The sequence below is a fragment of the Candidatus Eremiobacteraceae bacterium genome (genome assembly GCA_035710745.1).
GTDB lineage: Bacteria > Vulcanimicrobiota > Vulcanimicrobiia > Eremiobacterales > Eremiobacteraceae > JANWLL01.
Genome location: DASTCX010000025.1, coordinates 1 through 57,671 on the forward strand (window position 1 = coordinate 1; position 57,671 = coordinate 57,671).

The following is a 57,671-nucleotide window of genomic DNA, read 5'->3' on the forward strand; positions in this document are numbered from 1 at the left end:
AGCGGTCGCACCGGCGTCAAGCTCGTGCAAAATCCCGATGATCTGCTGCTCGCTGAATCGCTTCTTCATGGGCGTCTCCTCCAGGTGAGTACGCCCAGAAAATCACAGTCTCATTCGGCCCGAGTCTCGGGGGTCAGCGCAATTGTCGTCTGGCCGAATTGATTGTAGCCTAATGGAGGCGGTTAGCGCACAAACCCTTCTAGGCACTCCGCTGATCCACCATCATACTCGACCAGCAGAAAAAGGTGACGACCGCCACCTGCTAAGCCAAACACTACCGGCTGCGCTTACGAGGATCGCGTGGCGATTCGGCAGGTCGATCTTAACACGGTACCTAGGTGCCGAATAGTCTTGGCAGATCTTGCCTCCGTCAAACGGGATGCAGGGAGGCCACGAAAGGACTTGCAGCGTCCGAGCGACGCGTTGAAGAGTTCGAACTCCGTGAATCGTTATCTCCACATATCGGTAGCTACCATCTGGCTCGTTTATGCGGACGACGGGTATGCCCTGTTGCAAACCTACGAGTTCGATCCGCCCAGGATTGAGAGGCACGCCCGAGGTCTCTTCTTTAGACAGCACAATCGGTTTTATTCGCCCCTTATCGAGGACGCCTAGCCGCGATGCCTCACCACCTTCGGTATTCCAATAGTATGGTGGACGGTTCGGATAGTAAGCGACGTAAAGTTTTCCATCGGACCCCTCGATCGCTGAGCGAGGATAAATGTCAAAATCGGGGATGAAGCGTGTGAGGCGGACAGTCGGACCAAGGTCAATATCGTCCAGCGCGAAGTTGGTCTTGACCCCGTTCTTGGTCAAGCGGGTTGGGTGATAAGCTGGCTTTCGAGCTCCGCCATCCGGGCCAGGGCAAAGGATTGCGGCGATCGTTGACCCAGCGATGAGTGCGGGTGTTCGGCGTTGTAGTCTTGCCGCCATTTCGCAGCAGCACGTCGTGCGTCGTCGAGTGATTCGAAGTAGCTCGCGTTGAGTAGCTCGCGCCGTAGCATCGCATTGAGCGATTCGATAAACGCGTTGTCGGTCGGCTTCCCTGGGCGCGAATAATCCAATTGCACCGCGTTGTAGTATGCCCAGCGGTCCATCGCGAGTGCGGAGAACTCGCTGCCGTTGTCGCAGGTGATCCGTTGCGGCTTGCGTTCGAGCACGATACCGCGGAGGACCTCAACGACGTCGCTGCTCGTCCAGCGCGGTCGCACCTCCAGCGCCACGCACTCGCGCGTATGCGTATCGACGATCGCCAACAGCCGAATCGCGCGACCGTCAGCCAGCCGATCGTGGATGAAATCCATGCTCCAGACCTCGTTCGGCCGGGTTGCCACGACACGTGCGCCCCGAAGGACCGCACACCGGCGCCGTCGTGGCCGCTTGCGTCGCAAACCCAGATCCGCCAAGCGATAGAGCCGGAAGACCCGCTTATGATTTGCGCAGATTCCGTCCATGCGCAGCCGCGCCGCGATGCGGCGGTACCCATAGTGCACTCGTCGCGACGCGATGTCCTTGATCTTGAGCGTCAGCGCTTCATCGAGCTGGAGACGCCGATGCCGGTAATACACCATGGCACGATTCGCCCGCATGAGCCAACACGCACGACGGCAACTGATCGAATAGCGCTCTTGAATCGAGCCGACGAGCTCGCGCTTGCGCGCCGGCTTCAGAGCTTTTTTGCGATCACGTCCTGCAGGATCTGGCGATCCAGACTCAGATCGGCGACCAGTTGCTTGAGCTTGCGGTTCTCTTCCCGCAAGACCCGCAGCTCGCGCACCTCGGGCACGCCGAGGCTGCCGTACTTCTTGCGCCAGCGCAACATCGTGTTGACGTGAACGCCCAGACGACGCGCGACGTCGACCAGCGGCGTGCCGGCTTCGACTTCGCGCAGCGCGGCGGCGATCTGCGTATCGGTGGCCTGGTGACGAGGCATGCTCGAGACCTCCTCCCGCGGCCGCCTTCACGGCCGCGAAATGGTGGTCCCGCTTGTCCACTTTGCGGGGGCTAGACCAAAGTGAAACGTCGGTCGAGTTGTGGGCGAGGGCGCCGCGATCGGTGTAGGCGGAGACAGATGCACGTGGTCGAACGCGAGCAATAGGACGGCTATGCCGAGCGCAACCAATAGGAACGGCCTTGGATGCCAGGCCGGCTGGGTCAGCAATACAACTGCTCCGTCACTGGACAGTCGTGCACGGTCAGCGAGCACTTGGGGCAAGCGCTCGGGTATTCAAATTCGTGCCGCTCTCCACCTGAGGATTGCGACGAGCATGCCGGCTACTGCGAGACCAATCAAAGCTTCAAGGTTGTAGGGAGTCGAATCAGCGGTATCTGCGGTCCCGATGCTAGGTACAAATAAGTTCGAAAAGACGATAGCGTAATGACGAAATGGGTTTAGGCCATCGAGCGCGGGTTTGATCCAATCAAGAGGGCGTGGCAAGCCATATCCTATCGAGGAACCAATCATGAGTTCGACGACAACGATAACGCCAAGCACAACGACAGCGGTCACGCGTCTCGCCGCGGTCGTCAACGCGAGCGTTACACCATAACATGCGAGCGTAATTGACCAAAGCAGACAAACCGAAACTATCTTTAGTCCACTCACTTGCCCAGGCTCTATGCCCTTGAAAGGATAAGCAAAAACCGGGACCGACACAAGCAACAACCCAATCGAAGCGACGCCGAGCGTCAAGAGCATGACGTCGATTCCGATCGCTGTCGCAACAAAAGCCGTCTTCCCGACCGGTCGTGTCCGCACGATCGATAAATGATTCGCGACATCGTCGCCCAAGCCTAACCCGATTACGACGCCGAAGAGCGCACACAGCAGCGACACAATTGCTAGAACTCCCGACAACGTCACGGTCCCGCCGAAAGCTTCCACCGCGTCAATTCGGAATTCATCATGCCATTGAACGGGTCGCCCGTCCGGCGCCCTAATACTAATGAATTCTATTATGTTGCGATGACCGTTAGGGTAGACGACCACATGCTGGCGTGGAATGCGGAGACGTTCAACAAACGTGCCGACCGATGTGCGTTCCTTATACAGGTTGTTCTGTTCAAGGAGAGTATAGCTCGTATGATGCTCCGGTTGCGACACCGGATAACTAGTAGGTTGAGCGACATGCCCCCACGGGAAAGCGGGCCAGCTCACCTCGGAATAATATACACCTGGCCAATAGCCCAGATCTAGAGTGACCGACTCGCGGGAAGACGGCGGTCTGTAGTCAAGCGTGCGATGGAAAGAACCGTAAATAGTCACATTACCGAAAAATGACATCATCGCGAGAATGACGACGATGCTACACGCAAGCCAGTAGAGAGCACGCACCGTGCGACGGACTTGCACGAAGTAAATCTTCATGTAGCCTATCCGCTCAAGTCACTCGCAACGGCGTGCAGGTAAATGTCCTCAAGCGTGACGTCCAAGATACGAATGCTAGCGCCGTCTGCTTCGAGCTGGCTGCGGAGGGCATGTACGTCCTCGCCGTTAGTGTAGACGCGCCGGATCGCTTCTTCCGCTTCCCCGCCTCGGATTGCTTCGACGATCTTATGGCTCGCGAGGAGATCTTCAACCCGGCCGGACTCCACGATAAGCCCAGAATGTAGGATGGCTACGTTTTCCGCGACCCTCTCCATTTGGCCAACGTGATGAGAGCTCACCAGGACCGCGGCTCCGTCCGCCGCCGCGGCCACCATTAGGTCTAGAGCGTGACGCTGCGAGCCTGGGTCGAGTCCGCTCATCGGTTCGTCGAGTACGATGATCGACGGGCGTACGCAGAAGGCGAGAACGAGACTAAGAGCCGTCTGCTGCCCTTTTGACAGCGCTCGAACTTTCTTCGTAGGTGACAGTTGAAAGCGATCGAGAAGAGCGGCGGCGCGCCCGTGATCGTATGCCTTGAACTGTCCACGCGTCATATCAAGGTGGTCTCTGACGGTAAGCCATCCGTAGCATGCGGGCACATCCGGCACATATGCAAGCCGCTCAAACGTTTTGGGCGTTAGTGTTTCATTATTGATGAGAATGCGACCTGAGGTTGGCGTCGAAAGTCCAACAATACACCGAAGCGTCGTCGACTTGCCGGCGCCGTTGCTTCCGATGAGCGCGAAAATCGTTTCGAATGGAACGTCCAGGCTCAGTTGCCGGACTGCGACGGCGCGGCCATATGTTTTTGTGAGTCGATTTATCGCGATCGCCGCTGTCATGCTGAAGTTCTATTCGAAGATGGCGTTGATCTTTCGACGTATGCCTCATCGACGGCGCGCTCAAATGTGGCGCGCAGCGCCCGTCGTGAGATCCCGATGGACCTCGCCTCTCGGACAATCGTACCAAGTGTTTCGGCAGTTGACGTCATCAGCGACTCGCGAGCGCCACTTCTCGCCGCATCGTCCCTTACGAACGTTCCCTTGCCCGGCACGGCTTTGATCAATCCCTCACGCTCGAGTTCACGATAAGCCCGAGCAACTGTGTTTGGATTGATGGTGAGTTCGATTGCGAGTTGCTTTGCGGTCGGCAGTTGATCGCCAGGGCCTAGTGCGCCGAGGGCGACTAGCCTCCGAACCTGCTGAACGATCTGCTGATAGATTGCGCCGGATTTGGGCGCAAGCGACAAGAGCCCCAGGAAAACAACTCCATTCGCGGCGACAAATAGCTAAATAGCTAGGGGAATAGCTATTTTGATGGAGCATATCAGCCGGAGTCCAGGCCGTCAATCCCCCGCGCGTCGTGATCAGGGCCGAGGGTGGTGTCACGAACTGTCCGTTTTCGCCGCCTGCGCTATACCCCGGGACAGAAAGCGTCTTGACGAGATATTTCAAGTGGTTTATAATTAGGCGGTAAACCATTAGGAGATAAACCAAATATGACCCCCCGCGAACGCGAGACCCAGACGACGAACCGGCCCTGCGAAGACCTCAAGGGACTACGGGACGGCATCGCCACTCACTGCAAGAACTTCGAGGCGGATTACGAGTCGGTTAACGCGATCGTCACGCTCAAGCGGACGTCGGCCGAGTTCGAGAACTTCGTCACGACGTATTTCAAACAATACGACCTCTCGCCGGGGCGCTTCAACGTCCTCATGTCGCTCTTCAGCTCACCGAACCACACGCGTTCGCTTTCCGATCTCGGCGACTATCTCGTCGTCACCCGTGCGAACATCACGGGCCTCGTCGACGGTCTCGTCGACGACGGCATGCTTCTGCGCATCGACCACCCGGACGACCGTCGAGTCGTGCTCGCCGAGCTCACAGAGAAGGCGGTCAAGTTCCTCGACTGGTTCGTACCGATCCACCTACGCAACATCAAACGTCTGACCGAGTGCTTCACGTCGGAAGAGAAGCGAGATTTCGTCGCCCTCCTCGACAAGCTTCGCGGTCACATGCAGCAACTCGCGCCGGAAAAGATGGAGTCGAAAGCCCAAGCGTCATGAAGACCCAGATCCTCGCAGCCGCCGCGGCGCTCGCGCTGACGGCAGCGGCAGCACCCGCGAACGCCGCGACGACGGCGCTCAGCGGCCAAAGCGTCAACGCAATCGTCACCCAGCTCGAGCAGCGCATGGACGCGGTGAGCGCGTATTCCGCGCACATCCGTCTCGCCGTTCAGTTGCACAGCTTCCCGTTCATCGCCGCGAACCTCGACGGCACGACGACCTACGAGAAGCCCGGCCACTACACGGTGACCTTCGACTCGCTTCCGAGCCTGGCGAGCGCGTTCCAGAAAGTCTCGGGAGACGTCGGCGACCCGGCCGCGTGGCAGCAAAAATATGCGATCGCGATCGATACGACCGTCCCGACGGCCCCGAATACGCTAGCGCTTCGTTTGACGGAAAAGAACAAGGGACAAGTGGACCACGCACTCGCGTTCGTCGATCTGGCGTCTCACACCGTGACCCGCATGGAATGGTACTACGTCAACGGCGGCCGTATCGCGATGGACCAGCACTTCGCCCCGATCGACGGTGTCCTGCTGGTCGATTCGCAGGCCGCGGACATCGACATGCCTGGGTATAAGGCGACTGCGAACGCGACGTTCGACGGCTATGCGGTTCACGTCGCGTCCGCCCTGCACACCGCTTCACTCACACGCTAAGCCTACAACCGACTAGATCAGGAGCTATCATCGATCATGTCCACGACGCAAGAACGCCTGCAAACCCCGCCGCACGAGGCGCCCGACGGATCGGTCGACGTCGCGACGACGGGGCGCAAACGCCGCTTCCTGATCCCGATCGGGATCATCGTCGCGATCGTCGGCATCATCTTCGGCGTTCGCTATCTCATCTACGCGGCACATCACGTCTCGACCGATGACGCGCAGATCGGGGGCGACATCACGACGATCTCTGCTCGCGTGAAGGGCCAAGTCGTCGGCGTCTACGTGCACGAGAATCAAGTCGTGCACAAGGGCGACAAACTGCTCAAGATCGACGATAGCGACTATCTCATCGCGATCGCGCAAGCAAAGGCCGCGCTCGCACAAGCGCTCGCAGCCCAAAAGGCCGCGGTGCAGGGCGTGCCTCTGCAGTCTGCGGTAACGGCGGCCCAAACCGCGCAAGCCGAAGCGGGCATCGCTCAGGCGAGCGGTCAGACGCAAGCCGCGAACGCCGGCGTCGTCGCCGCCGAAGGCAAGCTCGCCGCGGCGCAGGCGCAAGCGAATGCGGCGACGGCCGACGCGGTGAAGGCGCAGCACGACCTCGATCGCGCGAAGCAGCTCGTCGCCGAGGGAGCAATCCCGCGCTCGCAATGGGATGCCGCCCAGGCCGCGTACGACAACGCGATCGCGAACCAGCAGTCGGCGCAACACGACGTTTCCATCGCCCAAGCGGGTATCACGCAGGCGTCGGCCGCGGCGCAACAGGCGCAGGCCGGCATCGCCGCGGGCAATGCGCAGTTGCTTCAAGCGCAGACGGGCAACCAGACGACGGACATCAAGGTCTCACAAGCCCAGACCGCCAGCGCCCAGGTGACTGCCGCTCGCGCGGCGCTCGCATCGGCAGAGCTCCAGCTCTCGTACACGAACGTGACGGCACCTATCGACGGCGTCATCAGCAAGAAGTCGGTCGACGTCGGCGACATGCTGGCGGTCAGCCAGCCCGTCATGGCCATCGCGTCGACGAATGATCTCTACGTCGTGGCGAACCTCAAGGAGACGCAGATAACGAACGTCCGCGTCGGGCAACCGGTCGAGATCAAGGTCGACGCCTACCCAGGCCGCACGTTCACCGGTAAGGTGTTGAGCCTCTCGGCGGCGACCGGGGCGACGTTCGCACTCATCCCGCCGGACAACGCAAGCGGCAACTTCACAAAAGTCGTCCAGCGGCTCCCGGTGAGGACGAGCATCGACGCCTCATCCGACCCCGAGCACATGCTCAAACAGGGCTTGTCGGCCGAGATCTCCATCGACACGACGAACCACTAGACGCTCGCGACCATCGAGGATCCAAGAAGACATGGCTGTCCGTAGCGCCACGCTTGGCGCCCCGCGCCCCTCGACGAACGGACACCGCAGCGCCGCGGCGCCCGCCAGGCCGGCACGCCGCATCGCGGGCAACAAATGGCTCGTCGCGCTGCCGGTCATGCTCGCTGCGCTCACCGCGGTGCTCGACGCGAGCATCGTCAACGTCGCGCTGCCGAACATGCAGTCGTCGTTCGGCTCGAGCGTCGACGAGATCGACTGGATCATCACCGGTTACCTCATCAGCAACGTCATCGTCATCCCGGCGACGGGTTGGCTGTCAGGCAGGTTCGGCCTCACTCGCTACTTCATAGCGAGCCAAGCCGTGTTCCTCATCGGCTCCGTCCTTTGCGGTTTTTCGTGGAATTTGGGCTCGCTCGTGTTCTTCCGCGTCCTCCAAGGCATCGGCGGCGGCGCGATCTTGCCGGTGACGCTGACGATCATGCTCGAAGCGTTCCCGCCCGAGGAACTGGGGATGGCCTCCGCGCTGTACGGCGTCGGCGCCGTGCTCGGTCCTGCCATCGGTCCGACGCTCGGCGGGTATCTCACCGACACGTTCTCGTGGCCCGCGATCTTCTTCATCAACGTGCCGCTCGTGACGCTCTCGATCGTCTTGACGCAGATGTTCGTCCACGAGACGGCGCCGCCGCAGGGCGCGGGCAAGGTCGATTTCGTCGGCCTCGCGAGCGTCGCGGTGTGGCTCGGCACGCTTCAAGTCGTGCTGCAGGAGGGCGAGAAGAACGGCTGGTTCGAGTCGTCGTTCATCATCGGATTATCGCTGACGTCGCTCGTCGCGTTCGCGGTCTTCATCTATACGGAGCTGACCATCGAGCGGCCGCTCATCAATATCCGGATCTTCAAGAATCGCGATTTCGCGGCTGGGTCGCTCGGCGGCGCGCTCATCGGTGCGACGCTGTTCGGATCGGTGTTCGTCATCCCGCTCTTCGCGGGCACGCTGCTCAACTACACCGCGTTCCAGATCGGCTTGCTCCTGCTGCCGACGGCGCTCGTCAGCCTTGTGCTCTTCCCCGTCGCGGGCAGACTCTCGCAGCGGCTCGACCCGCGCATCATGATGGCGATCGGTGTGCTGCTCATGTTCTCCAGTATGGTCGGCAACGGCTTCCTGACGCTGCAGTACTCGTTCCAGCAGATCATGACGATCCAACTCATGCGCGGCGCTGCGCTGCCGTTCTTGTTCACGTCGCTCGGCCAGCTCGCGCTGACGAAACTACCGCCGCAACAAAGAGCCGACGCATCGTCGCTCTACAACCTGACGCGGACGCTCGGCGGATCGATCGGCATCGCCATCATCGGCACGCTCATCGTCAACCGCGAGCGTTTCCACTTCGAGCGCTTCGGCGAGTCGGTGACGCAGTTCGCGGTGGCGACCCAACAGCGATTGCTCGGCCTCGGCAATGCCTTCGCGTCGCGTGGCGTGCCCGGCGTCCATGAGGCGGGGCAGCAGGCGAACGCCGCGCTCGCGGGCGCGCTGACGCAGCAGGCATACGTCTCGGCGTTCGACGATGCGTCGCTCGTGCTCGCCGGCGCCGCGATCGTCATGCTCGCACTCATCCCATTTTTCGACGTCAAGAAGCAGCCCCGTCAAACGCCCGCCCACGTCGCGGCGGACTAGCGCGACGGGAAACACTCGCGGGCGTAGATAAGCGACGCTCCAGAGCCGGCATGACCCCGGTTCCATGGCAGGTTTTCGATGGCGAATCTTCGACCATTCGTCGCCGCGGTTTTGACCGCGGCGTTAACCGGTTTGTCCGCAACAGCGGCGAACGCCGCGTCGCTCAACCAAACGGGCGCGATCCCATCAACGCTCTCTAACGGGCTGCGCATCATCGTCGTGCCGATGAAGCACACGCCGCTCGCCTCCGTCGGCGTGTACTACGACGTCGGCAGTGCCGACGCGCCCGCGTCCGACCCAGGCCTCGCGACTGCCGTCGCGGCGATGCTGACGACTCACGTGGCCGGCCTGAGCGGAACGCAGGTGACTGAATTGACGAGCGCGCTCGGCGGGGCATCGGGCGAGGTGTGGGGCACTAGAACGACTCTATACTATAACGAGGTCGCGCTATCGGACCTATCCGCCGCTCTTCGCATCGAAGCGGACCGTATGCTCGGGTTTGGAGCGTCGAACGACGATTGGAGCGTCGAGCGCTCGGTCTACGCTCAAGCTGCGTCGATGAACGAAGGGAATTTCAACGTACTGTGGCACAGCGGCATGCTCCACGCCTTGCAGCCGCGGTCTCCCATCGCGCGGGATAAGTGGACCTCAGAGTCGTTGTTGAACCGCGACTCTCTATCGGTCCTCGACCGCTTCCGTGCGACGTGGTTCACGCCGAGCAACGCGGTGATCATCGTCGCCGGCGGGGTCGATCCTCAGGCGATTCTCGCAGACATCCGTTCCGACTTCGGTTCGCTGCCCGGCGGCGCCGCTCCGAAGCATGCCGGCGATGACTTGACGCCGCCGCACGCAGCGAACATCCTTTTCAAACGGAATCTGGTCACGCGGCCCGCGTACGCGTGCGTCGACGAGCCGGGCTCTTCGAGTCGCGACTTCGCAGCAGCGCAGATCCTCAACGACGTCGTCCAGTCGACCGATAGCGCGCTCTCCGAAATGCAGGAGTCGAGAAAAGCCCTCACCACGTCGTTCACACAGATTTTCGGCGACCGCGAGCTCACGATCATGTGCGCGCAGGCTGCCGTCGGGTTCGTCGAAAACAACAATTCGCTGGCCGACGCCTTGCGCGCCGTCCTCGCCTCGTACGCCGAGCACGGCGTTTCGGCCGCCGACGTCGCGGCTGCGGTCAAGTACGAACACGTGCAGCGCGTGATCCAAGACGCCGATCCGTACGCGACTATGGACGAGTGGGGCACGTACGTCGCCGCGCTCGGCTATTCGACGCCTGACGTGTACTTCGCGGCGATCGACCGCGTGACGCCGGCCGACGTTGACCGCCTCGCGCGCGAAGTCTTCAGCCCGCGAACTATCGCTGTTGGAAGAGTCGTGCCGGCGCCGTCGGCGGCTCCGACGACCGCGATCGCGCCGCCGTCGGCAACGGCTGCGCCAGGCACGGCGACGTTGCCGCAATGGGCCTCGGCGGTCGTTCGAGATGTCGACGGCTCGCTCGCAAACGCTCCAACGCCGAGCGAAACGACCCTAGCGAACGGCATCCGAGTCATCACGGTGAACCGGCCCGGCTCAGGCATTGTACAGGTTTTCGGTCGCGTGAAAGTGAGCCCGCAAGTCGAGGCGCCGCCCGGCGACGACGGCGTAGACCTCGTGCTCACTCACCTGTTCGCGGCCGGCCCCGCGGACATGAGCCATGAGGATTTCGCACGCCGAATCGGGGCGCTCGGCGGACAAGAATCGGCGGGCGCAGATTTCAACCTTTCAATCCTCCCGGCAGATTTCGGTCGAGGGCTCGCGTTACTCGCCGATGCGGAGCTGCACCCGTCGTTCGCCGGCCAGGAGTTCGGGCGCGCCAAGCTCGACGCGGTCGACGACGCCGCGGACCAGACGATGAGCCTCGGACGGTCCGTCCAGCAGTCGCTGTATGCCAACTTGTTGCCGCCCGGCGATCCGGCCGCACGCGTTGCGAGTCCGGTGTCGGTTTTCGTCCTGACAGCCCCCGAAGTTCGTTCCTATTACGAAGCCGCGTTTCGCCCCGAGCGGACGACGATCGTCGTCGTCGGGGACATCGCGCCTGCCGCTGCAGTCTCCGGCATCGAGAGGGCGTTCGGCATGTGGAGCGACGCCTCGACACCGGCTCCGCCCGACGACCTTCCTACGCTTCCCGAAAATACGGCCGCGCGCGTCGTGATGCCGGCGCACGTTGTCGGCATTCGGATCGTCGAACTTGGTGAGACAGTCGAAATGCGTCCGTCATCGGACGACTACGAAGCGTTCTCCGCGGGCATGGAGGTTCTCGGCGGAGACCTTTGGTCGAGCCGGTTGAGGCGCGATATCGTCGACAACCGGGGTTTGGCAGTGTCCGTCAAGCAGCAGGTCGACATCGAGACAAACCGCGCGACGCTCACGATTACGTACGTCTGTGCTCCGGTCAACTCGGTCAAGGTGCGTAACCTCATCACAAGCGACATTCGCGAGATCCAGACGACGCCGCTGACAGCCGACGAACTCGGCCGCGCGAAGGCGCTGCTCGTCCGTCAAGAGCTGCTGCAGATGGGCAGTCCGAAGGAACTCGCGCAGCAATATCTCGGCTTCGCCGGTCTCGGTTTGCCGCTCGACGAGCCGGCGCTACGTGCGGCTCGCTATCTAGGCCTCACTCCGCGAGAGGTGATGCTTTCGCTTGCGGCCAGGCTGCGCGCCGACGGGTTTGTCGACGTCGAGTTCGGCACACAGTAGTAGGCCGAGCGAAGCTCGGCTGCACTCAAATGTGGTATGCCGAGCGAAGCTCGGCTAAGATGGATGGACCGCGGCGGTCGAGATGAATCTCGACCGCTCCCTTTTTGTCCGTAAAGTCGACCGCTTCATTCTATTGCGTTTGTTCGCGCGCGCGAATCGTCTGCAGGAAGTACGCGGTCCGCGCCGGGGCGCCGCTAGCGGCCGCCGCAGCCGAAAGATCGCGCTCGGCAGACGGCACGTTGGCGACCAAGATGTCGATCATCCCTGCCGTGAACAACGCGGACCCGGAAGACGGCGCCATCTCAACGGCGTGCTGCGCATCCGCGTACGCCGTCGAGTCATCACCGACGGCCACATCGGCGACGGCCTGTGCGACATAGACCGCCGCCGGCCCGCCTCTGCCCGCCGCCTGCGCGAAGAACGGTCGCGAGCCCGCCTGGTCACCTCGTTGCTGCGCGTTGATACCTGCGAGGTAGGGACCGCGCCAGTCGGTGCTCGCACGAGTGGTGGCTGCCGAGAACGCCGCGGCCGCGATCGTGAAGTGATGCGAGAGCATCGCGGCCGTTCCGGCCGAAAGTATCTGATCGATGGTGCCCTTGCTGATCGTCGCTTGCATACGGGCGACGGATTCCGTCGGATCGGCGAATGGGAGCTCGCCGCCGAAACCTGGATCGCTCGCCACGTCGAATAGGTAGCCTTTTGCGTCCGGCGCGAGGTCGGCGATCGACTGCGGAAGTCGTGCGATGGGTGTAGGCGTCGGAGTCGGTGACGGCGACGGGGGTGGCGTCACGACGGGCTTCACGTGCACGAGAGCCGGCTTTTTCGTCGGCTTCGCGGTCGGAGATGCGAGTGGCGTCGGAGTCGGCGACGGTGGCGCGATCTGCGCGATAGGCAGCGGCGTGGGCGAAGGTGTTAGCGACGGCGCTGCCGTGGGAGTGGGAGATGCAAGCGGAGACGCCGAGGCCGACGGCGATGGCGATGCTGATGGATGGGCCGTCGCCTGTGTGCCCGGGTTCGACGATCCGAGCCGCTTGTTGAGGGCGACCATCGTCGCTTGCGCCTCGGCGGTCCGGCCGAGCGATTCTAGCGCTTGGATCTTGCCGTCGATCGCGGGCTGATACGTCGGCGACCGCTTGAGCTCGGTGTTGAAATCGGAAAGCGCGGCCTCCGGCAGATGTTCGTTCAGCTCGACGACGGCGAGATCGTAGTGAAGGAACTGCGTGTCGGGAACGAGCGCGAGCGCCGCCCGCAACTGCGCATCAGCCTCAGAATATTTCTTCTGCCGCGCGTACAGCTGCCCGAGCGCGACGTAGTTCCAACCGTTGCGCGCGTCGGCAGCCTCGCCGAGCTCGTAATCGTGCTTGGCGGTCGCATCGTCGCCGGCCGCCACCGCGATATTGCCCGCGTGATTGTCGATCGTCGCGTCGGACGAACTCGTCGCGACGACGCCCTGCGCGAGCTTGTTCGCGCCGGCCGTGTCGCCCGAATCGAGCGCCGCTTGCGCGTCGTCGATATTGGGCGTTTCCGTCGCGTGCGGAAATGCCGCGATGATGCGATCGTGGATCGCCTGGCCGCCCGGGATGTACGCCATCGCCAGCGCGGCGATGCAGATGATGAGTGCGGCCAAGGCCACCCATCCGAGGATACGTTCGATCGTTTGGGCCACGGGATGTTCTTCCCGTTTTCGGGAAGTTTGTCATGCGTTTACGAGAACGGAGCAATTCTACATGCGCATCGTCATCGGGCTCGAAGATACGTTCGGCGACATCGTCGGCAAGGCGTCGGCGGGTCACAAGACGTCGGCGGAAGCGCTCGCGTCGCGAACCGGCATCGCGTCGGCACGGTTGAAAGCGCTGATCGGCGATCAACAAAAGCCGACCGAGGACGAGTCGCGCAAGATCGCCGCGGCGCTCGAGCTCAACGCCGACAAGCTCGTCGATAGCGGGCTCGAACGCTGGAAGCCCGAGACGCGCGACCTCGACGCGAGATTCGGCCACCAGATCAACGAGCCGTATCCGAGCAACGGTTACTTCATCATCGATGCCGACGAACGCGTCGCGGCGTTCGTCGATCCCGGGGGAAGCCCGGAGAATATCATCTCGACGCTGCGCAAGAGTCCCGTGTCCGTGCGCTACATCTTGTTGACGCACAAGCACAAGGATCACGTCGACGCCCTCTCCGACGTTCGCCGTGCGTTTCCCGAGGCGCGCGTCGTGATCCATCGCAACGACGCGCCGGCTGTCGGATCGCCTGCTGAAGGGGCGATCGGAATCGACGACGGCGGTACGCTGCCGTTCGGCAAGAGCGAGATCAGGCTGCTCTACACCCCAGGACATACGGACGGCTCGTCGTGCTTCATATACGGCGGCGGCGTGTTCACCGGCGATACGCTTTTCGCCGGTTCGGTCGGTAGGCTGTTCGGCGACCGATTCGGTTACTCGGACCTCATGCATTCGGTGTCGAAGAAGATCTTCGCGCTGCCCGACGAGACGGTCGTCTTCCCGGGGCACGGCCCGCCGAGCACGATCGGTGAGGAGAAGGCGCACAACCCGTTCTTCTAACCGAGCTCTCATTGCGCAGCGATATCGGCGTGCGTCCCTCGCATCGAACCCGGAGAGGCGGCGTTTGCGGACGCACCGAATCTACGGCGTCTATGCTTCGATCATCGTCCGTCCGTTCTATCGTTGCGATGGCGCTTGTCGCTGCCGCGTCGTCTGCTCTCGTGGCGTCTTGCAGCTCGAACGCCGGGTTCGGCGGTGCGCCGCCGTATCCGGGCGCGCCGAATCCCACGCCGTACCAGGGCAACGGTGCGACGCCGTTCGGGGGCGGGTCCCCCGGCGCGACGGAGCCGCCCGACACGCCGCTCACGGTCGACAGCGCGAGCGCGCGTTTCGCGTACGACGCCTATGCGGCCGATCCGGTGAAGGCACCGCGCCTCGTCGAAGTGACGTTCGCGTTGGGCAACCAGGATGAGACGCCGATGCCCGTCGCCGATCTCGCGGTCGCAGCTGACAAGGGCACGCCGACTCACGTGAAGCTATCGCTTCAAGCGCTGCCGAATCAAGATACGGTCGAGACGCTCGTCGCGATCGCCGGCCCGAAGGATCCGTCGAAAACGAAACAGCTCTCGCTCACGTTCGGCGACGGCAAGGGCACGATGCTCGCCGCCGACACGATCGATTTTCCGACCGATGCCGATCCGGTCATCACCCCGCTCGACAGCAAGCGGCCCGCCGGCGGCCTCACGATCGACGACGTTGCGGTCACGTCGATCGCGGCACCCGGCAGCGGCCTTCACTACGATGTGACGTTTTCCGCGACGAACGCGAGCAAGAACGATATGTCGATCGCCGCTTTCGTCATCACGCCGCCGACGAACGATACCGACAAGGTCGCATCGCCTGTCAAGGTCGCGGTCCCCATCAAGATCCCAGCGCGCACCGAGATGGCGGCGATCAGCATCGTCATGACCTACTCGGGCAAATCGAAGGCGTTGCCGAGCGGCAAGTACGAAGTGGACGCATCGGACGGCAAGTCGACCATTGCGCAAGCCAACGGCCCGCTGCTTTAGGCATCGATCAGGGTGGCGCGCGAACGAGACACGCTTGAAGTAGACGTCCTTTTCGTCGGCGCCGGACCAGCCAGCCTCGGCGGCGCCATCCGCCTCGCGCAGCTCTACGCAGCCCACAACGAGGCGGTAAAAGCCGGAACCAAGCCCGGGCCGGAGCTGTCGGCCGAGAACATCCTCGTCATCGACAAAGCGGCGGCGATCGGCGATCACGGGATCTCCGGCGCGGTGCTCGATCCGCGCAGCTTAAAGGAGCTCCTCGGCGACTTCCTCGCAGCGGGCTGCCCTGTGGAAGCGCCCGTTTCGAGCGACGCGCTGTGGTTCATGAGCAAGGGGGGCCACATCGCGGCGCCGATCATCCCGCCGCCGATGAACAATCGCGGCAAATACGTCGCGAGCCTCAACAAAATCGTCAAATGGATGGCGTCCGTCGCGGAAGGCCTCGGCGTGCAAGTCTACCCCGAGTTCCCAGGACAAGAACTGCTATGGGATGGCGAGCGCGTCACCGGCGTGCGCATCGGCGACAAAGGGCTCGACAAAGAAGGCAATCCGAAACCCAACTACGAGCCGGGCGCAGATCTCGTCGCGAAAGTCACGGTCCTCGGCGAAGGCCCGCGCGGCACGCTCGCAAAGCAGCTGGAAAAACGGCTCCCAATCACGTCGGGCAAGAATCCGCAGGTCTACGCGATCGGCATCAAAGAGCTGTGGCAGATGCCGGCAGGATCGACGCCAGCGGGGCAGGTCATCCACACCCTCGGCGCTCCGCTCGACGACGCGACGTTCGGCGGCGGCTTCATCTATTCGATGGCGAACGACATCTGGGACGTCGGCTACGTCGTCGGCCTCGACTACAAGAACCCTCAGCTCGAACCGCATGCCGAATTCCAGAAGTTCAAGCAACACCCGAGCGTCTCGAGGCTCATCGGCGGAGGCACGATGATCCGCTACGGCGCGAAAGCGATCCCGGAAGGCGGCTGGTGGGCGATGCCGCGCCCGTACGCCGACGGCGTCGTCCTCGTCGGCGACTCGGCCGGAACGCTCAACCCGCTCAAGTTGAAGGGGATACACCTGGCGATCAAGTCGGGAATGCTCGCGGCGGAAACGCTCTACGAAGCGGTCGTCGCCGGCGATTCATCGAGCGCGCGCCTTGCTACCTACGAAAAGCGGATGGCGGACTCGTGGATGCGCGACGAGCTATACGCGGCCCGCAATTTCCACCAAGGCTTCGACCGGGGCCGGCTCTTCGGCATGCTCAACGTTGGTCTCGGACTCGTGACCGGCGGACGCGGCTTCGGTTACGCGGATCGGTTGAACGGCGTCGCCGGCTACGCGCGCATGGAGAAGCTCGTCGACTACTTCGGCCGCGACGTACCCGGCTTCGAGCGGCCGACGTACGACGGCAAGCTGACGTTCAACAAGCTCGACGACGTATTCAAAAGCGGCACGCATCACGAAGAGAACGCGCCCTGCCATCTCAAGGTGCACGATACGACGGTGTGCGCGACTCGATGCGCGGAAGAGTTCGGCAACCCGTGCGAGCACTTCTGCCCGGCGAACGTCTACGAGATGGTGCCCCGCTCGGCCGGCTCACCGGAACTCACCCTCGCGGGCTTCAAGGACTCGGGCAAACGCCTGCAGATCAATTTCGCGAATTGCGTGCACTGCAAGACGTGCGACATCATGGACCCGTATCAGATCATCGATTGGGTGCCGCCCGAAGGCGGCGGCGGCCCGGTCTATACGGGCTTGTAAGCGAAAGATAACGAGCTTGCCCTGTAGCGGTCGAGCTTTAGCTCGACCGCCGCGGCCTTTCCGCTTAACCTGTGTTCTGTAGCGGTCGAGCTTTAGCTCGACCGCCGCGGCCTTTCCAGTTACGCGCGGGGACGTGAAGCGGTGCACGATGAGACACGCGCGGACACCGACTCGCCTCGAAACCGTTGACTATCGCCAGGACCGGACGTATGCGGTGACCTTCTGCGTCGCGCGCCGAAGGCCGGTGTTTGCAAACCCGCTTTTCGCGTCGGTTGCCGTCGAATGTTTACGGCACTTCAGGCAGTCGGAATTATACTATCTGTACGCCTATGCGGTCATGTTCGATCACGTCCATATGGTGTTGCGCGTCATCAAACCGCGCGTTCACCTTTCGAAGGTGATCGCCGTCGTCCGATCATGCATCACCTCGAAGGTTCGGCGGTCGATCGCTCATTTCGCCTGGCAGCGCGGATATTACGAGCGCATCGTGCGGAACGCCGACGAGTGCCGAGAGACGGTCGAGTACGTTCTTGCGAATCCGAGGCGGGCAAATCTCGTCAAGGATCGAGAGCAGTACGCGTTCTCTGGAATCCTTGATCGGTGGCGTTAGCTCACGAAAGGCCGCGGCGGTCGAGCTAAAGCTCGACCGCTACACGATCTTAGACGATCGGATGTGGGAAGGCCGCGGCGGTCGAGCTAAAGCTCGACCGCTACATGTTTCTGCGCACAAAGACCGCGGCGGTCGAGATAAATCTCGACCGCTCCCCTCTTAGGTGGAGCGGTCGATCGTCGGGATGGTTCGCGTGCGATGGAACGGTCTATGTGCAGCCGTTTGCCGTCGTCAGGAGCACTTCGGCGTCATCCGGCGTCAGATGGAGCGGGCTCGTCACCACGTTCCCCCAAATGTCCGTATAAGACGTCTGAGGCAGCGTGACGGTGTAGCTCTGCGTCGAACTAGCGTTGACCACGATGAACGACGTCGTGAACTTGCGGTACGTCACGCCGGTATCGGTCGGATCCGGATAAGCATCACCGCATGGACCGCCGACCTTCGATCGGTATTGCTTGACCCAGTACTCTTGGCCGTAGCCGGGCAAATGATCGACCCATAGGGCCGCCTGGTGGTATTTGCCGAGCATGTAGGTGCCAAGAGCCCAATCGAACTGCTGCTCCGTGAGCTTGCTCGTGTTCCACTTGTCGTCGACGATGTACGCCACGCCTTGGCTCTGTGCGTACTTCATCCACTGGAGGATCAGAGCGACCTTCTGCCACGTCGCATAGCTGTTGCCGTAGTCCGTGAAGCTGCTCTCGTCGTCGACGATGTCGACGCTCTTCATCAGCGCCACTTCATCCGGGTCGTTGAAAGGCCGGCTTTCGGGCACCGTGTTCACGGCGACCAAGATCGGCTTGGACAACCCATGCAAGTACTTATACGCGTAGGCGTGCCAGGCGATGACGGCGCTCGTCCACGCCGGATCGACCTTCTGCCCGCTGAAACGCGGCGTCCAAACGCCGTTGACGAACACGCCGCAGCCGTACGTCGAGTTGTCGAGGCCGACGAGATCCTCGGCGAGCGCGTCGTAGTTCGCCTCTAAGGTGGGCGAGTACGTCGCCATCTGCCAGTGCACGACCGCCGGATTGGAGATGTCGAGCGGCACGTTCTTCAGCCCGTCAAGGTTGGCGAGCCTCTTCTTATCGCACTGGTACAAGACCCAGCTCGGGTGATTCGCGAGCCACCATGACAGATTGTGCTTGAGAGTAAAGTCGCCATCGAAGGGCGCGTACCACGACGTGATGATCGATGAATTGCCGGACTTCCAGGCTCCGGGTTTCCCCGTCCCCCAGACGAAATCGTAGCGATACGCGTCTTGCTGTGCTTTTTGATAGCTGATGTTGTAGTCGAAGACTTGGAACGGGTGGATGCCCGACCACGTATCGGTCATCAGTCGACCGCTCGGAGGTGTCGACCCCTGCGCCATCATGCTGTTGTTGTCGAATTGGGCAGGCGGCGCCGTTTGCGGTGTCACCATCGAAATGTGACCGCACGCCGATGCTGCGCACGCAACAAGAACTGTTGTGAGTACTCGAAGACTCAAACGGAACAAGACACACTGACCTTTCACGCGAGAACGATCTACGTGTGACGCCGGCCCTCCGTGACCGACCCCGCACTTTGGGTCATATCGGTCGCGTCCTCTCGGGTCTTAAGACCTAGCAAGCAGTCGCTGGATAGCGGACCGGGGGCTGAAGTCCTCACTGGCGGCGCCGAAATCACAAAATTCGACTGATGTTCATCACGCGGACGCATCTCGTCCCGACTCGCGCGCCAATCGTGAGGCCAAAGTCCCTGACCTAGAGCGATGGTACGAAATTTTGTTTCTCGGTGCTGCGCCGAGATCAGTCGGTCGGCTGTTTAAACGTTTGTTCGAACAATGCGTTCACCCAGCCGAATCGTTCGCGCGTGAACCGCTTCGGGTCGTTGACGTCGAACGATTCGTGGAGCGCGCCGTCGCCGGCATCCGAGCGTGAAAGTTCGTGCATGATGCGCGCACGATCGGAAGCGAACGGACTCGTCTTGTATTCGACGACGAGGCTCATCGGCCAGACGAAGCCGCCCGGCGTATGCGACGAGCCGACGCCGGATGCGAAACGGCCGCGATAGTAGTACGGATCCGCCGGACTGAGAACGTAGCGCCGCGTGTTCGCGTACGCTTGGCGGTCGTACGGGTAGCCGAGCAGCGGCATCGACAGCAAGCTCGGCATGTTCGCGTCGTCCATGAATTTCGCGCGTCCGAGCCCGTCGATCTCGTACGCATAGATAGTGCCGTAGCGCGTCTTGAAGCGCGCGTGTTTGGCAAGCGCCGCCTCGATGCGGTCGGCCATCTGATTCGCTTTTTCGGCGTTGCCTTTGTCGCCGTAACGATGCGAGAGCATCTCCGCCATCGTGTGAAGCGTGACGGCTGCGAACATGTTCTCGGGGACATTGTAGTTGAATCTCTGCGGATCGTCGCTCGGCCGGTACGCGCTCCAGATCAGACCGATGTTCCCGGCGACCGGATGCTCGTTGCGATGATAGGAAGATAGGCGCGCGTGATCTTCTTCTGCCGCGAGGGTTCGCAAGATGACGAGGAGCGCTCCGTGCATCTTCGCATCGTAGACGCTCGTATCGCCCGTCACGTCGACGTAGCGATCGACGAGCCGCACCGGATAGGCGAGCGAATCGAGCTCGAACTTCTCTTCCGCGACGCTGTAGTCGCGATGGAACGCGTTCGCGTGCGGGTCGAGCGCGATCATCCGCTCTTGGCGTGCGATAACGCCTCGGATGAGCTGGCGGTCCTTGAGATACGACATCGCTTGGGCGCTCGAGTCGCGCAGCCACATCGCGTCGATGTCGCCGGTGCTGACGTACGTCGTGTGGTCGGGCGTCTGCGAAAAACACGCCGCGTTGATATCGGCGGCGTGCTCGTAGATCGAGACGATCTCGTGCGTGTTCGCCGCGCTCGTCGCGAGCACGGCGCCGAGCATGACCCCGATGATGTGCGTCAACCTTCCAGCTCCAAGGCGGCGGTGGCCCCTCTATCCGTATCGGCCGATCGGCTCAATCCGGCCACCGTTCGACGAGCGATGCGGGTTCGATGACGCCGACGTGGGCGATCGCCGAACCAGGGTAAGCGAGCACGCCGTCCTCGATGCCGATGATCCACGTGTCCGGTCCGACGCTGATCTCGCCGTCGGCGACTGGTCGACCCCACATGTCGGAGAGCGTGGCGACGACGCCGCCTTCCTTCATATAGGCGCCGGCCTCGACTTTGAAGTCGAGGATGCCGGCCGAAGGCGGGTACGGGCCATCTTCGCGACGACGCACCCGAGCATCGGGTGGACGCGGCAACGCGGGCATCGGTTCAGGATCGCCGCCGAGCATCCCAGCCCAGCGCATCATGTTGCGCAAGCCGACGACGCAAGCGGCGACGACTGGCCGGTCGACTGCCGAATGCATCCCGAGCTCGACCGTAAAGGCGGGGATACGGAGTTCCTGGAGCGCCGCTCCGGTCGTCGACTTGTGGAGCTCGCGCGCGATATACGTCTTGGACGGGAATTCGACGACCGCCGGAAAGCCGAACGCACCGACCATCGTGTCGAGCGTTGTGGAAAGCGCCTCCATTTTGGGGCGCTCCGCTTCATCCTTATACAACACGCGGTCGCGGATCGAGAACCCTACCGATTGGATCGACGCGCAGTGGAGGTCGACGTAGTAGTCCGCCGACTCGCGCAGCGATTCGAGCAGGCGGGCTGCAAGGCGCTCGAAGACGCTCGGCTCGCGCGGTTCCTCATCGCCTCGTTTGCGGCCGGGGAACGTGCGGTTCGGGTCGCGGTCATCCCAATACGGGTGGCGGCGGTTCGTCCGCAAGCCCGCGGGATTGAGACTCGGAATCGCGACGATCGTGCCGGTCATGGCCTTGCACAGATCCGCCGTCAGAAGGCGATGAAGGGCGTTGATGCCGGCGAGTTCGTTGCCATGGATGTTCGCCGTGAGCCAGAGCGTCGGACCGTCGCGCTTGCCCTGCGCGATGACGACCGCGAGCCGGTCGTTGCCGCCGGTCGGCAGCGCGACGCCTTCAAAGGTTCCGAAGGAGAGCTCGCCTGGCGACGCGACGCAGTCGCCGATCTTTATCTCGGTGCGCACAGCGTCACGACGGTTCGGGTCGGCGCGCCGGAGATTCCTTGCTCGGTCTTGTGACGCGTTTAGGCGCCGAGCCAGCGCACCTGCGCGACTTGCTCGTCGTCGATCTCAATCGAGAGCACGCCCGAGGGAAAACGCATCTTCGTCGGACCGTCGGCGTTGAGCCGGACGTAGAGCATCGATCGCTCGACGCGCTCGCCCTGGCGCGAGGTCTCGCGCAAGACGAGCGTGTTGGCGTCCTGTACGCCTATGTAATCGTAGACGACGCTCTCGATGAACGGCACGCCGCTGCGCGCCCCCGAGCTGTCGAACGCGTCCGAACGCGCCGACTCGCGCTCTTGCTGTACCCGGACGTCGATGTGGACCTCGGCGAAGATCCGGTCGCCGATCGTCGCGCGATGCATGCCCGTCTTGGGAAATGCGAGCGTCGGCTCCCATTTGGTCGCCCCACGCCCGAACCCCGACTCTTGGGCGCCTGCTTCGGTTGTCCAGCGTCTCGATCTGGGCACGCGTCCACTCCCCCACAGCGGTCAGGTTACGAAACTAGCCGAGCTTCGCTCGGCCTACTACATTACTTATCGGCTGGTCAGGGCCGGCCTTCCAGGCGCTCGACGACCCGCGCGTAGCAGTATTTCTCGTAAAATTCGATGGGACCGACCGCAGGAATGAGCGCCCGGGCATAGCCCATCGCCTTGAGCGACCCGAGCGCGCGCCGGGCCAAGACGACGCCGAGGTGCTGTCCGCGCATCTTGCGGTCGACGCCCATCGGTCCGAAGATGCCGACGTCCTCGCGATCCCACCATTTGTCGAGCCACCAGAAGCGAAAGCTCCGCTGGGCGTAGGCCGCGAAGCCGACCGGACCAAGCGCGGCTCGCGCGAACCAGTTCCAGCCCGCCGCAGATTCCTCGTGCCACTTGCCGTGGAACGTCCGCCGGATCCAATCGATATCGTCCGGACCGGCGCCCTCGCGGCCGACGAGGCTCACGCCTGCGGCCGCCAGCACCGTCGACTCGTCCGGCGTCTCGAACGATTCCGCCGAAAGGTCGACGATCATGTTGACGATCATCGCCGCGTCGGTTCGGCTCGCGCCGCGCTGGGCCCGCTTTGCCCGATTGTGCCGAGAATTACGGGCGTGGCGACGTCGCGCCCAGGGCCTAGGGCGCTTCGACTTCAATGGACGAGGGATGCTGACGATACTGATCGCCGCTGCGCTCGCGTCCGTCGCGCCGCCGACCGCTGCAGATGTCGCAGCTCTCGCACGCCTCGTGCGCTCGATCGACGCGGAGTATCCGATGAGGACGGCGACGCTCGGGGTTTCGGTCGTCGATGCGGCGAGCGGGAAGACGCTCTTCGCACAGGACGCCGATAAAGAATTCGCGCCGGCGTCGAACTTCAAGCTCGTCGACGCCGCGAGCGCACTCGCATATCTCGGACCCGATTTCCGCTACCAGACCGACCTGCTCGAGCGGGGGAAGGTCGAGAACGGTGTTCTTTCGGGTGACCTCATCTTGCGCGGCGGGGGCGATCCCGTGTTATCGCGCGCGGATCTCGAACGGGCAGCCAAAGCCGTCGTCGCCGCGGGCATCACGCGCATCACCGGAACGGTCTTACCAGATGACCGCGTGTTCGACCGCCAGCGCTACGGCAGCGACTGGGCCTGGGATGACATGCAGTACTATTATCAGCCGCCAATCCAAGCGCTTGCGGTCGATGAAGGGCTGGCGTACGTGACCGTGACGCCGGGCGGTGCGGCCGGCGATGCGGTGATCGCGACGATCGAGCCGAACGGCGGCGTCATGACCGTGAGCTCGTATGCTAAGACGACGCCCAGCGGCGGTACGAACGACGTCGACTGCTTCCGCTCGCCGGGCAGCACGCGGATCGAGATCGTCGGTCACTTTCCGCTCGGCTCTGCGCCGTTCCGATTCGGCTGCGCGGTCGAGGACTCGTCCGCCTACGCGACGGGCACGCTCGTGCAGCTCCTGACAGACGAGGGAGTCGCTGTCGGCCGTTCAGCGGTGGGTCCGGAAGTGGAGGCGGGAATGCTCGATATCGAGGATCCGGCTTTCGTCGCTCCGCTCGACCTGCACGTACTATGGTCGCACGACTCGGCGCCGCTGCACGACATCATAGCGAAGATGATGCCGCCGAGCGACAACTTCATCGCGGAGCACCTTTTCAAGATGTTGCCCGTCGCGGCATTTCATCAGCGAGGCACGTTCGACGGCGGCGCAGCGGTCGAGCGCAAGTTCATCGGAAGCCTCGGTCTCGATCCGCGGACGCTCGATAACGGCGACGGCAGCGGCTTGTCGCAGGGCGATCGCGTGACACCGCACGACTTGACGACGATCCTCGAATGGGAGACGCGCAGCAGCACCGGCCACGACTTCATCGATGCGCTGGCGCTCGCCGGCATCAACGGCACCGTGCGCCACCATCTGCTCGGCTCGGATGCCGTCGGACGCGTGCGCGCGAAAGACGGTTACATCTGGCACGTGTCGACCTTCAGCGGCTATGCGCAGACGAAGCACCACGGGCTCGTCATCTTCAGCATCATGTTCAACGACGCGAACGGCTTGCTCAAGCCGTTCCAGCACGCCCAAGACAGGATGGTCGAGACGATCTTCGACTGGCCCTAGAGGCTCGGTACCGGCTCTCCCACCCGCAGAACCGTCGAGAGGACGTTGCCGTCGCCCAGCCTGACGAGCCGCGCTCCGGCGCGGGCGTCATCGCGTCCGAAGTCATTCGACCGCGGCTTGAACTGGAAGAACGTCGACGGAACGCTCGCGTAAAGCGTGCCCTCGCGATAATCTTCGAAATCTTGATGGACGTGGCCGAAGAGGACCGCCTTCACCTGCGGCGCCGTGTCGAGGATCGCGAGGAGCGCCGCGCCGTCTGAGATCGTCATCGTATCGAGCCACTTCGAGCCGACCGGAACCGGGTTGTGGTGGACCGCGACGATGACGGGCGTCAGAGGGGCTGCGGCGAGCGTGTTGCGCAGCCATTCGCGCTGCGCGTCGCCGATGCAGCCGGCGTCTTCGCCGCGGACCGAACTGTCGAGCATGATGAAGCGCCAGCCGGCCACGTCGTGTGTGAAGCAGAGCTTCTCTTTGTCGAGCGACCTACCCATGAGATGGCGCGCCATGAGCGCGGCATCGTCATGATTGCCGGGCAAAAAGCACGCGGGCGCGTTGAAGCGCGCTATCTTCTTGCCGAGGCGCTCGTACGAAGCAAGACTGCCGTCACCCGAACAGTCGCCGGTGATGAGGACGAGTTCCGGCTCCGGTGCGACGGCGATGACCGCGTCGATGACTTCGTCCGCATGGTGCTCCGGCGCCACGCCCCAAAGGCGCGTCGAAGGGTCTTCGAAGAGATGCGTGTCGGAGATCTGGACGACGTAGGGTTTGCGCAGCGGCATTGATCAACGCTTCCGGCGCGACGCGAAAAGCAAGATCCCCACGAACACGGTTGCTCCGATTGCGAACGCTAGTCCTTTGGCGTCGACGTGAGCGTCGTCATCTTCGTCGAGCCGAGGCGGCGTCGCCGGGTCGTCTAGAAATTCCATGATGTGCTCGACGCTCGGGCCGTTCGCGCGCCGCGACGCCGCCGCGAGCTGGATCTGGCATCCCGGGTTCGCGGTGATCAGACGCTCCGCTCCGACCGCTTTCGCCGCCGCGATCATCCGGTCTGCGAGCGCGTCGGCCATCGCCGGGTGCGTTAGGTTGTAGACTCCCGCACTGCCGCAGCAGCGGTCGGCTCCCTCGAGCTCGACGCGCTCGTATCCGGGCACGGCGTCGATCGCGCGCCTGGGTTGGTCGACGACGCGTTGCGCCTGAGCGAGATGGCAAGGATCCTGGTAAGCGACGCGCGTTGTATGATCTTGTAGCGGTCGAGCTGATATGTGGTCATGTAGCGGTCGAGCTTTAGCTCGACCGGAGACGGCCTCACCTGAACGGCCGCGGCGGTCGACGTGAACGTCGACCGCTACATCGGTCAGCCCGGTCGCGTCGACGAGCTCTGTCGCATCGCGGACGCGCGACGCGAAATTCACGGCGCGATCGTGCCACTGTGGGTCACTCTCGAGGAGGTGACCGTACTCTTTCATCGCGGCGCCGCAGCCGGCGGCGTTGACCGCTATATGATCGGCTCCCGATCGCTCGAAAGCCGCGATCGTCGCGCGCGCCATCTCCCGCGCTCGATCCTTGAGGCCGGCGTGAAGATGGAGCGCGCCGCAGCAGGCCTGACCCTCGGGCACTTCCACATCCCAGCCGCTGTGCGCAAGGACGCGAACCGTCGATCGATCGATGTCGCCGAACATCGCGCCCATGACGCAGCCTGCGAAGAGCGCGACGCTGCCGCGCGACGTCGTGCCGACCGCGTGATACGTCTGTCCGTTCGCGACGAACGGCGCGCCGCGCGGCGACGGGAGCAGCGCATCGAGACGTTCGAGACCGAGTGCGCGAAGCGCGCCGCTCGCTCGAAGGAGCCGGCGGATTCCAAGGCGCTGCGCGAGCCCGGCCGCGTAGGCCGCGAAGCGCAAGATCCGTCCGTCGGCGAAAAGCGCCTCGTAGACCGCCTGCAAAAGCGGCGCCAGGAGTGCGTTGTCGGGGCGCTTGGCGATCTGCGCCCTCGCGTCTTCGAGCAGCGCTCCGTAACGCACGCCGGATGGACACGCCGGCTCGCAGCTGCGGCAGCCGAGACATTCGCTCATCTGGGCGGTGAAGGTCGGATCGTCGAGCGGCAGCTTCCCTTCGAGAACGCCGGCGATGAGCCCGATCCGGCCGCGCGGTGAGGACCGCTCGTCGAGCGTCAGCCTGTACGTCGGACAGACGGGCAGACAGAACCCGCACTTGATGCATGTGTTGACGATCGCGTCCGAAGGGACGTCGGGCGCGACGAACCCGGGATCACCCATCGGTGTTTGGCCCATCGGCGAACGGCGCTCCCGACAATACCCCTGTCGGGTCGAACTGCGACCTGAGCAGCCGCATGAGGCGCGCACCCGCCGGCGGACGTCCGTGCAGGATGAGCCTCGATCGCGTTGCGAGCGGACATCGTGTGACGCGCAGGGTCACCATCTCGGTGAGCTCTCGCTCGAGTTTGACGATCTCGTCGGACCGATCTGCGCACTCGACACTGAGCTCCGCCGTGCCGCAGCCGGCGTCGACGGACCATACAGGTCCGAAGCGCATCGATTGTGCGATCGCAGCCGCGCGCTCGATGTCCGCGGCGACCCGCGACTGCGTCGACACGATGCGAAACGTCGCCGTGCGATCGCCGAACGGGGCAGCCATGAAGTCGCGCCACTCTGCATTGACATCGCTTTCGCCTTCAACCGATTCGCGTTCGGTCGCGCCGTGGCGCATCGCGATGGCGCGCGCCTCCGCTCGCAAGCGCTTCGCGTCGGCTGTGTGACCTTCGCAACCGACGACGACTGTGCTGTCCGAGCGCGCGTGGACGGCGGCAAACGGCAGCCTCGTATCGACGATCGCGGACGCGGCGGCGAGTGCTTCGCCGGAGTGTGCGAGCGCGAACTCGGTAACCGTTTGCGCCGCCGGCACCGGCGCGAGTTTGAAGTTGAGCGAGCCGATGACGCCGAGCGCCCCCACGGAACCGTGGAGCATCCGCGTCAGATCGTAGCCGGAGACGTTCTTGACGACCATGCCCCCGGTTTTCACGACGTGTCCATCGGGCTGCGCGAAGCGCGCGCCGATGAGATAGTCGCGTAGCGTGCCGAGCCCGAGCCGTCGCGGTCCGGCTGCGCCGAAAGCGATCATTCCGCCGATCGTCGCGCGATCGGGCGTCTCGACGTCGATCGGCAAGCGGCTGCGATGCCGCGCGAGAAGGTCGCGAAAGTCGGCTATCCGCATGCCTGCTTCGACAGAGATCGTCATATCGTCGGGTGTGTGTTCGACGACGTTTCTCAGCTCGGTCGTGTGAAGGACGATGTTCGGCCCGCGCGTCGAGCGTCCGAGCGCCAGATGTGTGCCGCCGCCGATCGCGGTGACGGTCAAGCCGCTGGCGACGGCGTCGGCAAGGATCTGCGCCACCTCCGCGATCGTCGCGGGTCGAGCGTCCTTCGAGGGCTGCATCGAAGCGATCAGATCCATGCGCCGGATTCCGTGGCGCGCATCACCGAGTCCGCCGCGAGCTCGAGCAATTCCCCGCAACGGCGATTCGACGGGAATATCTTGTCCGGATTGAACAGCAGGGTCGGATTGAAGCAGCCCTTCACCTTTGCCATCGCAGCGAGGTCGTCCACGCTGAAGATGAGGTCGAGCGCGTCGCGCTTTTCGAGCCCTATGCCATGTTCGCCCGAGACCGTACCGCCGAGATCGACGCAGGCGTGGAGAATCGCGGTGCCGGCTTCGACGACGCGCTTCACTTCTTCCGTGTCGCGGCGGTCGAACATGATGTTCGGGTGGAGGTTGCCGTCGCCGGCATGGAAGACGTTCGCGTTCTTGACCCGGTAGTGGCCTGCGATTTCCGTGACGCTTGCCAACGCCTCCGGCAAACGCGAGCGGGGTACGACGGCATCTTGTATGTAGAAGTTCGGCGCCATGCGTCCGAATGCGGCTGCCGCGCCCTTGCGCCCCGACCACAGCGCATCGCGCTCGACTTGCGTGACCGCTTCGCGCACCGATGAGGCGCCGTGTTCGCGGCATGTCGTCGTCACGGCAGCCAGGCGATCGTCGATGCCGTCCGCGAGCCCGTCGACTTCGATGAGCAAAACGGCGCCGCAATCGAGCGGATAACCGACGCGAAACGCCGATTCGACCGCGACGATCGCGAGGTGATCCATCATCTCGAGCGCTGTCGGAGCAAGACCGCGTGCGACGATCGCGCTGACGCTGCGGCAGGCCGCGTCGATCGTGTCGAACGCCGCGAGCGCCACGCGCACCGCCTCGGGCACCGGCGTGAGGCGCACGACGATCTCGGTGACGATCGCGAGCGTACCCTCCGAGCCCGTGATGAGCGCCGCGAGATCGAATCCCGACTCGTCCGGCGTGCTTGTGACGGTCAAGACGGTCCCGTCCGGCATGACGCAGGTCAGGCCGAGCACGTGATCGGTCGTCGTGCCGTATGCGAGACAGTGCGGGCCGCCGGCGTTGCACGCGACGTTTCCGCCGATCGTCGAGATGCGCTGGCTCGACGGATCGGGCGCGTAGAAGAATCCGTGCGGGCGCGTTATCTCGCTGAGATCGAGATTGATGACGCCGGGCTGCACGACCGCGCGCCGATCGGCGTAGTCGACGTGGAGGATGCGGTTCATCCGGGTCGTCGAGATCGTTATGCCGCCGCGCGTCGTCAGCGAACCGCCGCACAAACCGGTGCCGGAACCGCGCGGCACGATCGGAAATCCGTTGCGCGCCGCCGCTTTGACGACGTCGACGACTTGGCTAGTCGTCGTCGGCAGGACGACGAAGTCGGGCGGCGGCGTGTGGCTCGGAAGCGCGGCCTCGTACGCGAACGTCGAGCGGCCGCCCGGATCATCGATGAGCCCGACTGGCCCCACGGCGGCGAGCAGTTCGTCGCGCAGCGACATTTGGCGCAACTTGCAGGGGGCCGCGAGGCCTTCCTACCGCGGTCCGTCGAACCTCACCTTACTATGGCGATAGCGTTGCCGACCGACGACGGCACGACCGAACGCCGGATCACCCCCGAATTGCGTTCTCTCCAAGCGCGCATCCGCGACCTCGCGAAGCGGAAGAACGCGGTCATCCTCGCGCACATCTATCAACGGCTCGAAGTGCAAGAGATCGCCGACTTCATCGGCGACAGCCTCAACCTGAGCCGCGAGGCGCAGAAGACGAAAGCCGATATGATCGTGTTCTGCGGCGTCCATTTCATGGCGGAGACAGCGAAGCTGCTTAATCCGACGCGCACCGTGCTGCTTCCGGACATGAAAGCGGGCTGCGGTATGGCCGACATGATCACCGGCGACATGGCGCGCGCCTTCCGGGCGAAGCATCCGGGTCTACCGCTCGTCTCGTACGTCAACACGTACGCCGAGGTGAAAGCCGAATCCGATATCTGCTGCACGTCGACGAACGCCGTCAGGATCGTGCAGTCGCTGCCCGATCACGAAGTGCTTTTCGCACCCGATAAGTTCTTGGGAGCGTACGTTCAAAAGCACACGCCGGACAAGAAGCTGATCTGCTGGGACGGCTATTGCCCGACGCACTTCGTCATCCGGCCCGAGATGGTTCTCGCGCGCAAGCAGTTGTCACCGAATGCGCTCGTGCTCGCGCATCCTGAGTGCTCGCCGGAAGTGCTCGAGCTCGCCGACTTCGTCGGAAGCACGCAAGCGATGATGGATTACGCCGGCAAGAGCACGCAACGCGAGTTCATCATCCTCACCGAAGCCGGTCTGCTCCTTCGGCTCAAGGATCTCTATCCGGAGAAGCGCTTCTACTCGATCGCCCCATGCCCGCATTGCCCGTACATGAAGTTCGTCGAGCTCGAGAAAGTGCTCGCATGCCTCGAGGGCGACCTCAACCCGATCGAGATCCCGACGGAGACGATGATCCGCGCGCGCTCGAGCATCGAGCGCATGGTCTCCGTTGTCTGACGCCGGAATCTCTGCAATGAGTGTCGGGGAGCGGTCGAGATTTATCTCGACCGCCGCGGTCTTGCGATAAGATGATCCGCACGGATGTGCTCGTCATCGGGTCGGGAGCGGCAGGGCTGCTGCTCGCGCTCCGCTGCGCGTCGCAAGGTCAGTCTGTCGCGCTCGCGACCAAGGGCACGATCGAAGAATCGAACACCGCTTGGGCGCAAGGCGGCGTCGCGGCCGCGCTCGACCTCGAAGAAGACTCTCCGCTCGCGCATTTCCAAGACACGCTTGTCGCCGGCGCCGGCCTGTGCGATGAACGCGCCGCGGCGATCGTCGCCGCTGAAGCGCCGCAGCGAGTCGACGAATTGCTCAGGTTGGGCGTCGCCTTCGATCTCGGATCGGGCGGCGCGCTCGATCTTACGAAGGAAGCGGCGCATAGCGCAAAGCGCGTCGCTCACGCCGCCGACGCGACGGGCCGTGCCATCTCGAACACGCTCGCCTCGCGCGCCCTTCGCCACCCGAACATCAGCGTTCTCGAACGATCGATCGCGGTCGAGCTCATCGTCGATTCCGACGGATGCCATGGCGCGTGGCTGCTCGTCGACGGGCGTCTCGTTTCAGTGCTCGCATCGGCAGCGACCACGCTCGCAACCGGCGGAAGCGGACGCATCTTCGCCCGGACGACGAACCCGCCCGGCGCGACCGCCGACGGCCTTCACCTCGCGCTCGCCGCCGGCGGCCGGCTCGCCGATCTCGAATTCACGCAATTCCATCCCACCGCACTCGCCGTTGCGGGCGCCCCGGCGCTCCTCGTCTCCGAGGCTGCGCGAGGCGAGGGCGGCATCATCATCGATGCGAAGGGGCGGCGTTTTTGTTTCGATGCCGACCCGCGCGGTGAGCTCGCGCCGCGCGACATCGTCGCTCGCGCGATCTACCGCCAGCTGCAAACCGACCCGGCCGGCGGCGTCTGGCTCGACCTCAAGCCGATCGGTACTCCCGAAGCCATCCGCTCCCGCTTCCCGAATATCGCCGCCGCATGCGCGCGCTTCGGCATCGACATCGGCGCATCGCCTATTCCGGTCTCGCCCGCCGCTCACTATCATATGGGCGGGGTCCTCACCGATCTGTGGGGCCGTACGGCCGTGGATTCGCTCTATGCGATCGGCGAATGCGCGTGCACCGGGTTGCACGGTGCAAATCGTCTCGCGAGTAATTCGCTCGCCGAGTGTCTCGTCTTCGCGTCGCGCGCCGCCGAAGATATCGCGAAGACGATGAGCAGCGACTTCGATGAAGCTCGCGCGACTTCGCCTCCGGCTTTCGTCGAGGCGTGTGACGACGTCGAAAAGGTCCGCACGCTTGCGTGGAATGCCGCTGGTCTCATCCGCGACGGCACAGAACTTCGTCGCGCCGCCGATGCGATGTCCGCGATTCCGCTCGTCCGACGCCCGCTCGACCGCAGTGCGCTCGAGGCGCGAAGCATTTTGACGGCGGCGACGCACGTCGCGAAGGCCGCGCTCATCCGCGAAGAGAGCCGTGGGAGTCAATATCGCTCGGACTATCCGGAGCGCGACGATGCGCACTGGCGCGCGCGAATCGTGTGGAGCTCCGGCGGCCAGACGCTCATGCCGGTCGAGGTCCCCGCTTGATGGCGGACGTCAGTATGCGCAGCGGCAGGCATCCTTTTCTCACGTCCGAGCCGTTCGTTCCCATGGATGCATCTGCGGCCACGATGTTCGACACGATCATCAAGAGCGCTCTCGCCGAGGACGTCGGTTCGGGCGACATCACGTCGCGTGCGGTCGTCGACGCGGAAGCACGTTGGAGCGGCCGCATCGTCGCGCGTGCGGCGGGTGTCGTGGCTGGCCTCGGCATCGCCGCGCGGACCTTCGCGCTCGTCGATCCGTCGACGAAGGTCGAGCTGGCCGTCGCCGACGGATCGAAAGTCGATGCCGGTTCGGTGCTCGCGAATGTCAACGGAGGGGCGCGAAGTCTGCTGACGGCCGAGCGAGTCGCGTTGAATTTCCTTGGCAGACTCTCGGGTATCGCGACCCTCACGCGTCGCTACGTCGATGCGACCGCGGGCACGAGCACCAAGATCACCGACACGCGCAAGACGACACCAGGATTGCGCGCTCTCGAACGCTATGCCGTTCGCGCGGGCGGGGGCGTCAACCATCGATTCGGGCTCGCGGACGCGGTACTCGTCAAGGACAATCACATCGCGGCGGTCGGGTCGGTGAAGGAAGCGGTGCACCATGCACGGGCTGGAGTCGGTCCGGGTGTCGTCGTGGAGATAGAATGCGATCGCCTCGACCAGGTCTCCGAAGCGCTCGAGGCAGGCGCCGATTCGGTCTTGCTCGATAACATGGACGCGGTGACGATGCGAAAGGCCGTCGATCTTGCGCGCGGCAAGGCGATCGTCGAGGCGTCCGGCGGTATGACGCTCGAACGCGTCGCGGAAACGGCGGCTGCGGGGGTCGATGTCATCTCGGTCGGTGCATTGACGCACAGCGCACCGGCGCTCGACGTGGCGCTCGATTTCGACGCGGCTCGCGGCAGAGGTTGACGATGGACGAGAAGAACGCCGAGCGGCAAAAGGATTGGGTCAACGCGCATATGGGGCGGTCGTCGAAGGAGACCGCGCATCGGCTCCTGACGACCGATCAGCCGCGACCGCCCGAGGATGCACCGATCTTGCACCTGCGGGGCGTCCGCGCGCGGTGCGTCGCGGGCGGGGCGTCGAACTTCTGGATCGTCAAATCCGAGGCGGCGGAGCCCGTCCTGGACGGCGACTTTCCGTTGACCGGAATGTCGCCGACGGCGCTCTTCGTCCAAGTGCCGCGCTTCAATTACCTGCCGTACGCCGTGCGCCGGGCTGACCTCACTCCGGATAACCATACGATTTCGGGCGACACGGCGCCGCTCGAGGCGGCGATGCGGGAGGTCTACGGATAACCCCCGAAACGCCACGCCAGGACCAACCACGCGTTGGCGCGCGCGTCCGAACACCGGTTGTGCACAGGAGGCGTTCGTGAGCAAACCCATCGAGCCCGAACACGTCTTGCTCGAATTTTATACCATCTGCTCGTTCCAACCTGATCCCGAACCGGCGTCGCAGCCACTTCCCCTCTTCGTCCTGGGGTACCGTGAAGGCAGCGAGCCGGTTTTCGTTTGGCTCGTCGACAAGAATCATTTCGACGGGTCGCGCCTCACAAGAGATTCCTACTGGCTGCATGCGCTCGGCAATCTCGAGGAGTACTTCTTCAAGAAGCTCTCCAAGTGCGTCGCTGAGGAAGGTTGCGTGCGGGGCGGCATCGAGCTGCTCGTCTCGACGTATCAGAAGCAGTTATCGTTCTCGCCGCTGACGCCGGTCGCCGATCACGCCTTTGGGCTGCGGCGCGCCGAGCCGGAGCTCGCGACCGCCTGATCTGCTGGCTTCGAAAACCGTCCTGCGGTCGACCCTGAAGGTCGACCGCTTCGTTTTTAGCAAATGGCGCTGATCGTATGGCACGTCTTCATAGCACCGCGCCCGCGAGACCGCGCGCACTTCTCGTCGGGGTCGATACCGGCGAAGATCGCGCCCTCTTCGACGTCGAGATGGATGAGCTCGACGCGCTCGCTCGTGCGAGCGGCATCGAGCCCGTCGGCCGCATGGTTCAGCGTCGCCCGGCGGTCGATCCGTCGACGCTCATCGGTTCGGGCAAGGTGGCCGACGTCATCGAGGCGGCGACGCAGTCGAAAGCCGAACTCGTCGTCACTCTCAACGCGCTGCGCCCCCGCCAGCGCACCGCTCTTGAAAAGGCCCTCGGCGATTCGATCGCCGTCACCGACCGTACCGTCGTCATCCTCGACATCTTCGCGCAGCACGCGCGGACGAACGAGGGCAAGCTCCAAGTCGAGCTCGCGCAGTTGCGCCATCGCGCTGCGAACCTCATCGGGGCGCGCGATTCGCTGTCGCGGCTCGGCGGCGGCGTCGGCACGCGGGGGCCTGGCGAAACGAAGCTCGAGACGGATAGACGCAAGATCCGCCTTCGCATATCGCACCTCGAAGGGCAGCTCAAAGAAGTAAGCCTGCGGCGACGCGAGCAGCGGCGCAGTCGCGAAGGAACGCCGCTCATCGCCCTGGTCGGTTACACGAATGCGGGGAAGTCGTCGCTACTCAACGCGCTGACCTCCGGCCGCGACGCACTAGTCGCTGATCAGCCATTTGCAACGCTCGACCCGACCCTTCGCAAGCTCCGCTTCGACGATGGTGATGAAGTCGTGCTCGCGGATACGGTCGGCTTCATCAGCGATCTGCCGAAGGAGTTGCTCAACGCATTTCGAGCGACACTCGAAGAGGTGACGAGTGCGACGCTGTTGCTTCACGTGATCGATGCGAGCAATCCGTTCTGGGAGCGTCAGCGTGAATCGGTCGAGGCGATCCTCGAGCAGTTGGGCGCAGCGGAAAAGCCGACGGTCATCGTTTGGAACAAGACGGACATCGCTGAAGCCGTGCATCCGCACGAAGGCATCGCGGTATCGGCGAAGACCGGAAAGGGTCTGCGCGAACTGAAGGTCACGCTCGCACGCGAGATCACCAAGACGTAATGACGTGCGGTGCGCCCACTCAACGTGGGCAGCTACCGCACGCTTTTCACGTTGCCATTTCGAGCAGCTTTGAAACGGTGTTCCAATTGCGCACGGTAGCGCCCACTCCGAGCATGCGCTCGAATGTCGTCGCGAGCTTGGAACGGCCAAACCCATCGGGACAATAGAGGTATAGCTCTTTCGCAATGTGATGGAACCGGTCTCGGCCCCAGTCGACGGCTGCGAGCGCCTTCACGCGTTCCGCCTTCGGACTCTCTACGAGGAATGCGACGCTTAGACGCGCTGTTTCGACCTTTTCCTTGAGGAACGGGTTCTTCGCGGCGACTCCAGCGAGCTCACGTCCTGATCGGACGACGACGCCCACCGGCTTGCCGAGCTCGCGCTGCAGCCGGGCGGCAAGTTTGGCTGCGCACATCTGTGCGCTATCCGCAGCCGAGAAGACGACGTTGCCGCTTTGTATGTACGTCTGTACGCCTTCAAACGCACAGGATGCGCAAAGCTTGCGCAGACGCTCCATACTCATCTGCGTGTTCCCCACGTTGATCCCGCGGATCAGCGCGACGTACTTCGTGGAGTTCACGAACGCTTGCACCGCAACCCGGGGTAGCATTTCATACGAAAGTCATCTCGGGAGCGCCTTCGCACTACTTTCGTCATTCGTTCGCGTTCGCCGTGTATACTATCCACATGTTCAGCTTGAGATTGATTTTCGTCATGTCGCTAAGCGCCCTTTGCGCGATCGCGGCGGCTTGTTCGCCGTCGCAGCCAGTCACGAGTGCACCCGCTATCGTGTCGCTGGAACCAACGGGAGCGCTCGCACCGGATATCCGCATTCCCCTTCAACCCGGCGACCAGATCGGCGTCAATACGTTTCCGGACGGGGACACGTCGAGCGGCGGTCAAGGTCAGAAGATCGACAATCTCCTCGAATGCCACGGGTTCATCAACCAGACGTTCCACATCCACACGCACCTCAGCATCTTCGACCCGACGGGTACGCAGATCATGGTACCGTGGGGTATCGGCCTCGTGCCGCCATGGACGTTCGACCGAGACAATGACGAGATCGCGACTGCGATGTGCGGTTACAACCTGCACACGCATGACCGGTCCGGAGTCATCCATGACGAAGCGAAGACGAATCTCAACCTGACGCTCGGGCAGTTCTTCGATGTCTGGGGCATGCCGCTGTCGAGTTCGAACGTCGCCGGCTACACAGGCACCGTTTGGGTGAAGGTCGTCGTTCCCGGGAACAACATGCCGTGGAGCAACTCGATCGACCCGCGCACCATCCTGCTGAGCGATGACGAACAGATCACGCTGGCGGTCGCCAACAAGGTGAAGAATCCACCCATCTACGACATGTCGAAGTTCTAAAGCTCAACGGCGTCTAGTCTTGTCGGCGCGGCGTTTGGGACCGGGAAGCGTCACGCCTTCACGTTTGAGCAGCTCCCGTTTTCGTTCGATGCCGCTCGATCCGTACGATCCGATCGTTCCGTCCGCTGCGATGACCCGGTGGCAAGGGACGAGCAGCCACAGCGGATTCTTGGCCATCGCGCTCGCCGCGGCGCGGACCGCAAGCGGCCTGCGCGCTTCTCGCGCGAGCCACGAATACGGGCGAGTCTGTCCGCGCGGGATGCGCATCGCTGCGGCGAGCACTTCTTGGAAATATTCCGATGCCCACGACAAGTCGATCGGCACGTCGACGTCGCGAGCGCCCCTCGATGCTTCGACGAGCGATGAGCGGATGAGCGCCGGCACGGGTTTGGCCACGAGCCGCATCTTGAGGCGCTTTTCGATGTCCGCGACGTCGACGTCCGCGTCGTCGACGAAAGCGATGCCGGCATGCGTCCATGCGACCCGTAAGCGATGCTTGCCCACGGCCACCTCGCCCGTCGATCCGCTGCGCCGATATTCGCGTGCGACCGTTCGTTTCGTCTTCGAACGGCCGCGGCGGTCGACCGTTGAGGTCGACCGCTCCATCTTACCTATGCGACGGGTCAACGACCGTATTTCTTCATGATCTTCAGCAGCCGGTCGTGCGGCAGGCCGTAGACCATGTCGCCGTCGCGGCCGACCATCGTCTGCCCGGCGAGCAGCGCGTTGATGACCGCTTCTTCGGTCGCATCCTCGGTCGCGTAGAACACCGGATCGATGTGGTATTGATCGAGGTCGGTGACGCTGAACGTTCGCGCCTCCGGATAGTGCGGCACGACGTTCGCTGTCGAAAACGCGATGATGAGATCGCCGCTGCCCGTCATGGCGTCCGCGCCGGTGCGAGCGAGGCCCAATGCCGCGCGCCTCACCAAACGATCGAGCTGGTCGTGAACGAGCGGCGCGTTCGTCGCGATGACGATGATGACGGAACCGTTTCCATCGGGACCGGCTTTCGGCATGATGTCCGGGATGTTCGCGCCGACCGGTACGCCGTCGATCATGAGCTGACGCCGTCTTCCCGTGTTCGTGTTGACGAGGACTCCGACCGTGTAACCGCCGTCTTGTTGGGCAAGTACGCGCGATGCCGTGCCGATGCCGCCTTTGAACGAGAACGATAGCATGCCGGTGCCAGCGCCGACGCCGCCTTGCGCGATCGGGCCACCCGTCGCGCCGTCGAGCGCTTTCACGGCGTCCTCCGCGGTCGCGTGCCTGCCTTGGATATCGTTGAGGAACTCGTCGTCGCATTCAGCGACGACCGGCAACGGCACGTCGTCAGTGATGCCGATCCCGCTGTTGTGCTCGATCATCCACGAGACGACGCCGTCATCGACGCGCCCGACCGACAATGTGTCGGTGAGCAAGACCGGCACTTCCATCCAGCCGGCTTCATTGACCCACGTCGTGCCCGTCATCTCGCCGTTGCCGTTGAGCGCCCAAGCGGCGGCGAAGACCTTCTTATGCCACACGTCGGCCCGCGGGATCACCGCCGTGACGCCCGTTCGCACGGGGCCGACGCCGGGCACGAGTTTGCCGGATCCCTCGATGTGCGTCACTTGCCCGACGAGAACGCCGGCGACGTCGGTGATAGCATCGTAGCGCCCGGGTGAGAGGGTGCCGATGTGGATCCCGAGCGCCGGCGCTTTGACGTACGGACCGCTCGAGTCGTAGTGCGATAGCGGCAATGTCGCGGCAGCGACGAGCACGGCGATAGGCAGGCTGTTCATGGCGGCCGCAGTTCGTTGCCGCTTAGCCGCGTGCCTCGCGTTTGCGTTGACGAGAGGGGCTGTAACGCATGATTGGTCGAATGCGTTTTACTGTTGATGCGGCGAAGACGGTTTGTCATCGGACTCGGCGCGACGGGCGCTTTCATGCTTTTCGGAAAGCGGAGCGCCGTTGCGTCAGCCGCGGGGGCGCGCCCGATCCGAGTCCGCCTTTTCTCGGGCTACGATCTGCGCAGCGCCGTTATCGGCGGCGTCCGCGTCGATGGTTCGTCCAAGCCGACCGTCGTTTCGCAATCCTCCGGTCCGGTAGACGTCGTAGCGACCACGACTGACGGCAGCGTCATCGAGCGCAATTACGCGGGTACGATACTATCGGCGACGGTTGACGGCGACCTCGTCGTCTACAACGACGTCGACGTCGAATCGTACGTCGCGTCGGTCATGGCGTCGGAGATCAGTTCGAGCTGGCAGTCTGAGGCGCTCAAAGCGCAAGCCATCGCGATCCGAACCTACGGGCTGCGGCGCATGAAGCATACGCGCCCGGCGTCGTACGATGTCACCGATGACACGACGAACCAGGTCTATCACGGCGTCGACGCGATCGTCGGATCGCTGCGCACGGCTGCCAGCGCGACTGCCGGGCTGGTCGTGATGTCCGGCGGTGTGCCTGCGGATGTCTGGTATCACTCTGCGTGCGGCGGCCATACGGCATCATCGAGCGAAATCACGGGCGAGCCGGCACCGCCGTATCTTCAGGGGTATCCCGACAGTGACGGTGGCGGCCATGCCTATTGCGCTGCTTCGCCCTACTATTCTTGGCGCAACTCGCTGCCCGCAAGCGCTCTCGCGAGCGTGGCCGGGGTTGACGCGTTGTCGTCGATCGCTATCTCGCAGCGCTGGCCCGATGGACGCGTGAAGACCGTGCACGTCGTCAGTTCGAGCGGCGCCGCTCAGGATATCGATGGCCACCACTTCTACTCTCGAGCGACCGCCGTGCTCGGTTACAAGGTGGTGCCGAGTTCGTTCTTCGATATCGCATCGTCGGGCGGCGGCTATACGCTGAGCGGCCACGGTGTCGGCCATGGCGTCGGCATGTGCCAGTGGGGCGCGCAAGGCAGAGCGCTCGCCGGCCAAAACGCCGCTGCGATCATCGGCGCCTACTTCCCTGGCACGACAATCCAACAGTTGTAGCGGTCGAGCTTTAGCTCGACCGAGTACGACCTTTCAGTTGGAAGGCCGCGGCGGTCGACCGTAAAGGTCGACCGCTCCATTGTCTTGGACGCTCTTCGCTCACATGCGTGCGATGCGGGCGAGGATATCGTCCTCGCCGGCCCAGATCGCATCGAGTCCTTGCTGCCAGTCGTCGACGAGGAATGCGTACACGACGACGCCATGATGCGCGGTTTCGACGTAGCCCGCGAGTCCGCTTGCGCCTTCTATATATCCATCTTTGCCGCGGACGCGGCCTAGAACGTCGGGCGCAAGGGGGCGATAGCGTACTGTACCGTCAAGAGCGACGCGCGGTAAGAGCGCGGCCTCTGCCTGTGCGTCCGACCCCCGCAGCATCGAACGCAGCGCGGCCGCGAGGGTAGCGGCGGTGACGTAGTCGGCCGCCGAAAGTCCGGATCCGTCGACCAGTGCATTGCGTGGATCGTCGGCACCGATCGATGCGAGGAACGAGTGCTCGGCAGCAAGTCCTCCGTCGAGCGTGCCCGTTCCCGACGCGTTCGCTCCGACGGCTCGCAGGAGCTGCTCGGCGATGTGGTTGTCGCTGTCGCGCGCCATCTGCTGGACGATCGACGCGACCGGCCGAGAGCGGTGCGCCCATAGCGTCGTCGATGCACCGGCAGGTGCTTTGCCGGTCGTCGCGTCGCCGGCGACCGCGACGCCGCCGGAATATGCGAGCGAGCGCAGCACGGTCGCCGCGACCGCTGTCGGTTTTGCGATCGACCGCCAGTATTTCTGAGGTGCGCCGTACGGGATCTGGCCCGAAAGCGCATAGCCCGAGCCGTCCGGCAACGGATCGATGCGCAGTGTGTTGTCGGCATATTCTGAGACCGAGCGGACTCCGCCGACGATCTTGCCGGCCGCACCCGGCGGGTCGACCTGGATCGTCGCGAGACCGCCGTCCGGATCGGGCGTGAGCGTGAACTGCACGGCGCCGTTGTCGATCGTGATCGCGCTCGGCGGCGCGGCCCAACCGTATTCGAGGTCTTCCGCATCCCACGTCTTGTTGACCGCGTCGGGGCCGTAGAGCGATCCATCCGAAACGACAGCGCCGCTGACGACGCCGATGCCCTCATCTTTTAGTCGATGAACGGCGCCGCGCAGATCGTCCGTCGCGAGTTCCGGGTCGCCGCCGCCGACAAGATAAAGGTCGCCGTCGAGCGTGCCGTCGCGGATGGCGCCGTCGGTGACGATCTCGGTCTCGAAACGATGTGTGGGTCCGAGATCGTGAAGCGCAGTCGCCGCGACGACCACTTTGAGCGTCGACGCGGGGACGAGCGGTACGTGCGCGTCGTGTTCGTAGAGAATATGTCCGGTGCGCGCGTCCACGATGACCGCGCCCGTCGTCGCGGGAAAAGCCGCGCCGTTAAGGATCGGTGCGGCGGCACGGACGACCTTCGACTTGTCGGCATCGCTCCACGCCGACCCATGCCGGACGAAGGCGCTCGTGAATGGCGGTGCGGTCGGAATCGTAGGCGTCGGAGCGGCGCTCGGTGCGATGCCGTGCATCGACCGCAGTGCGCGGACGCCGAAGGTGACGACGGCGATGACGACGATGAGGGCAAGGACGAGTCGAAGGCGATGCGCGATGATGCGACGACGCCGCCTGCGCGCAATGCTGCGCGGCACGTTGCGCAGCGGAACGTATCTAGGCGGACGACCTGCCACTCGTGTCTTCCCACCACTCCGGTCGCTCATCCCAGCGCGAGAACCAGTAGACGAGCGACTGCCACTTGCCGAATTGGGCGAACCTGCGTCTGATCTGCTTCTCCGTCGGTCGCTTGCCGCGGAACCATTCGCGCTTCGCGTACGCGATAGTCGCCGAGTCGACGGAGATGTGATCGTACCGTCCGAGCAGGTTCATGAGATAGTGCGCGGACGACTTGCCTATGCCCTTGATGCCGGTGAGCGCTTTGAAAAGCTCGTCGAGCTCCATGCCGCTCGTATCGGCATCGAGTTGGTCGAGGTCGATGTCGCCCGTCTTCACGCGCTTGGCAAGCTCGACGATGTACGGCGACCGATAGCCGGCGCGCACCTTATCGCGCAAGAATCGTTCGCCCTTGTGCGCGACCTGATCCGGGGTCGGCCACGCGCGCAGCGTCGGGTCGGACGGACAAGGATCACCCAGATCCGCGAGGCGGTTGATCATGACGACCGCCTGCTTCCACACGACGTTCGTGCCCAATATCGTCTTGACGACGTCTTCCCAGAGCGACGAGGCGCGCATGAGTCTCCCCGCTCCGGCACGTCGTGCGTCCTTGAGCTCCGGTAGCTTGCTCGCGAGCGCGTAGAAACCGTCGAGGCGCTCGTCGAGGTGAAGCATCGACCTCGCGCGCCGCGCCATCTCGTCGGCGACACCGGGATCGCGGGCGCCGTCGCCTGTCGTCGTGACGAGCACATCGCGATACGTCTTGCGAGCCGAAGCGTCTTCGGTCATCTCGACGAGAAAGATGCGTCCGTCATGCAGGCGTTCGACACGCTGGAGCGTGCGCCGGTCATGGAGCCATCGAAAAGGACGTGTTTGGTACCAGCCGTGACAGATGACCGTGGGAAATAGCCCGAACGGTTTTTTGACGGTGACGCGGACGGTTGCGGATTCCAAGAGCAGGCGGATTCTTTCGCGACTTCAAGGCAAAGCGAAACGTCGTGCACGCCTAAGACGCAACGGAAGCGATTCCCTCTTTGCCCTACAATATGTCGTCTTGGAACTCGTAGTCGAGATGGAACACGCGCATCGGAAAATACGCCGTGTCATGACGCGGCGCGAATTTCGTCTTCATCGCCGCGGTAAGCGCGGCGTTGTCGAGGTCCTCACTCTTCGATGATGATACGACGAGCGCCCCAGCGACGGCGCCGGAATCGTTGACGACGACGTCGATGCCGACTCCCCCGGTGACGTCGGCTGCGAGACTTGCTGCCGGATATAAAGGGTACGACTCGACGAGCGGCGCTTCGAAGCGGCGCGTCTCGACGCGAACGGTCGGCATCGGAAACTTGAGAACGCGTGGGAGCGCACCGGCCGCATCCGGCCGATCGATGAGCTCGTAGTACGTGCCGCATTGCTGTTGGCTGCCATCAGCATATTTCACGCTTGCGACCCAAAACTTGAGCGGATCGTCTCCTGTCCATGGCATCGTGGCGGTGATTCCTGCCTCCCCTTCCTTGTCGAGCGGCGGAACCGTGATGGAGTCCCACGGCACGATCACGGTTGCGAGGCCAGCATCGTAGAACTCGACGGTGGCCGAGACGATGTCTACACGCTTCGCCGTGAAGCTCATCTCGTACCAATCGGGTCCCCCTTTTGGCCCAACGTTGACGAGCACCATTTTCGTTACGTTGAGGGGACAACTCGGTTTCGGCGGCGATAGCGCAGGACCGCCGTCCACGCGGAACGTGTAGACGATGAGGTAGTCCAGAGAAATCGCGACTCCATCTCTCGTCGCGGGCTTGAATGTCGAGCGCTGTGCGGCATCGAGCGCGGCAAGATCGATGTCATCGTCCTGCGACGACTCCCAGATCATTGCGCGCGAAGTCTGGCCGTCGGGCGCGACCGTGATGCGTATGGTGACGTCTCCTTGCACGCCCGCATCTCTCTCGGCGGCCGGATACGTCGGCTCAACTCTGTTCTTGAAACTGGCGTCCGTCAAGGTATGATCGATGGTCGAAGTGGTGGCGATGGCACCATTGAACGGATGTTTCTGCGCGTTGAGCACTTCAAACCCCCACGGATTATTGTCAGTCGCGTTGAGTTCGACTTGTTGGCCGACGCACGGCGCCGGACTCTGACCAGGTGCCGGCGACACCGCGTCGACCGATGCGGCGACGATGTCGGCCTTTCGCCGGTCGAACGCGCCGAATGCGCTCGGCACGTCGCCCTTGTACGCCGGTTGCTTAATCGTCACGTCGGTCCACGGCAGCTTGAAGGAGCTCCCATTGGACAGCTTGACTGACAGCTCTGCGTTCGTTCCGGTTTGAGGGTCGCCATTCAATCGCACGGCATACGAAACGAAGTCGTGCGCGGAAGATTGCGCACCGAAGACGACCGACCGCAGCTGAAGAGAGCAATCGGCGGCTGTCGCCCGGATCGGCACAAGACTGAGTGCGACCACCACTGCGGCGATGATCATCCGCACCGATGCGCCCATACGGTAGTTAGATATCTTGCTCACGGCACGATGACCGGTGACGACCTGTGATGCGTCACGACTTCGTCGAGCTTCGTATCCGGTGCGGAGTTGCCGTGGATCACGAACTCCGCTCCCGTCACATCCGGCTCGACGTCAAGCGTGACGCGATACATCGTCTCCTTGCCGGACAGCCCGTGACCGGCGGCCGAAAACGCGGCTATCGAAGCCGAACATTCCTCGGCCCGCGAAGTCTGCGGTGAGAGCGCTAGTGCCAATGCGACGAAGGCGATGGATGATAGCAGCGATCTTACAAGCACCTGATGCTCCTCGATGCGAGCGCAGGCGCTCGCGAACACCTCCGGGAATCACCGACGCGTGACGACGGCCGCCGCTTCGACAGAAAGCGAACGGAAAGGAATCGACCTCGCGAAGCGCGTTCTCAACGGAGACTGGCGCGCACTCGCACGCTCCATTTCGCTCATCGAGAACGACGACCCCGCTGCCGCCGCGCTCGTCGCGATGCTCTACCCGAGGACCGGTCACGCGCAGGTCATCGGCGTCACGGGACCACCCGGCGCCGGGAAAAGCACGCTCGTCGACGTCCTCGCCGCGCTCATACGTAAGGAAGAGCGGACGGTCGGTATCGTCGCTGTCGATCCATCGAGTCCGTTCACCGGCGGCGCGGTGCTCGGCGACCGTGTTCGGATGCAGCGTCACGCCGGCGATCCCGGCGTCTTCATCAGAAGCATGGCTTCACGCCGCAGCGCCGGCGGCCTCGCTCCGGCGACGCGCGACGTCGTCCGCGCACTCGATGCGTTCGGCCGCGACATTATCCTCGTCGAGACGGTCGGCGTCGGCCAGATCGAGCTCGAGATCATGAAGGTCGCCGACACCGTCGTCGTCGTGACCGTTCCCGGCCTCGGTGACGGCGTCCAGACGATCAAAGCCGGCCTGCTCGAGATCGCCGACTGCTTCGTCGTCAACATGGCCGATAGGCCGGGCGCGCATCAGACGGTCGCGGACCTTAAGATCATGCTGACGCTCGGCGGCGCCGAGGAGCGGCGACGCCGCTGGAAGCCGCCCGTCCTAGAGACGATCGCGACCGAAGGCGTCGGCATCGACAAGCTCTGGATCGCATGTCAGCAGCACCATCAAGTGCTCGAGGCCGACGAACGGATGGGGCGCTCGCACGACCGCCTTCGCGATGAAGTGGTCGAGGCGGTGCAGCGCCGGATAGGCGCCTACGTCGCCGGGCAATTGTCGAGCGACGGCTCAATGGAGCCCGTCCTCGCGGCGGTGCTGCGCCGCGAAATCGATCCGCGCGCGGCCGCCGATCGCATCGTCGCTCAGCATCTCAAAGCGGAATAAAGAAGCCTCGCGAACTGCTTAGGCCGCGGCGGTCGAGCTAAAGCTCGACCGCTACAGGAGCCATGTGTTCCGCTAGGCGGAAAGATGATTCCACCGGGCAACATTGGTAATAAAGTTTCACGCGCATTACTAGTGGATAGAATAAACTTACCTTAGAGCGCCGCGACCTATCCGGCGACTGAATCCAAGGCACCAAGAGAGCGAGGGCGACCATGGACAGGACGAAGATACAAAACGACGAGTTGACCGACGCCGACGTCTTACGCGTCGATCCGGTGCACGAATACGAGCGGCGCTACCACATGCGCGAAGTCTCGGAAAGCATACTGTCGCGCGTGGGCGACGATTCGGATCCGCGAGTCGCTCAGGGACGGCCGACCGGTCCCTGACATCTGTAACGGTGGTCCTCAAAGACGCGCCGAGCACGGACTGCTCGGCGCGTCGCTATTTTCTGCTGTCCACCGAGGCCGATCAGATCGTGACGGTTTTGCCTTGCACCGCCGGCTGAGCATTGAGGCCGTATTGCGCGCTTATCGCCTTGGCAAGCGAAGCCGCCGCGGGCGGATCAGCGTGGACGATGTAGACGTCCGGCTTGCTATGGAACTCGCCGAACCATCGGAGCAGCTCTGAGCGATCGGCGTGCGCCGAGAATCCGTCGATGTGCGCTATCTGCGCGTTAACGTCGACCGGCACGCCGAACACCTTTACTTGCTTAGGGCCGCCGAGGAGCACCCGTCCGAGCGTGCCCGGTCCTTGGAAGCCGACGAAGCACACGGTGTCGTTCGCACGCGGAAGTCTGTTGCGCAGATAGTGGAGCACGCGCCCGCCGTTCGCCATGCCGCTCGAAGAGATGACGATCGCGTCGCTCTTGATGTCGTTGATCTTCATCGAATCGGCCGCGCTCTGCGTGTTCGTGACGCCTTGCGCGCCGAGACTCGTGTCCTTTGGCCCGAACCGTTCCTTAGGATTGAAGCGCATCGCTTCGGGATGACGCTCCATGATCGCATCGGCTTCGATGCCCATCGGGCTATCGACATAGACCTTCACCGCCGGAATCGCGGACGACCGTTGCAGCTGACCGATCGCGTAAAGTATCTCTTGCGTGCGCCCGACCGCGAATGACGGAATGACCAGCACACCATGGCGCGCCATCGCCGCGACGATGACTTCGCCCAGGTCCGCTTGCGGATCGCTCGCCGGATGTAAGCGGTCGCCGTACGTCGACTCGCACAGCACGACATCGCTTTCGGCGATCGGCGACGGATCGCATAGGAGCGGGCGGCCATACCGTCCGAGGTCGCCTGTGAACGTGAGCTTGCGAGTGTCGAACCAGAACTCGGTGATCGCCGAACCGAGGATATGGCCGGCGTCGACGAGTCGGAAGCGGCAGCCGGCGATGTCCGGACGCATCTCACCGTACTCGACGGGACGGAAAGCTGCAGTCACCTTCGCGACGTCGTCGGCCGTGTAGAGCGCCTTCGTGTGAAGACCGCGGTCCGGGTGCTTGGCAGCGCGAAGCGCCTCTTCTTCTTGCAGGTGCGCGGAGTCGCGCAGGACGAGCCCGGCGACTTCCGCGGTCGCCGCCGTGCAATAGATCGGTCCTTTGAATCCTTGCTGCGCGAGTGCCGGCAGATATCCGCAATGATCGAGATGACCGTGCGACAGGACGACCGCGTCGAGATGTTTCGGATCGACCGGAGGCGGCGTCCAGTTGCGCTCCTCGAGCTCGCGCAAACCCTGGAACATGCCGCAGTCGAGCAGCACGCGTGCACCCGAGTCGGTCTCGAGCAGATGCTTGCTGCCGGTGACGACGCCGGCGGCACCGTAGAACGTCAGTCGCGCCATCGGCTACGCTCCAGCCGAGTCGGCGACGAACGTCGACGGCCTGCGGAAGTGACCCGCGCGATATTGCTCGATGCAGAGCGTCACGAGGCGCTCGGGATCCTTTTCGAACAAGAGCTGCGACCCGGTCTGCTTGCCGAGCTTCGGCACGATCGTGTCGAGCTGGTCGGCCATCCCGCCCGATCCGGCGAGCACGCCGATGAGCTTGCCTTCGTCGAACGCGATGCAGAATTCGCCGAGCGTACCCGAGCGGCCGCCGGCGATGATGACGATATCCGATGAATGGATGTTGTGCACTTCGCGGCCCATGAGACCGCTGCCGGTGTAGATGATGACGTCGTAGGCATCGACCGGTGATTCGTATTTCTTCACGTGCTCGCTGCGAGACAGCGCCGGTGAGATGCCGACCGACAGACCGCCGGCATCGCGCGTTCCGCGCGCGCTGTCGTACGGCAGACCCGGACACGCGCCGGTGATGAGCACGCAGCCCGCCTTTGCGACTGCGACGCCGAGCTGATAACAACGTTCGCGCACTTCAGGATCGAGCTCGCCGCCGGCGGAACCCATGATGCCGATGCTGCGGACGGTCGGGTCGCTTTCGGGGTCGTACGTCGGATCCGCATCGGGCGCGACGTCACCGGAATAGGGACGCAGCTCTTGACGCGCGGGGTTATCACCGTCTGAATACGTCTTATTCGACATGCGGCCCGGTTCGCGCCGGACCAGGCTTCTCCCCGCGCACGTCGTAGCAGTCAACGATATGCGCATCCGCTCCGATATCCGCAACATCGCGATCGTCGCACACGTCGATCACGGCAAGACGACGCTCGTCGATGCGATGCTGCGGCAAGCCGGCATATTCCGCGACCCGTCGCAGGCGGGCGAGCTCATCATGGATGTCAACCCGATCGAGCGCGAGCGCGGCATCACGATTCTCGCGAAGAACACCGGCATCGATTGGGCCGGCTACAAGATCAATATCGTCGACACGCCCGGGCACGCGGATTTCGGCGGTGAGGTCGAGCGCGTGCTCCAGATGGTCAACGGTGTGCTGCTGCTTGTCGACGCCGGAGAAGGGCCGTTGCCGCAGACGCGCTTCGTCTTGCGCAAGGCGCTCGAGCAAGATCTGCCGGTCGTGTGCGTCATCAACAAGATCGATCGCAAAGACGCGCGGCCCAAAGAAGTCCTCGATGAAGTGTTGGCGCTCTTCATTGACATCGGGTGTCAGGATCATCAGCTCGATTTCCCGGTCTTGTATGCGGTCGGGCGCGAGGGAACCGCGACGACCGACCTCGCTGTTCCCGGCACGGATCTCAAACCGCTGATGGACGCGATCCTCGAGCACGTCCCCGAGCCGCCCGGCGACGACGAGGGCCCGTTCCAGATGCTCGTCTCGAACATCGATCACAACGACTACGTCGGGCGGATCGCCGTCGGCCGCATATTCCGGGGCAAAGTGCACCCTGGCGATGCGATCGTCCGGCTCGGGCACGAGCTGCGGACCGATCATCGCGTCACGAAGATATTCGAATTCTACGGTCTGCAGCGCCGCGAACTGAGCGAAGCGAAAGCCGGCGACATCATCGCGCTTTCGGGAGTCGAAGGCGTCAATATCGCCGAGACGCTCGCGGATGCCACGTCGCCGGAGGCGGTCGACGCGGTGCTCGTCGACGAACCGACGGTCGTCGTCGATTTCGTCGTGAACGCAAGTCCCTTCGCCGGGCGCGAAGGCAAGTATCTGACGAGCCGTCACATCAAGGAACGGCTCGAGCGCGAGCTCGAGAGCAACGTCGCGTTGCGCGTGACGCCGACCGCGTCGCCCGACACGTTCTCCGTGTCCGGACGCGGCGAGCTCCACCTCACCGTGCTCATCGAGACGATGCGGCGCGAAGGCTACGAACTCGCCGTCTCCAAACCGCAAGTCGTCGTCGTCGAGCGAGACGGCGTCAAGATGGAACCGGTCGAGTACGTCGTCGTCGACGTCGCCGACGAGTATTCCGGCGCCGCGATAGAGGCGCTCGGTCGCCGGCGCGCGACGATGCTCAACATGCTCCAGTACGGTTCGCGCCGGCGTCTCGAGTACACGATGCCGACCCGCGCCATCTTCGGCTTGCGCAACGAGCTCATGACGTTGACGCGCGGCACCGCGATCATCAACCACACGTACTACGACCATCAACCGCTCGCGGGCGACATCCCGCACCGTAATGTCGGCGCGCTCGTGAGCGCGGAGACGGGCGTGGCGACGGCCTACGCCCTTGACAACTTGCTCCCGCGCGGTACGTTCTTCATCTTCCCGCAGACCGAGGTCTACGAAGGCATGGTCGTCGGTCGTGCGAAGACGGAGGACGACGTCCTCGTCAACGTCTGCAAGGCCAAGAAGCTGACGAATATGCGCGCGTCAGGCTCGGACGATGCGCCCAATCTGCCGCCGCCTGAGCTCATGTCGCTCGAACGAGCGCTCGAGTTCATCGAAGACGACGAGCTCATGGAAGTGACGCCGAAATCGATCCGTCTGCGCAAGCGCTTGCTGACGGACGACGCGCGTCGCAAGAGAAAGATCTCCACCCGCCAACGCGCAGTCCTCTAGTTGCGGTCAAACGAAAATAATAATGGAGCGGTCGACCTTTACGGTCGACCGCCGACAATCTTAATGGGTGAGACCGCGGCGGTCGACGATAAACGTCGACCGCTCCCTTTCATACCCGTTTACTCTTCGCCGTCGTAGTAGTCGAGCGACTGCGGCGAGCTCGCGCGCACGATGGTGTCGCCGGGAATGGCCAGTGCCCACTTGCCGCTATCGGGATAGTAGCACGTCTCGTTGAACGGATTGTCCGCCACCATATAGAGGATCAAGTCGACATCGCCATCGTTGCCGACGACGTGCGCCTCTCCCGGTTTGAAGATGAATGCATCGCCTTGGACGATCGGCGTGGTTCCGCCATCGTCGCGCACGTAGCCGCTGCCTGTGATCACGTGGTAGAACTCCCATTGGTGCGAATGGGAATGATACGGCCACGGTAGCTTGCCGGGCGGAATGCGCTGGATCTCGACGTCGAACGGATGGCACTTGAAGGGATCGGTCGATTTCGGATCGCGGCCGAGCGCTTCGGAGACCTGCTTGCCCGCGCCGGCGAACTTGCCTGAAGGCGACGACCACGTCAGCTCTTCAAGGCCGTTCGTGTTGACCTTTTTCATAGGTTACGCGCCTTGGTAGACCACCTCGATGCGCAAGCCGCTCGGATCGCGCACCCATAAGGCATAGTAGTCTTCGCCGTACTCCGGCACGACGGCGGGCTCGTCGTCGATCTCCGCACCGAGCTCGTCGAGCAGCTTGGCACATTCGTCGACTTTCGCGCGCGAATCGGCGTTGAGCGCGAGGTGGTCGAAGCCGACGCGCCGCTCCGGCTCCCAAAGATCGTCGGCCGTGCTCTTGGCCTTGACGATGATGATCTCGAAGCCTTCGCGCTGATAGCCGAAGCTGTCGTCTTTCTCGAACACCGAGTCGAAGCCCAGTGCGGGCAGAAGCGCGCCGTAGAACTTCTTCGCGACGTTGAACGCGTCGGTGCCTATCTGCAGATGGTGGATCGGATGGACTGGCATTCGCTTCCTTACGCTCGGTACGCCGTGTACAACAAGACAGCATCGCGGCGGCTCACGCGGCCACGTCTGCGCTAGTTGCGACGCGCCGTTCGCCCGTTTCCTGCCGGGTTAGGCCACATTTGCGGACATCGCTCGACGCTCGGCCGCAAAGGCAAGGAAGCCGACGTGCACCAACGACTGCCGATGACGATCGAGCGATACGCACACTCGTTGTGGCCGAATCACTTGCTCGACGCGATCGGCGCAGGTGCAGCGCAGTACGGCCTATATCTTTGTCTCGCGCTTTTCTGCGTCGCATGGTTTCGGTCGCGTCCGCGCGGTGCCGTGATACCGTTTATCGTCTGCGCCGCGCTGGCCGCCGGTCTGGTCTACGTCGCAGGCCTCGTGCACGAAGAGCCGAGGCCGTTCGTCGTGCTCGGGGTGGCGCCGCTGATACCGCATGGAACGGACAACGCGTTCCCATCGGACCACTCAGCAGCGGCCGCGTACGCAGCGACGCTTGCCCTGTTCGTGGATCCGCCGGTGGGAGCTGCCGCGTGGCTGGTGACCGTCGCGCTCGGAGCGGGCCGCGTCTATTGCCTGCTCCACACGCCGCTCGACGTCGTCGCCGGCTGGGTGATCGGCGGTGTACCTGCCGCTGTCGCAGTGATCTGGTGGAGGCGAGTCCGACGATAGCCGAGCTTCGCTCGGCATACCACATCATTTAGTCGTCGGCGTATTTGAGCGCGAGCGCTTGCTTGAGGACCTTGAGCCCCAGGAGCGCACATTTCAGCCGCGCGGCTGAAATCGAAATCCCGAGATTCTCCAACACGGCCTCTTTGCCGATCGCGTCGATCTCGTCGATCCTCTTGCCCTTGATGCTCTCCGTCAGCAGTGATGCCGACGCCTGCGAGATCGCGCAGCCTCTGCCCTTGAACTTGACGTCTTCGACGACGCCGTCGTGGATGCGCAAGTCCATGCGGATCTTGTCGCCGCATAGCGGATTGAGATCCTCGAACGAGGCATCGGGTTGTTCGAGCGTGCCGGCGTTGCGCGGATTGCGATAGTGGTCGAGGATGAAGTCGCGATAAAGCGAGTCCATTCCGGAGAAGTCGTTCATGCGATCTTGAAGATCGCCTTCGCCTTCTCGATCCCCGCGATGAGCGCGTCGACTTCGGCCGGCGTGTTGTAGAGGTAGAACGAGGCGCGCGCCGTCGCCGGCACGTCGAGCCGTTCCATGAGCGGCTGGTTGCAGTGGTGACCGGCGCGGACGCAGATGCCTTCGCTGTCGAGGATCGTCGCGAGGTCGTGCGCGTGGATGTCGCCGACCGTCAGCGAAATGACTCCGGTGCGGTGCTCCATGCCCGGCCCGTACAGTTTGACGTTCGACACGTCGCGCAAGCGCTTGAGCGCGTATTCGGCCAACTCCAGCTCGTAGCGATGGATGCGGTCCATACCGATCGCCGTCAAGTAGTCGACGGCTGCGCCGAAGCCCACCGCTTCTGCGATGGCCGGCGTGCCGGCTTCGAACCGCGCGGGAATGCCTGCGTACGTCGACGACTCGAGGCGCACGACGCCGATCATACCGCCGCCCGCCATGAACGGCGGCATCGCTTCGAGCAGCTCGCGGCGGCCCCAGAGGATGCCGACACCCGTCGGCCCGAGCATCTTGTGCGCGGAGAACGCGACGAAATCGCTCCCCCAAGCGGCGACGTCGACGGGCATGCGCGGCACCGCTTGGCACGCATCGACGACGCTGACCGCTCCGGCCGCGCGCGCGCGCGCAGACAGGAACGCGACATCGTTGACCGTCCCAAGCGTATTGCTCACCGCCGTGAACGCGAAGAGTTTCGCACCGTCGAGCAGCCGGTCGAGATCGCGCAGATCGAGCAATCCGTCGTCCGTCACGCGGACGAAGCGGAGCGTCGCACCCGTTTGCTGCGCAAGTATCTGCCAGGGCACGAGATTGGAGTGATGCTCCATCTCCGTGACGACGATCGCATCGCCGCGACGGATATTCGTCCGGCCCCATGAGTACGCGACGAGGTTGATGCCCTCGGTCGCGTTGCGGACGTAGATGCATTCCTCGACCTCGCGCGCGCCGATGAAGCGTGCGATCTTCCGACGCGCCTCTTCGTACGCTTCGGTCGCGAGCTCGCTGATATGGTAGACTCCGCGATGGATGTTCGCGTGATAGCGCCGATAGTAGTCGTCCATCGCGTCGATGACTTGGATGGGCTTTTGCGACGAAGCAGCGCTATCGAGGAAGACGAGCGGCTTGCCGTGCGGGCGCTCTTTGAGGATGGGGAACTCGGAGCGGATGCGCGCGACGTCGGTCTGCGTCAGCGTCGGTGTCGAGGAAGGTGCCAACGCCACGATCAGACCTCCACCGAGATCGAGCCGTCGTCCGCAACGGAAACCTTATAAGAACGCACGGGCCGAACCGCTGGTAGGCGAGTCGGCCTACCGGTCGTCACGTCGAAGCGCGCACCGTGGCGCGGACATTCGATCTCTTGACCGATGAGCTCGCCCTGGTCGAGCGGACCGCGGTCGTGGGTGCACTCGTCGTCGATCGCATAGAACTTGCCGTCGTAGTTGCACAAAGCGATGCGGCGGCCGCCGGCTTCGACGACTTTCACCGTGCCGACGGGCACGTCTTCAACGCGGGCGACCGCGACGAGTTCGGCCACGAAGGTCAATGCGCTCCAAGCCGCTCGACATGCGGTGCGACCATCTTCGCGAGACCTGCCGTCACTCGCTCGTCACCGACCTTGTGGAAGACCTCCTGGAAAAACCCTTCGACGATCAAGCGCGACGCGGTATCCGTGTCGAGCCCGCGGCTGCGCAGATAGAAGAGCTGCTCGTCATCGACCGGTCCTATCGTCGCGCCGTGCGTGCAGCGCGCGACGTCGTCGATGAGGATCTCGAGCTTCGGCTCGGTATCGGCGCGCGCGCCTTCGGCCAAGAGAAGATTGCGATTCGCCTGGTATGCCTCGCTACGCGGTGCGTCTTTGCCGATCGAGATGGTGCCGGTGTAGGTCGAATGCGAGCGGTCGTCGAGCGCGCTCTTGAAGAGCAGATCGCTGCGCGTGTCCGGCGCCCGGTGGCCCTGAAGCGTGTGGAAATCGAATTGCTGGTCGCCTTCGCCGAACACGAGCCCGAGCATGTCGCTCTCGGCGCCTTGCCCGACAAGCTCGACCTCGACGTCAGCGCGTGACACGCGGCCGCCCATGGCAAAATTCAGCATGACGAGTTTGGCGTCGCGCCCGACACGTGCACGTTGATGCGACATCGAAACGGACCGGCGATCGTCGTCCTGGACATGTGCGTACGTGAGGTGAGCCCCATCGCCCACGATCAAGTCGACGACCGAAGGCACGGGCAAACCCCCGTCCGAGTGGGTGTCAACCAGAGACAGTCTTGCGTCCTTGCCCAGTACCACGAGTAGCCGCGGGTACGGTCCGCCCATCCAGCCGAGTCGCACGGGCTCCGAGACCTCGACGCCATCGGGCACGTATACGAAACTGCCGATTTTCCACGCGGCTTCAGCAAGCGCGGAATACTTGCCGATGCTCAGACCGGCGTGTACGTGCGACCATGCTTCTCTGACGACGTTTTCGAAACGACCGAGCCCTTCGACGCGAAGCTGTCCAACGACAACGCCATGTTGAACATCGACATCGGCCAACGTTTTCCAGCCAGGACTCGCCGGCTGCGGCGGCACGAATTCAAATGCCAGGCCGGAAAGGTCGGTACGCCTCCAACCTTCGGAGCGCTCCGTCGGAGACGGCAGCGACTGGAAGCGATCGAACGCAGCGAGCCGATTTTCGAGCAGCCACGCAGGTTCTTTGTCCGCGGCCGACGCGGCCTCGATCGCCGTTCGATCGAGCGTATGCTTCGAGACAGTCTGCGCCACGCTCTAACCGACCGAGCCTTCCATTTCGAGCGCGATGAGCCGGTTGAGCTCGACCGCGTACTCCATCGGCAATTCCTTGACGAACGGCTCGAAGAAACCGTTGACGATCATCGTCGTCGCCTCGACTTCGGTGAGACCGCGGCTCATGACGTAGAAGAGCTGCTCCTCGCCGACTTTCGAGACGGTCGCCTCATGCTCGATGCGAACGTCCTTCTCGTCGATCTCCATCGTCGGATACGTGTCCGAGCGCGACTCCGCGTCCATGAGGAGTGCGTCGCAGCGCACGTTGGACTTGACGCCGTGGCAGCCTTCATAGACCTTTACGAGACCGCGGTACGTCGTGCGGCCGCCGCCCTTGCTCACCGACTTGCTCGTGATGATCGACGTCGTGTCAGGCGCTGCGTGTACCATCTTCGAGCCGGCGTCCTGATGCTGACCGTTCGCCGCGTAAGCGATCGAAAGGACTTCGCCCTTCGCGCCTTCTCCCATGAGGTAGACCGATGGGTACTTCATCGTCAGCTTCGAGCCGATGTTGCCGTCGACCCATTCGACGTGCGCGTTCTTCTGCGCGAGCGCGCGCTTCGTCACGAGGTTGAAGATGTTCTTGTACCAGTTCTGGATCGTCGTGTAGCGGATGTGCGCGCCTTCCTTGGCGATGAGCTCGACGACCGCCGAGTGCAGCGAGTTGCTCGAATACGTCGGCGCCGTGCACCCTTCGATGTAGTGGACGAACGAGCCGGGCTCGGCGATGATGAGCGTCCGCTCGAACTGGCCCATACTCTCGGCGTTGATGCGGAAGTACGCCTGGAGCGGCACCGACACGTGGACGCCCGGAGGCACCCAGATGAACGAGCCGCCCGACCACACCGCTGAGTTGAGCGCCGAAAACTTGTTGTCCGCAGGCGGGATGACCGTCGCGAAGTGCTCGCGGACGATGTCTTCATGCTCTCGCAAACCGGTGTCCATATCGGAGAAGAACACGCCTTGCTCTTCGAGGTCCTTGCGGATCGAGTGGTAGACGACTTCCGAGTCGTACTGCGCGGTGACGCCCCCCAAGAACTTGCGCTCGGCTTCAGGGATGCCGAGACGGTCGAACGTCCGCTTGATGTCCTCGGGAACTTCTTCCCACGTCTTGCCCTCGACGTCGGACGCGCGCATATAATAGAAGATGTCATCGAAGTGGATCTCGCCGAGCAAGTCGAGATTCGCCCACGGTGGCATTTGCTTCGCGAAGAAGATATCGAGCGACTTGTGGCGGAACTCGCGCATCCACTGCGGCTCGTTCTTCATCACCGAGATCTGCTCGACGATGTCGTGATCGATGCCCTTGCGCGCCTTGAACGCGTAGCTCGCTGTTTGGTCGTGGAACCCGTAGCGGTAGTCTTTGTCGACGAGTTCCGTCTGCTTGATGGCCATGAAAACTTTAGGCCCCCACGAGATCTTTGGTGAACGGGTCGTATCCGCCGCTTTCGAGCCGCTCTGCAAGCTCGAAGCCGCCCTCTTGGACGATCTGACCCTTGACGAGGACGTGCACGACGTCCGGCTTGACGTAGTTGAGGATGCGCTGGTAGTGGGTGATGAGCAACACCGCATGCTCGGGCGAACGATATGCCTCGATGCCCGCAGCGATGACCTTGAGCGCGTCGATGTCGAGACCGGAATCGGTCTCGTCGAGGATCGCGAGCGTCGGCTTGAGGACGAGCATCTGCATCATCTCGAGCCGCTTCTTCTCGCCTCCGGAGAAACCGTCGTTGACGTAGCGGCCGAGCACGGCCGGATCCATCTTGAGGCGCTTCGTCGCGTCGTCGAGCAGCGATTTGAATTTCGCCGGCGTCAGCGGCGCCGCGCCTTTGTGGCGCGCCATGAGCGTGTTGCGCATGAAGTTCGCGACGCTGACTCCCGGAACGGACGAGGGATACTGGAAGCACAGGAACATGCCGGCGAGCGACCGCGCGTCGGGCGACATCTCCAGGATGTCGCGACCTTCGAAGCGCGCGACGCCGCGCGTGATGCGGTACTTCGGATGCCCCATGAGCGCCAGAGAAAGCGAGCTCTTGCCGGACCCATTCGGGCCCATGAGCGCATGGACGGACCCACGCTCGATCGTCAGGTCGATGCCGCGGATGATTTCCGTCTCGCCGACGCTCACGTGAAGGTCTTTGAGCTCGAGGATCAGGTCTGCCATCGTTCCTCTCAAAAGCCGGGACACTCGGCCCGGCGGCTGGTCTCCTTATATCTTACGTTATATCTTACGTTTGTTCGGCCGAGATAGTCAAGATTACTGTTGATTATCTTTGTCACTCTGGTATACTTTAAACACAAGATATGCGCGAGGACGCCTTTTTCCAGACCACCCGCGGCCGGGTGCTAGAATCGCTCAAACGACGGGGCGGATCGACTGCCGCCGAGCTCGCTGCCGAGCACGGCTTGACCGTCAATGGCGTCCGCCAGCACCTGAGCCGTCTCGAGAGCGAGGGCCTGATCGCGGAAGGCCAGACGCGGCGCGGCCGAACGAAACCGAGCGTCGTCTATTCCGTGACGCACGCCGGTGAGCGCCTCTTCCCGCAGCGCTACGACGTTCTCCTGAACGCCGTTCTTCACGAGCTCCAGCTCGAGGACGGGAACGATCGGATCACCGCGCTCTTCAAACGTATCGGCGAACGCTCGGCACGGAAATACGCCGGACGATTCGAAGGCAAAGCGTTACCCGAGCGCGTCGATGAAGTGACGAAGATATTGCGCGAGCAAGGCGTCGTGGCGGATTGCACGCAGGAAGAAGGCGGTTACGTCATCCGCGAGCACAATTGCCCGTTCAAAGAGACTGCCGGCGCGCACCCGCAAGTGTGCACGGTCGTCCACACGCTCATGAGCGAAGTGCTGCCGGCGAAGGCGGAGCAGCGCAGCTCGATCGCCAAAGGCGACGCCGTCTGCGAGTTCCACATACCTTCAGGCAACGACGCATCCGGAGAATCATATGGACTTTCCTAAATTCCAAGAGCTCGTCACGAACCGCGCCGGCTTCGCGCAGATGCCCGATCCGACGGCCACGGGCGAGTACTTCTCCGACTCATGCGGCGACATGTACACGTTCTATCTCAAGATCGATCCGCCCGGTCATATCAAAGACATCTCGTACTTCACGACCGGTTGCGGGTTTGGCGTCGCCACGGCTGCGATCGTCACGGAGTTAGCGAAGGGCAAGACGGTCGACGAAGCCGCTTCGATCACCGAGGCCGATATAGAAGGCTATCTCGGAGGATACCCGGAGCGCAAGAAAGACTATCCGACGCGCGTTTTGGAAGCGCTGCACGTCGCGATTGATAACTATCGCAAGGCCGCTGCTCCGACGACTGCGGCAGAAAGTTTCGCCAAGCTCGACTAGAGCGCAAACCCCTTTTCCGCGATAATCTCCGTGTCATACACATGCCACGTTGTATGAAACGTCGCACGCTTCGCTCACACGTTT

The 57,671-nt window shown here is 63.4% G+C and carries 54 protein-coding genes; 24 read left to right on the forward strand and 30 right to left on the reverse strand.

Annotation, left to right across the window (positions count from 1 at the left end):
- Window positions 1-812 precede the first annotated feature (812 nt).
- The 3 genes from VFO25_09555 to VFO25_09565 form a co-directional block, all read right to left on the reverse strand.
- Window positions 813-1,933, reverse strand: a protein-coding gene (locus tag VFO25_09555; protein ID HET9343144.1) for an IS3 family transposase whose coding sequence is annotated in 2 segments (ribosomal slippage) — window positions 813-1,681 and window positions 1,681-1,933 — 1,122 coding nt in all. Because the reading frame shifts where the segments join, the coding sequence is not laid out codon by codon here.
- Between the two features lie 294 nt (window positions 1,934-2,227).
- Window positions 2,228-3,367, reverse strand: a complete 1,140-nt coding sequence (locus VFO25_09560; GenBank protein ID HET9343145.1) for a hypothetical protein — start codon at window positions 3,365-3,367, stop codon at window positions 2,228-2,230.
- A 5-nt stretch (window positions 3,368-3,372) separates the two neighbouring features.
- Complete coding sequence (locus VFO25_09565) at window positions 3,373-4,209, reverse strand: ABC transporter ATP-binding protein (GenBank protein HET9343146.1); 837 nt, start codon at window positions 4,207-4,209, stop codon at window positions 3,373-3,375.
- Between the two features lie 656 nt (window positions 4,210-4,865).
- Between VFO25_09565 and VFO25_09570 the strand changes: the two genes are divergently transcribed.
- From VFO25_09570 to VFO25_09590, 5 genes are all read left to right on the forward strand, one after another.
- The gene (locus tag VFO25_09570; GenBank protein HET9343147.1) at window positions 4,866-5,435 is read left to right on the forward strand and encodes a MarR family transcriptional regulator; all 570 of its coding nucleotides are present in this window, start codon (window positions 4,866-4,868) and stop codon (window positions 5,433-5,435) included.
- Entirely contained in the window at window positions 5,432-6,094 is a 663-nt protein-coding gene (locus tag VFO25_09575) for a hypothetical protein (GenBank protein HET9343148.1), read from the forward strand. The genes VFO25_09570 and VFO25_09575 overlap by 4 nt, the downstream gene beginning before the upstream one ends.
- 36 nt (window positions 6,095-6,130) lie before the next feature.
- A complete protein-coding gene (locus tag VFO25_09580; GenBank protein HET9343149.1) occupies window positions 6,131-7,423 on the forward strand; it encodes an HlyD family secretion protein in 1,293 nt (430 codons plus the stop codon).
- 31 nt (window positions 7,424-7,454) lie between these two features.
- Window positions 7,455-9,092, forward strand: coding sequence for a DHA2 family efflux MFS transporter permease subunit (locus VFO25_09585; GenBank protein HET9343150.1), 1,638 nt, complete (start codon window positions 7,455-7,457; stop codon window positions 9,090-9,092).
- A gap of 132 nt (window positions 9,093-9,224) precedes the next feature.
- Complete coding sequence (locus VFO25_09590) at window positions 9,225-11,837, forward strand: insulinase family protein (GenBank protein ID HET9343151.1); 2,613 nt, start codon at window positions 9,225-9,227, stop codon at window positions 11,835-11,837.
- A gap of 130 nt (window positions 11,838-11,967) precedes the next feature.
- On the opposite strand, the gene VFO25_09595 is transcribed toward VFO25_09590, so the two are convergent.
- The gene (locus tag VFO25_09595) at window positions 11,968-13,503 is read right to left on the reverse strand and encodes a hypothetical protein (GenBank protein ID HET9343152.1); all 1,536 of its coding nucleotides are present in this window, start codon (window positions 13,501-13,503) and stop codon (window positions 11,968-11,970) included.
- Between the two features lie 61 nt (window positions 13,504-13,564).
- Between VFO25_09595 and VFO25_09600 the strand changes: the two genes are divergently transcribed.
- The 4 genes from VFO25_09600 (at window position 13,565) to VFO25_09615 (ending at window position 17,767) form a co-directional block, all read left to right on the forward strand.
- Window positions 13,565-14,398 carry an MBL fold metallo-hydrolase gene (locus tag VFO25_09600; protein ID HET9343153.1) on the forward strand — a complete coding sequence of 278 codons (834 nt, stop codon included), beginning with the start codon at window positions 13,565-13,567 and terminating at the stop codon, window positions 14,396-14,398.
- A gap of 92 nt (window positions 14,399-14,490) precedes the next feature.
- On the forward strand, window positions 14,491-15,408 hold the full coding sequence (locus VFO25_09605) for a hypothetical protein (protein ID HET9343154.1): 918 nt from the start codon (window positions 14,491-14,493) through the stop codon (window positions 15,406-15,408).
- A gap of 12 nt (window positions 15,409-15,420) precedes the next feature.
- A complete protein-coding gene (locus VFO25_09610; protein ID HET9343155.1) occupies window positions 15,421-17,157 on the forward strand; it encodes an electron transfer flavoprotein-ubiquinone oxidoreductase in 1,737 nt (578 codons plus the stop codon).
- Between the two features lie 148 nt (window positions 17,158-17,305).
- Window positions 17,306-17,767, forward strand: a complete 462-nt coding sequence (locus VFO25_09615; GenBank protein ID HET9343156.1) for a transposase — start codon at window positions 17,306-17,308, stop codon at window positions 17,765-17,767.
- Window positions 17,768-17,975: 208 nt separating this feature from the next.
- Here the strand turns inward: VFO25_09615 and VFO25_09620 are convergent, their stop codons facing one another.
- From VFO25_09620 to VFO25_09640, 5 genes are all read right to left on the reverse strand, one after another.
- Window positions 17,976-19,100: a hypothetical protein gene (locus VFO25_09620; protein HET9343157.1), complete on the reverse strand. Its 1,125-nt coding sequence runs from the start codon at window positions 19,098-19,100 to the stop codon at window positions 17,976-17,978.
- Between the two features lie 454 nt (window positions 19,101-19,554).
- A complete protein-coding gene (locus tag VFO25_09625) occupies window positions 19,555-20,703 on the reverse strand; it encodes a glycoside hydrolase family 125 protein (GenBank protein HET9343158.1) in 1,149 nt (382 codons plus the stop codon).
- Window positions 20,704-20,755: 52 nt separating this feature from the next.
- Window positions 20,756-21,841 (reverse strand): succinylglutamate desuccinylase/aspartoacylase family protein, encoded by a 1,086-nt coding sequence (locus VFO25_09630; GenBank protein ID HET9343159.1) that lies wholly within the window; start codon window positions 21,839-21,841, stop codon window positions 20,756-20,758.
- 59 nt (window positions 21,842-21,900) lie between these two features.
- Window positions 21,901-22,347 carry a hypothetical protein gene (locus tag VFO25_09635; GenBank protein ID HET9343160.1) on the reverse strand — a complete coding sequence of 149 codons (447 nt, stop codon included), beginning with the start codon at window positions 22,345-22,347 and terminating at the stop codon, window positions 21,901-21,903.
- 77 nt (window positions 22,348-22,424) lie between these two features.
- A complete protein-coding gene (locus VFO25_09640) occupies window positions 22,425-22,904 on the reverse strand; it encodes a GNAT family N-acetyltransferase (GenBank protein ID HET9343161.1) in 480 nt (159 codons plus the stop codon).
- Here VFO25_09640 and dacB (VFO25_09645) point away from each other — a divergent pair.
- Window positions 22,891-24,477: a D-alanyl-D-alanine carboxypeptidase/D-alanyl-D-alanine-endopeptidase gene (gene dacB / locus VFO25_09645; protein ID HET9343162.1), complete on the forward strand. Its 1,587-nt coding sequence runs from the start codon at window positions 22,891-22,893 to the stop codon at window positions 24,475-24,477. The genes VFO25_09640 and dacB (VFO25_09645) overlap by 14 nt on opposite strands.
- On the opposite strand, the gene VFO25_09650 is transcribed toward dacB (VFO25_09645), so the two are convergent.
- Genes VFO25_09650 through VFO25_09665 form a run of 4 tightly spaced genes read right to left on the reverse strand, consistent with a single transcriptional unit; the run spans window position 24,474 to window position 29,384 of the window.
- Window positions 24,474-25,256 carry a phosphodiesterase gene (locus VFO25_09650; GenBank protein ID HET9343163.1) on the reverse strand — a complete coding sequence of 261 codons (783 nt, stop codon included), beginning with the start codon at window positions 25,254-25,256 and terminating at the stop codon, window positions 24,474-24,476. The two genes, dacB (VFO25_09645) and VFO25_09650, sit on opposite strands and share 4 nt — an antisense overlap.
- 3 nt (window positions 25,257-25,259) lie before the next feature.
- The gene (locus VFO25_09655) at window positions 25,260-26,768 is read right to left on the reverse strand and encodes a (Fe-S)-binding protein (GenBank protein HET9343164.1); all 1,509 of its coding nucleotides are present in this window, start codon (window positions 26,766-26,768) and stop codon (window positions 25,260-25,262) included.
- Window positions 26,746-27,948, reverse strand: coding sequence for an FAD-binding oxidoreductase (locus VFO25_09660; GenBank protein ID HET9343165.1), 1,203 nt, complete (start codon window positions 27,946-27,948; stop codon window positions 26,746-26,748). Before VFO25_09660 ends, VFO25_09655 begins: the two co-directional genes overlap by 23 nt.
- Window positions 27,939-29,384: an FAD-linked oxidase C-terminal domain-containing protein gene (locus VFO25_09665; GenBank protein ID HET9343166.1), complete on the reverse strand. Its 1,446-nt coding sequence runs from the start codon at window positions 29,382-29,384 to the stop codon at window positions 27,939-27,941. Before VFO25_09665 ends, VFO25_09660 begins: the two co-directional genes overlap by 10 nt.
- A 63-nt stretch (window positions 29,385-29,447) precedes the next feature.
- On the opposite strand from VFO25_09665, the gene nadA reads away from it, so the two are divergent.
- From nadA to hflX, 6 genes are all read left to right on the forward strand, one after another.
- Complete coding sequence (gene nadA / locus VFO25_09670; protein ID HET9343167.1) at window positions 29,448-30,410, forward strand: quinolinate synthase NadA; 963 nt, start codon at window positions 29,448-29,450, stop codon at window positions 30,408-30,410.
- A gap of 71 nt (window positions 30,411-30,481) precedes the next feature.
- Entirely contained in the window at window positions 30,482-32,041 is a 1,560-nt protein-coding gene (gene nadB / locus VFO25_09675; GenBank protein HET9343168.1) for an L-aspartate oxidase, read from the forward strand.
- A complete protein-coding gene (gene nadC, locus VFO25_09680; protein ID HET9343169.1) occupies window positions 32,041-32,961 on the forward strand; it encodes a carboxylating nicotinate-nucleotide diphosphorylase in 921 nt (306 codons plus the stop codon). Before nadB ends, nadC begins: the two co-directional genes overlap by 1 nt.
- A 2-nt stretch (window positions 32,962-32,963) precedes the next feature.
- Window positions 32,964-33,350: a hypothetical protein gene (locus VFO25_09685; protein HET9343170.1), complete on the forward strand. Its 387-nt coding sequence runs from the start codon at window positions 32,964-32,966 to the stop codon at window positions 33,348-33,350.
- 76 nt (window positions 33,351-33,426) lie between these two features.
- Entirely contained in the window at window positions 33,427-33,822 is a 396-nt protein-coding gene (locus VFO25_09690; GenBank protein ID HET9343171.1) for a hypothetical protein, read from the forward strand.
- Window positions 33,823-33,899: 77 nt separating this feature from the next.
- Window positions 33,900-34,985: a GTPase HflX gene (gene hflX / locus VFO25_09695; protein ID HET9343172.1), complete on the forward strand. Its 1,086-nt coding sequence runs from the start codon at window positions 33,900-33,902 to the stop codon at window positions 34,983-34,985.
- Window positions 34,986-35,031: 46 nt separating this feature from the next.
- Here the strand turns inward: hflX and VFO25_09700 are convergent, their stop codons facing one another.
- A complete protein-coding gene (locus VFO25_09700; GenBank protein ID HET9343173.1) occupies window positions 35,032-35,565 on the reverse strand; it encodes a DUF1697 domain-containing protein in 534 nt (177 codons plus the stop codon).
- Between the two features lie 209 nt (window positions 35,566-35,774).
- Here VFO25_09700 and VFO25_09705 point away from each other — a divergent pair, with 209 nt between their 5' ends.
- The gene (locus VFO25_09705) at window positions 35,775-36,362 is read left to right on the forward strand and encodes a hypothetical protein (GenBank protein ID HET9343174.1); all 588 of its coding nucleotides are present in this window, start codon (window positions 35,775-35,777) and stop codon (window positions 36,360-36,362) included.
- 3 nt (window positions 36,363-36,365) lie between these two features.
- Here VFO25_09705 and VFO25_09710 read toward each other — a convergent pair whose 3' ends face one another.
- A complete protein-coding gene (locus tag VFO25_09710; protein HET9343175.1) occupies window positions 36,366-36,989 on the reverse strand; it encodes a methylated-DNA--[protein]-cysteine S-methyltransferase in 624 nt (207 codons plus the stop codon).
- The gene (locus tag VFO25_09715; GenBank protein HET9343176.1) at window positions 36,986-38,146 is read right to left on the reverse strand and encodes a P1 family peptidase; all 1,161 of its coding nucleotides are present in this window, start codon (window positions 38,144-38,146) and stop codon (window positions 36,986-36,988) included. The genes VFO25_09710 and VFO25_09715 overlap by 4 nt, the downstream gene beginning before the upstream one ends.
- Window positions 38,147-38,242: 96 nt before the next feature.
- On the opposite strand from VFO25_09715, the gene VFO25_09720 reads away from it, so the two are divergent.
- The gene (locus VFO25_09720; protein ID HET9343177.1) at window positions 38,243-39,334 is read left to right on the forward strand and encodes a SpoIID/LytB domain-containing protein; all 1,092 of its coding nucleotides are present in this window, start codon (window positions 38,243-38,245) and stop codon (window positions 39,332-39,334) included.
- A 99-nt stretch (window positions 39,335-39,433) separates the two neighbouring features.
- Here VFO25_09720 and dacB (VFO25_09725) read toward each other — a convergent pair whose 3' ends face one another.
- The 4 genes from dacB (VFO25_09725) to VFO25_09740 all read right to left on the reverse strand — a co-directional run bounded on the left by dacB (VFO25_09725) (window position 39,434) and on the right by VFO25_09740 (window position 43,814).
- Window positions 39,434-40,999 carry a D-alanyl-D-alanine carboxypeptidase/D-alanyl-D-alanine-endopeptidase gene (gene dacB, locus VFO25_09725; GenBank protein HET9343178.1) on the reverse strand — a complete coding sequence of 522 codons (1,566 nt, stop codon included), beginning with the start codon at window positions 40,997-40,999 and terminating at the stop codon, window positions 39,434-39,436.
- A gap of 19 nt (window positions 41,000-41,018) precedes the next feature.
- Window positions 41,019-41,972, reverse strand: coding sequence for a hypothetical protein (locus tag VFO25_09730; GenBank protein HET9343179.1), 954 nt, complete (start codon window positions 41,970-41,972; stop codon window positions 41,019-41,021).
- An 85-nt stretch (window positions 41,973-42,057) separates the two neighbouring features.
- Entirely contained in the window at window positions 42,058-43,539 is a 1,482-nt protein-coding gene (locus VFO25_09735; GenBank protein HET9343180.1) for a TonB family protein, read from the reverse strand.
- Window positions 43,536-43,814, reverse strand: a complete 279-nt coding sequence (locus VFO25_09740; GenBank protein HET9343181.1) for a hypothetical protein — start codon at window positions 43,812-43,814, stop codon at window positions 43,536-43,538. Before VFO25_09740 ends, VFO25_09735 begins: the two co-directional genes overlap by 4 nt.
- A gap of 58 nt (window positions 43,815-43,872) precedes the next feature.
- Here VFO25_09740 and meaB point away from each other — a divergent pair, with 58 nt between their 5' ends.
- Together meaB and VFO25_09750 are read left to right on the forward strand one after the other, a co-directional pair.
- Entirely contained in the window at window positions 43,873-44,865 is a 993-nt protein-coding gene (meaB, locus tag VFO25_09745; GenBank protein HET9343182.1) for a methylmalonyl Co-A mutase-associated GTPase MeaB, read from the forward strand.
- A gap of 212 nt (window positions 44,866-45,077) precedes the next feature.
- A complete protein-coding gene (locus VFO25_09750) occupies window positions 45,078-45,254 on the forward strand; it encodes a hypothetical protein (GenBank protein ID HET9343183.1) in 177 nt (58 codons plus the stop codon).
- Between the two features lie 82 nt (window positions 45,255-45,336).
- On the opposite strand, the gene VFO25_09755 is transcribed toward VFO25_09750, so the two are convergent.
- Both VFO25_09755 and VFO25_09760 read right to left on the reverse strand, forming a co-directional pair.
- The gene (locus VFO25_09755) at window positions 45,337-46,710 is read right to left on the reverse strand and encodes an MBL fold metallo-hydrolase (protein HET9343184.1); all 1,374 of its coding nucleotides are present in this window, start codon (window positions 46,708-46,710) and stop codon (window positions 45,337-45,339) included.
- A gap of 3 nt (window positions 46,711-46,713) precedes the next feature.
- Window positions 46,714-47,409 carry a hypothetical protein gene (locus tag VFO25_09760; GenBank protein ID HET9343185.1) on the reverse strand — a complete coding sequence of 232 codons (696 nt, stop codon included), beginning with the start codon at window positions 47,407-47,409 and terminating at the stop codon, window positions 46,714-46,716.
- Window positions 47,410-47,467: 58 nt separating this feature from the next.
- Here VFO25_09760 and typA point away from each other — a divergent pair, with 58 nt between their 5' ends.
- The gene (gene typA / locus VFO25_09765; GenBank protein ID HET9343186.1) at window positions 47,468-49,297 is read left to right on the forward strand and encodes a translational GTPase TypA; all 1,830 of its coding nucleotides are present in this window, start codon (window positions 47,468-47,470) and stop codon (window positions 49,295-49,297) included.
- 119 nt (window positions 49,298-49,416) lie between these two features.
- On the opposite strand, the gene VFO25_09770 is transcribed toward typA, so the two are convergent.
- A complete protein-coding gene (locus tag VFO25_09770; GenBank protein HET9343187.1) occupies window positions 49,417-49,905 on the reverse strand; it encodes a cupin domain-containing protein in 489 nt (162 codons plus the stop codon).
- Between the two features lie 3 nt (window positions 49,906-49,908).
- Window positions 49,909-50,310: a VOC family protein gene (locus VFO25_09775; protein HET9343188.1), complete on the reverse strand. Its 402-nt coding sequence runs from the start codon at window positions 50,308-50,310 to the stop codon at window positions 49,909-49,911.
- A gap of 165 nt (window positions 50,311-50,475) precedes the next feature.
- Between VFO25_09775 and VFO25_09780 the strand changes: the two genes are divergently transcribed.
- Window positions 50,476-50,985 (forward strand): phosphatase PAP2 family protein, encoded by a 510-nt coding sequence (locus tag VFO25_09780; protein ID HET9343189.1) that lies wholly within the window; start codon window positions 50,476-50,478, stop codon window positions 50,983-50,985.
- A 28-nt stretch (window positions 50,986-51,013) separates the two neighbouring features.
- Here VFO25_09780 and VFO25_09785 read toward each other — a convergent pair whose 3' ends face one another.
- From VFO25_09785 to sufC, 6 genes are read right to left on the reverse strand one after another with little or no spacing between them, the layout of a single operon-like run.
- A complete protein-coding gene (locus tag VFO25_09785; protein ID HET9343190.1) occupies window positions 51,014-51,409 on the reverse strand; it encodes an SUF system NifU family Fe-S cluster assembly protein in 396 nt (131 codons plus the stop codon).
- A complete protein-coding gene (locus VFO25_09790; GenBank protein HET9343191.1) occupies window positions 51,406-52,665 on the reverse strand; it encodes a cysteine desulfurase in 1,260 nt (419 codons plus the stop codon). The genes VFO25_09785 and VFO25_09790 overlap by 4 nt, the downstream gene beginning before the upstream one ends.
- Window positions 52,666-52,667: 2 nt before the next feature.
- On the reverse strand, window positions 52,668-52,979 hold the full coding sequence (locus tag VFO25_09795; protein HET9343192.1) for a non-heme iron oxygenase ferredoxin subunit: 312 nt from the start codon (window positions 52,977-52,979) through the stop codon (window positions 52,668-52,670).
- A 5-nt stretch (window positions 52,980-52,984) separates the two neighbouring features.
- Window positions 52,985-54,205 (reverse strand): Fe-S cluster assembly protein SufD, encoded by a 1,221-nt coding sequence (sufD, locus tag VFO25_09800; GenBank protein HET9343193.1) that lies wholly within the window; start codon window positions 54,203-54,205, stop codon window positions 52,985-52,987.
- Between the two features lie 3 nt (window positions 54,206-54,208).
- Window positions 54,209-55,621, reverse strand: a complete 1,413-nt coding sequence (gene sufB / locus VFO25_09805; GenBank protein HET9343194.1) for a Fe-S cluster assembly protein SufB — start codon at window positions 55,619-55,621, stop codon at window positions 54,209-54,211.
- Between the two features lie 7 nt (window positions 55,622-55,628).
- Window positions 55,629-56,390, reverse strand: a complete 762-nt coding sequence (gene sufC / locus VFO25_09810; GenBank protein HET9343195.1) for a Fe-S cluster assembly ATPase SufC — start codon at window positions 56,388-56,390, stop codon at window positions 55,629-55,631.
- 179 nt (window positions 56,391-56,569) lie between these two features.
- On the opposite strand from sufC, the gene VFO25_09815 reads away from it, so the two are divergent.
- On the forward strand, window positions 56,570-57,193 hold the full coding sequence (locus VFO25_09815) for a methanogen output domain 1-containing protein (protein ID HET9343196.1): 624 nt from the start codon (window positions 56,570-56,572) through the stop codon (window positions 57,191-57,193).
- On the forward strand, window positions 57,180-57,587 hold the full coding sequence (locus tag VFO25_09820; protein HET9343197.1) for an iron-sulfur cluster assembly scaffold protein: 408 nt from the start codon (window positions 57,180-57,182) through the stop codon (window positions 57,585-57,587). The genes VFO25_09815 and VFO25_09820 overlap by 14 nt, the downstream gene beginning before the upstream one ends.
- Window positions 57,588-57,671: the final 84 nt, after the last annotated feature.

Coding starts and splice junctions, on each gene's coding strand:
- VFO25_09650 (HET9343163.1), bottom strand. CDS start 25,256: ATGCCGCTGCGCAAACCCTACGTCGTCCAGATCTCCGACACGCATCTC.
- hflX (HET9343172.1), top strand. CDS start 33,900: ATGGCACGTCTTCATAGCACCGCGCCCGCGAGACCGCGCGCACTTCTC.
- VFO25_09785 (HET9343190.1), bottom strand. CDS start 51,409: ATGAACGACTTCTCCGGAATGGACTCGCTTTATCGCGACTTCATCCTC.
- VFO25_09755 (HET9343184.1), bottom strand. CDS start 46,710: ATGGCGCGACTGACGTTCTACGGTGCCGCCGGCGTCGTCACCGGCAGC.
- VFO25_09575 (HET9343148.1), top strand. CDS start 5,432: ATGAAGACCCAGATCCTCGCAGCCGCCGCGGCGCTCGCGCTGACGGCA.
- VFO25_09580 (HET9343149.1), top strand. CDS start 6,131: ATGTCCACGACGCAAGAACGCCTGCAAACCCCGCCGCACGAGGCGCCC.
- VFO25_09715 (HET9343176.1), bottom strand. CDS start 38,146: ATGAACAGCCTGCCTATCGCCGTGCTCGTCGCTGCCGCGACATTGCCG.
- VFO25_09620 (HET9343157.1), bottom strand. CDS start 19,100: ATGACCGATACGTGGTCGGGCATCCACCCGTTCCAAGTCTTCGACTAC.
- VFO25_09565 (HET9343146.1), bottom strand. CDS start 4,209: ATGACAGCGGCGATCGCGATAAATCGACTCACAAAAACATATGGCCGC.
- dacB (HET9343162.1), top strand. CDS start 22,891: ATGTTGACGATCATCGCCGCGTCGGTTCGGCTCGCGCCGCGCTGGGCC.
- VFO25_09560 (HET9343145.1), bottom strand. CDS start 3,367: ATGAAGATTTACTTCGTGCAAGTCCGTCGCACGGTGCGTGCTCTCTAC.
- VFO25_09760 (HET9343185.1), bottom strand. CDS start 47,409: ATGTCGAATAAGACGTATTCAGACGGTGATAACCCCGCGCGTCAAGAG.
- VFO25_09585 (HET9343150.1), top strand. CDS start 7,455: ATGGCTGTCCGTAGCGCCACGCTTGGCGCCCCGCGCCCCTCGACGAAC.
- VFO25_09600 (HET9343153.1), top strand. CDS start 13,565: ATGCGCATCGTCATCGGGCTCGAAGATACGTTCGGCGACATCGTCGGC.
- nadA (HET9343167.1), top strand. CDS start 29,448: ATGGCGATAGCGTTGCCGACCGACGACGGCACGACCGAACGCCGGATC.
- VFO25_09665 (HET9343166.1), bottom strand. CDS start 29,384: ATGTCGCTGCGCGACGAACTGCTCGCCGCCGTGGGGCCAGTCGGGCTC.
- VFO25_09770 (HET9343187.1), bottom strand. CDS start 49,905: ATGAAAAAGGTCAACACGAACGGCCTTGAAGAGCTGACGTGGTCGTCG.
- VFO25_09570 (HET9343147.1), top strand. CDS start 4,866: ATGACCCCCCGCGAACGCGAGACCCAGACGACGAACCGGCCCTGCGAA.
- typA (HET9343186.1), top strand. CDS start 47,468: ATGCGCATCCGCTCCGATATCCGCAACATCGCGATCGTCGCACACGTC.
- sufB (HET9343194.1), bottom strand. CDS start 55,621: ATGGCCATCAAGCAGACGGAACTCGTCGACAAAGACTACCGCTACGGG.
- VFO25_09820 (HET9343197.1), top strand. CDS start 57,180: ATGGACTTTCCTAAATTCCAAGAGCTCGTCACGAACCGCGCCGGCTTC.
- VFO25_09750 (HET9343183.1), top strand. CDS start 45,078: ATGGACAGGACGAAGATACAAAACGACGAGTTGACCGACGCCGACGTC.
- sufC (HET9343195.1), bottom strand. CDS start 56,390: ATGGCAGACCTGATCCTCGAGCTCAAAGACCTTCACGTGAGCGTCGGC.
- VFO25_09615 (HET9343156.1), top strand. CDS start 17,306: ATGAGACACGCGCGGACACCGACTCGCCTCGAAACCGTTGACTATCGC.
- VFO25_09720 (HET9343177.1), top strand. CDS start 38,243: ATGCGGCGAAGACGGTTTGTCATCGGACTCGGCGCGACGGGCGCTTTC.
- nadC (HET9343169.1), top strand. CDS start 32,041: ATGGCGGACGTCAGTATGCGCAGCGGCAGGCATCCTTTTCTCACGTCC.
- VFO25_09685 (HET9343170.1), top strand. CDS start 32,964: ATGGACGAGAAGAACGCCGAGCGGCAAAAGGATTGGGTCAACGCGCAT.
- VFO25_09655 (HET9343164.1), bottom strand. CDS start 26,768: ATGGGCCAAACACCGATGGGTGATCCCGGGTTCGTCGCGCCCGACGTC.
- VFO25_09775 (HET9343188.1), bottom strand. CDS start 50,310: ATGCCAGTCCATCCGATCCACCATCTGCAGATAGGCACCGACGCGTTC.
- VFO25_09660 (HET9343165.1), bottom strand. CDS start 27,948: ATGGATCTGATCGCTTCGATGCAGCCCTCGAAGGACGCTCGACCCGCG.
- VFO25_09640 (HET9343161.1), bottom strand. CDS start 22,904: ATGATCGTCAACATGATCGTCGACCTTTCGGCGGAATCGTTCGAGACG.
- nadB (HET9343168.1), top strand. CDS start 30,482: ATGATCCGCACGGATGTGCTCGTCATCGGGTCGGGAGCGGCAGGGCTG.
- VFO25_09605 (HET9343154.1), top strand. CDS start 14,491: ATGCTTCGATCATCGTCCGTCCGTTCTATCGTTGCGATGGCGCTTGTC.